General features: G+C 55.3%; 41 protein-coding genes. 15 read left to right on the top strand and 26 right to left on the bottom strand.

Annotation, left to right across the window (positions count from 1 at the left end; translation table 11 throughout):
- The first annotated feature begins 177 nt into the window (after nt 1–177).
- The 3 genes from JUK32_RS14985 to eno all read left to right on the top strand — a co-directional run bounded on the left by JUK32_RS14985 (nt 178) and on the right by eno (nt 5,492).
- Entirely contained in the window at nt 178–1,176 is a 999-nt protein-coding gene (locus tag JUK32_RS14985) for a 2-hydroxyacid dehydrogenase (protein ID WP_204139670.1), read from the top strand.
- 471 nt (nt 1,177–1,647) lie between these two features.
- The gene (locus JUK32_RS14980) at nt 1,648–4,068 is read left to right on the top strand and encodes a phosphoketolase (RefSeq protein WP_204139669.1); all 2,421 of its coding nucleotides are present in this window, start codon (nt 1,648–1,650) and stop codon (nt 4,066–4,068) included.
- Between the two features lie 125 nt (nt 4,069–4,193).
- Nucleotides 4,194–5,492, top strand: a complete 1,299-nt coding sequence (gene eno, locus JUK32_RS14975; protein ID WP_204139668.1) for a phosphopyruvate hydratase — start codon at nt 4,194–4,196, stop codon at nt 5,490–5,492.
- A 135-nt stretch (nt 5,493–5,627) separates the two neighbouring features.
- Here the strand turns inward: eno and JUK32_RS27600 are convergent, their stop codons facing one another.
- Nucleotides 5,628–6,458, bottom strand: coding sequence for a polysaccharide deacetylase family protein (locus JUK32_RS27600; protein ID WP_204139667.1), 831 nt, complete (start codon nt 6,456–6,458; stop codon nt 5,628–5,630).
- Nucleotides 6,459–6,908: 450 nt separating this feature from the next.
- On the opposite strand from JUK32_RS27600, the gene JUK32_RS14965 reads away from it, so the two are divergent.
- The gene (locus JUK32_RS14965) at nt 6,909–7,811 is read left to right on the top strand and encodes a permease-like cell division protein FtsX (RefSeq protein WP_204139672.1); all 903 of its coding nucleotides are present in this window, start codon (nt 6,909–6,911) and stop codon (nt 7,809–7,811) included.
- Nucleotides 7,812–8,123: 312 nt separating this feature from the next.
- Here JUK32_RS14965 and JUK32_RS14960 read toward each other — a convergent pair whose 3' ends face one another.
- From JUK32_RS14960 to JUK32_RS14945, 4 genes are all read right to left on the bottom strand, one after another.
- The gene (locus JUK32_RS14960; protein WP_204139666.1) at nt 8,124–8,312 is read right to left on the bottom strand and encodes a twin-arginine translocase TatA/TatE family subunit; all 189 of its coding nucleotides are present in this window, start codon (nt 8,310–8,312) and stop codon (nt 8,124–8,126) included.
- Nucleotides 8,313–8,469: 157 nt separating this feature from the next.
- Nucleotides 8,470–9,672 carry an aspartate aminotransferase gene (locus JUK32_RS14955; protein ID WP_204139665.1) on the bottom strand — a complete coding sequence of 401 codons (1,203 nt, stop codon included), beginning with the start codon at nt 9,670–9,672 and terminating at the stop codon, nt 8,470–8,472.
- Between the two features lie 182 nt (nt 9,673–9,854).
- Nucleotides 9,855–11,018 carry an iron-containing alcohol dehydrogenase family protein gene (locus JUK32_RS14950; protein WP_204139664.1) on the bottom strand — a complete coding sequence of 388 codons (1,164 nt, stop codon included), beginning with the start codon at nt 11,016–11,018 and terminating at the stop codon, nt 9,855–9,857.
- Between the two features lie 24 nt (nt 11,019–11,042).
- Entirely contained in the window at nt 11,043–11,582 is a 540-nt protein-coding gene (locus JUK32_RS14945; RefSeq protein WP_204139663.1) for a Ycf51 family protein, read from the bottom strand.
- 318 nt (nt 11,583–11,900) lie between these two features.
- Between JUK32_RS14945 and JUK32_RS14940 the strand changes: the two genes are divergently transcribed.
- Nucleotides 11,901–12,533, top strand: a complete 633-nt coding sequence (locus tag JUK32_RS14940) for a hypothetical protein (RefSeq protein ID WP_204139662.1) — start codon at nt 11,901–11,903, stop codon at nt 12,531–12,533.
- Nucleotides 12,534–12,662: 129 nt separating this feature from the next.
- Nucleotides 12,663–13,742, top strand: coding sequence for a glycosyltransferase family 1 protein (locus JUK32_RS14935; protein ID WP_204139661.1), 1,080 nt, complete (start codon nt 12,663–12,665; stop codon nt 13,740–13,742).
- Between the two features lie 22 nt (nt 13,743–13,764).
- Here the strand turns inward: JUK32_RS14935 and murD are convergent, their stop codons facing one another.
- The 5 genes from murD to JUK32_RS14910 form a co-directional block, all read right to left on the bottom strand.
- Nucleotides 13,765–15,114: a UDP-N-acetylmuramoyl-L-alanine--D-glutamate ligase gene (gene murD, locus JUK32_RS14930; RefSeq protein WP_204139660.1), complete on the bottom strand. Its 1,350-nt coding sequence runs from the start codon at nt 15,112–15,114 to the stop codon at nt 13,765–13,767.
- 97 nt (nt 15,115–15,211) lie between these two features.
- Nucleotides 15,212–17,368 (bottom strand): glycine--tRNA ligase subunit beta, encoded by a 2,157-nt coding sequence (glyS, locus tag JUK32_RS14925; protein WP_204139659.1) that lies wholly within the window; start codon nt 17,366–17,368, stop codon nt 15,212–15,214.
- A 227-nt stretch (nt 17,369–17,595) separates the two neighbouring features.
- Nucleotides 17,596–18,798, bottom strand: coding sequence for an adenylate/guanylate cyclase domain-containing protein (locus JUK32_RS14920; RefSeq protein WP_239112679.1), 1,203 nt, complete (start codon nt 18,796–18,798; stop codon nt 17,596–17,598).
- A gap of 426 nt (nt 18,799–19,224) precedes the next feature.
- On the bottom strand, nt 19,225–20,610 hold the full coding sequence (locus JUK32_RS14915) for an ABC transporter ATP-binding protein (RefSeq protein ID WP_204139657.1): 1,386 nt from the start codon (nt 20,608–20,610) through the stop codon (nt 19,225–19,227).
- A gap of 272 nt (nt 20,611–20,882) precedes the next feature.
- Nucleotides 20,883–21,776: an ABC transporter permease gene (locus tag JUK32_RS14910; protein WP_204139656.1), complete on the bottom strand. Its 894-nt coding sequence runs from the start codon at nt 21,774–21,776 to the stop codon at nt 20,883–20,885.
- 596 nt (nt 21,777–22,372) lie between these two features.
- On the opposite strand from JUK32_RS14910, the gene JUK32_RS14905 reads away from it, so the two are divergent.
- The 3 genes from JUK32_RS14905 to plsY all read left to right on the top strand — a co-directional run bounded on the left by JUK32_RS14905 (nt 22,373) and on the right by plsY (nt 27,469).
- A complete protein-coding gene (locus JUK32_RS14905; RefSeq protein ID WP_204139655.1) occupies nt 22,373–24,067 on the top strand; it encodes a bifunctional diguanylate cyclase/phosphodiesterase in 1,695 nt (564 codons plus the stop codon).
- A gap of 462 nt (nt 24,068–24,529) precedes the next feature.
- A complete protein-coding gene (locus tag JUK32_RS14900) occupies nt 24,530–26,647 on the top strand; it encodes a serine/threonine-protein kinase (protein WP_204139654.1) in 2,118 nt (705 codons plus the stop codon).
- Nucleotides 26,648–26,824: 177 nt separating this feature from the next.
- Nucleotides 26,825–27,469 (top strand): glycerol-3-phosphate 1-O-acyltransferase PlsY, encoded by a 645-nt coding sequence (gene plsY / locus JUK32_RS14895; RefSeq protein ID WP_204139653.1) that lies wholly within the window; start codon nt 26,825–26,827, stop codon nt 27,467–27,469.
- 21 nt (nt 27,470–27,490) lie between these two features.
- On the opposite strand, the gene JUK32_RS14890 is transcribed toward plsY, so the two are convergent.
- The 10 genes from JUK32_RS14890 to JUK32_RS14845 all read right to left on the bottom strand — a co-directional run bounded on the left by JUK32_RS14890 (nt 27,491) and on the right by JUK32_RS14845 (nt 36,244).
- On the bottom strand, nt 27,491–27,790 hold the full coding sequence (locus JUK32_RS14890) for a hypothetical protein (RefSeq protein ID WP_204139652.1): 300 nt from the start codon (nt 27,788–27,790) through the stop codon (nt 27,491–27,493).
- 18 nt (nt 27,791–27,808) lie between these two features.
- Nucleotides 27,809–28,615 carry a pyrroline-5-carboxylate reductase gene (gene proC, locus JUK32_RS14885; RefSeq protein ID WP_204139651.1) on the bottom strand — a complete coding sequence of 269 codons (807 nt, stop codon included), beginning with the start codon at nt 28,613–28,615 and terminating at the stop codon, nt 27,809–27,811.
- Between the two features lie 95 nt (nt 28,616–28,710).
- Nucleotides 28,711–29,340 carry a cell division protein SepF gene (locus JUK32_RS14880; RefSeq protein ID WP_204139671.1) on the bottom strand — a complete coding sequence of 210 codons (630 nt, stop codon included), beginning with the start codon at nt 29,338–29,340 and terminating at the stop codon, nt 28,711–28,713.
- Nucleotides 29,341–29,757: 417 nt separating this feature from the next.
- Nucleotides 29,758–30,444, bottom strand: a complete 687-nt coding sequence (locus JUK32_RS14875) for a YggS family pyridoxal phosphate-dependent enzyme (protein WP_204139650.1) — start codon at nt 30,442–30,444, stop codon at nt 29,758–29,760.
- Nucleotides 30,441–30,713 carry a transcriptional coactivator PipX gene (gene pipX, locus JUK32_RS14870; protein WP_204139649.1) on the bottom strand — a complete coding sequence of 91 codons (273 nt, stop codon included), beginning with the start codon at nt 30,711–30,713 and terminating at the stop codon, nt 30,441–30,443. Before pipX ends, JUK32_RS14875 begins: the two co-directional genes overlap by 4 nt.
- Before the next feature lie 373 nt (nt 30,714–31,086).
- Nucleotides 31,087–32,556, bottom strand: coding sequence for an anthranilate synthase component I (locus tag JUK32_RS14865; protein ID WP_204139648.1), 1,470 nt, complete (start codon nt 32,554–32,556; stop codon nt 31,087–31,089).
- Nucleotides 32,556–33,485, bottom strand: coding sequence for an energy-coupling factor transporter transmembrane protein EcfT (locus JUK32_RS14860; protein WP_204139647.1), 930 nt, complete (start codon nt 33,483–33,485; stop codon nt 32,556–32,558). The genes JUK32_RS14865 and JUK32_RS14860 overlap by 1 nt, the downstream gene beginning before the upstream one ends.
- A 15-nt stretch (nt 33,486–33,500) precedes the next feature.
- Nucleotides 33,501–34,865 (bottom strand): ribosome biogenesis GTPase Der, encoded by a 1,365-nt coding sequence (gene der, locus JUK32_RS14855; RefSeq protein WP_204139646.1) that lies wholly within the window; start codon nt 34,863–34,865, stop codon nt 33,501–33,503.
- A gap of 96 nt (nt 34,866–34,961) precedes the next feature.
- Nucleotides 34,962–35,522: a hypothetical protein gene (locus tag JUK32_RS14850; protein ID WP_204139645.1), complete on the bottom strand. Its 561-nt coding sequence runs from the start codon at nt 35,520–35,522 to the stop codon at nt 34,962–34,964.
- Nucleotides 35,519–36,244: a J domain-containing protein gene (locus tag JUK32_RS14845; RefSeq protein ID WP_204139644.1), complete on the bottom strand. Its 726-nt coding sequence runs from the start codon at nt 36,242–36,244 to the stop codon at nt 35,519–35,521. The genes JUK32_RS14850 and JUK32_RS14845 overlap by 4 nt, the downstream gene beginning before the upstream one ends.
- Before the next feature lie 261 nt (nt 36,245–36,505).
- On the opposite strand from JUK32_RS14845, the gene JUK32_RS14840 reads away from it, so the two are divergent.
- Nucleotides 36,506–38,320, top strand: a complete 1,815-nt coding sequence (locus JUK32_RS14840) for a glycosyltransferase family 39 protein (protein ID WP_204139643.1) — start codon at nt 36,506–36,508, stop codon at nt 38,318–38,320.
- Between the two features lie 79 nt (nt 38,321–38,399).
- Here JUK32_RS14840 and cysK read toward each other — a convergent pair whose 3' ends face one another.
- The 3 genes from cysK to JUK32_RS14825 form a co-directional block, all read right to left on the bottom strand.
- A complete protein-coding gene (gene cysK / locus JUK32_RS14835) occupies nt 38,400–39,362 on the bottom strand; it encodes a cysteine synthase A (protein ID WP_204139642.1) in 963 nt (320 codons plus the stop codon).
- Nucleotides 39,363–39,367: 5 nt separating this feature from the next.
- On the bottom strand, nt 39,368–39,802 hold the full coding sequence (locus tag JUK32_RS14830; protein WP_204139641.1) for an Rrf2 family transcriptional regulator: 435 nt from the start codon (nt 39,800–39,802) through the stop codon (nt 39,368–39,370).
- 206 nt (nt 39,803–40,008) lie between these two features.
- A complete protein-coding gene (locus JUK32_RS14825) occupies nt 40,009–40,956 on the bottom strand; it encodes a septal ring lytic transglycosylase RlpA family protein (RefSeq protein ID WP_204139640.1) in 948 nt (315 codons plus the stop codon).
- A gap of 715 nt (nt 40,957–41,671) precedes the next feature.
- Between JUK32_RS14825 and purM the strand changes: the two genes are divergently transcribed.
- The gene (gene purM / locus JUK32_RS14820; protein WP_204139639.1) at nt 41,672–42,730 is read left to right on the top strand and encodes a phosphoribosylformylglycinamidine cyclo-ligase; all 1,059 of its coding nucleotides are present in this window, start codon (nt 41,672–41,674) and stop codon (nt 42,728–42,730) included.
- Nucleotides 42,731–42,739: 9 nt separating this feature from the next.
- Here purM and JUK32_RS14815 read toward each other — a convergent pair whose 3' ends face one another.
- The 3 genes from JUK32_RS14815 to JUK32_RS14805 all read right to left on the bottom strand — a co-directional run bounded on the left by JUK32_RS14815 (nt 42,740) and on the right by JUK32_RS14805 (nt 45,834).
- Nucleotides 42,740–43,489 carry a hypothetical protein gene (locus JUK32_RS14815; protein WP_204139638.1) on the bottom strand — a complete coding sequence of 250 codons (750 nt, stop codon included), beginning with the start codon at nt 43,487–43,489 and terminating at the stop codon, nt 42,740–42,742.
- A gap of 140 nt (nt 43,490–43,629) precedes the next feature.
- Nucleotides 43,630–44,781 carry an AI-2E family transporter gene (locus tag JUK32_RS14810; RefSeq protein ID WP_204139637.1) on the bottom strand — a complete coding sequence of 384 codons (1,152 nt, stop codon included), beginning with the start codon at nt 44,779–44,781 and terminating at the stop codon, nt 43,630–43,632.
- Nucleotides 44,782–45,045: 264 nt separating this feature from the next.
- Nucleotides 45,046–45,834: a sulfite exporter TauE/SafE family protein gene (locus JUK32_RS14805; RefSeq protein WP_204139636.1), complete on the bottom strand. Its 789-nt coding sequence runs from the start codon at nt 45,832–45,834 to the stop codon at nt 45,046–45,048.
- 288 nt (nt 45,835–46,122) lie between these two features.
- Between JUK32_RS14805 and mnmG the strand changes: the two genes are divergently transcribed.
- The 4 genes from mnmG (at nt 46,123) to JUK32_RS14785 (ending at nt 51,886) form a co-directional block, all read left to right on the top strand.
- Nucleotides 46,123–48,054 (top strand): tRNA uridine-5-carboxymethylaminomethyl(34) synthesis enzyme MnmG, encoded by a 1,932-nt coding sequence (gene mnmG / locus JUK32_RS14800; RefSeq protein WP_204139635.1) that lies wholly within the window; start codon nt 46,123–46,125, stop codon nt 48,052–48,054.
- Between the two features lie 102 nt (nt 48,055–48,156).
- Nucleotides 48,157–49,776 carry a site-specific DNA-methyltransferase gene (locus JUK32_RS14795; RefSeq protein ID WP_204139634.1) on the top strand — a complete coding sequence of 540 codons (1,620 nt, stop codon included), beginning with the start codon at nt 48,157–48,159 and terminating at the stop codon, nt 49,774–49,776.
- 14 nt (nt 49,777–49,790) lie between these two features.
- A complete protein-coding gene (locus JUK32_RS14790; protein WP_204139633.1) occupies nt 49,791–50,399 on the top strand; it encodes a Uma2 family endonuclease in 609 nt (202 codons plus the stop codon).
- An 11-nt stretch (nt 50,400–50,410) separates the two neighbouring features.
- Nucleotides 50,411–51,886, top strand: coding sequence for a DEAD/DEAH box helicase family protein (locus JUK32_RS14785; RefSeq protein ID WP_204139632.1), 1,476 nt, complete (start codon nt 50,411–50,413; stop codon nt 51,884–51,886).
- Nucleotides 51,887–51,956: the final 70 nt, after the last annotated feature.

Here is a 51,956-nt window from a genome sequence, read left to right as displayed (position 1 = left end):
AGCCCTTTAAATGGAACTATTCGGGCAAGCCTTTGACCTCATAATGGCTATGGTTATTTATGCCGTCGAGTACTAGGCTGTTCTCAACAGGCAAAGTCCAAAGGCACATAACCTAGGCTCTGGTAGATAGCCTAACGATGCTCTGCCGCTTCAGGAACTCTACAGGCCACACACGATATGAAAATTGCCTTCTTTAGCGCCAAGCCCTACGACCAAATTTCATTCACCGCAGCCAATGAACATCACCAGCACGAACTGGTCTTTTTTGAGGCCCGGTTGAATGCCACTACAGTGGCCCTGGCCGAAGGCTTTTCGGTGGTGTGTGTCTTTATTAATGATGAGCTGAATGAGGCGACGTTGCGGGCGATCGCGGGTACCGGAACGAAAGCGATCGCCCTGCGCTGCGCTGGCTTCAACAATGTTGATCTGCCAGTTGCCGCCGAGCTTGGTCTCACCGTGGTGCGGGTGCCCGCGTACTCGCCCTACGCCGTTGCCGAACATGCCGTGGGTCTGATTCTCTCGCTCAATCGCAAGCTTTACCGAGCCTACAACCGCGTGCGCGATGACAACTTTGAGCTGAACGGACTGCTCGGGTTCGACATTTACGGTAAAACGGTCGGGGTCGTCGGCACGGGCAAAATCGGCCTGTGCTTTGCCCAAATCATGAAGGGGTTTGGGGCTAATCTGCTGGCCTACGACGTTTACGAGAATCCCGAATGCCTGGAATTGGGAGCAGTCTACGTTTCCCTTCATGATTTAATGGCGCAGTCAGACATCATCTCGTTGCACTGCCCGCTGCTGCCTGCGACGTATTACATGATCAACGCCGCATCCTTACAGATCGTCAAACCGGGAGCGATGCTGATCAACACCAGTCGAGGCGGACTGGTCGATACACGGGCGGTCATTGATGCGTTGAAAAGCGGCCAACTGGGCTACTTTGGCTCGGATGTCTATGAGGAAGAAGAAAAGCTATTCTTTCAGGATCATTCCGATCGCATCATCCAAGACGAAACCTTTCAACTGCTGCAATCCTTTCCCAATGTCGTGATGACGGCCCACCAAGCCTTTTTTACGCGAGAAGCGCTAGCCAATATCGCCGCCACTACCTTGACCAATATTGACGACATCGAAGCGGGCCGCGAGTGTGCCAACCAGCTCCAGCCGCAACCCTAAGCGCGATCGCCTTTTCCGACTCCCGAAATCTAGAAAAAATCTAAAACTCGACCAACCCAAAAACAAAATTTTGCCCGCGAAAATGTCATCCTCAAGCGGAATGAATGCAACGACATAAAAGAATGAAACTTACATTCATCGTAAATCCTGATGGAAAATCATTATTTAGAGAGTGACACGACGAAAAAATGTAAAAAAGATCACAGAAAACAATGCTTGAATCGAATTGCTCCCAGAAAAATCAACCTTTCATCAAGCTGCTAGTCTGTGAGCAATGTCAGCTTGGAAAGGCCGTTGCGATTTTGAGATTTGCCGCTCAGAGAAAGTTGATCGCAGTTGATCGCATATGTCACGCTCATCCTCCCTCTTAAATGCGTAGGTCTAGGCTCTGCTGGATATGAGCCGTCTACAGAATACTGAACCGATATTGACACCCATAACCACTGAACTAATCGCTGGAGTTTAAGCACTATGATCATGGTCTCTTCACCTCAGGCGAAGCCCCTGTCAGACGAAGCGTTGCGGAAAATTGATGCCTATTGGCGAGCCTGTCACTACCTCGCCGTGGGCATGATTTATCTGCGCGAAAATCCCCTCTTAAAGGAACCCCTCAAGCCTGAGCATGTGAAGCACCGACTGCTCGGCCACTGGGGAGCGTCACCCGCCCTCAGCTTCACTTACATCCACTGCAATCGCCTGATCAAGCAGTACGACCTCGACATGATTTTCATGGCGGGGCCAGGTCACGGTGCGCCGGGAGTCTTGGGGCCAGTGTATTTAGAAGGTACCTACTCCGAGATTTATCCTGACAAGAGTTTGGACGAACGGGGGATGGGGAAGTTTTTCAAGCAGTTTTCCTTTCCCGGTCACATCGGCAGCCACGTCACCCCCGAAACCCCCGGTTCCATTCACGAAGGGGGCGAGCTGGGCTACAGCCTCTCCCACGCCTACGGCAGCATTTTGGATAACCCCGATCTGATTACCTGCTGCGTCGTCGGCGATGGCGAAGCGGAAACCGGCCCGCTGGCAACGGCCTGGCATTCCAACAAGTTCATCAACCCGATCCGCGATGGGGCGGTGCTGCCCGTGCTGAATTTGAACGGTTACAAGATTGCCAACCCGACGATTTTGGCGCGGATTTCCCACGAAGAGTTGGAAGCGCTGTTCCGGGGCTACGGCTACACGCCCTACATCGTTGAGGGCAGCGATCCCGCTGAGATGCACCAGAAAATGGCCGCCACGATGGAACTGTGCATCAACGAGATTCGCGGCATTCAGCAAGAGTGTCGCAACAGTGGGAACCCGGTACGTCCCCGCTGGCCCATGATTATTCTCCGCACGCCCAAGGGCTGGACGGGGCCACAAGAGGTCGATGGTCACAAGGTGGAAGGCTTTTGGCGGGCGCACCAGGTGCCTATGGGGGGCATGCACAGCAATCCCGAGCATTTGCGGCGACTCGGCGAATGGATGAAGAGCTATCGCCCCGAGGAACTGTTTGATGAAAACGGCACGTTGATCCCGGAGTTGCAGGAATTGGCTCCGACGGGCAACCGCCGCATGAGTGCGAACCCGCAAGCGAATGGCGGCCTGTTGCGGCGCGAACTGACTATGCCCGACTTTAGGCAGTATGCCATTGAGATCCCCGAACCTGGCACAGTGAAATTTGAGAATACGAAAGTGTTGGGCTTCTTGATGCGCGACATTATGCGCGACAACCCTAACAATTTCCGCCTGATGGGGCCGGATGAAACGGCATCAAATCGATTACAAGCGGTCTACGAAGTTACCAAGAAAGCCTGGATGGCGGACTTCTACGAAGAAGACTTGGACGGTAGTGAACTGTCGCCGGACGGGCGGGTGATGGAAATGCTGTCGGAGCATACGCTGCAAGGCTGGCTAGAAGGTTACCTGCTCACGGGTCGCCACGGCCTTTTCCACACCTATGAGGCGTTTGCCCATGTGGTGGACTCGATGTTTAACCAGCACGCCAAGTGGCTGGACATCTGCAAGAACCATGTGCCCTGGCGGCGATCGGTCTCGTCGTTGAACATTCTGCTGTCGTCACTGGTGTGGCGTCAGGATCACAACGGCTTTAGCCACCAAGATCCCGGTTATGTGGATTTGGTGACGAACAAGAGTCCTGACGTGGTGCGGGTCTACTTCCCGCCGGATGCGAACTGTCTGCTGTCGGTGGCGGATCACTGCTTCCGCAGTGTGGACTACATCAACGTCATCGTGTCCGACAAGCAGAATCACCTCCAGTTTTTGCCCATGGATGCAGCGATCCAGCACTGCACCAAGGGCATCGGCATTTGGGACTGGGCCAGCAACGATGACTGCGGCACGGAGCCGGACATTCCCGATGTGGTGATGGCGAGCTGTGGTGACATTCCGACGATGGAGTCGTTGGCGGCGACGGCCATCCTGCGAGAGGAGTTTCCGTATCTCAAGGTGCGCTTTGTCAACGTCGTGGATCTGTTCAAGCTGGTGTCCGAAGGCGAGCATCCCCACGGCTTGAACGATTGGGATTTCAACTCCCTCTTTACCCCTGACAAGCCGGTGATCTTCAACTTCCACGGTTACCCCTGGCTGATTCACAAGTTGGTGTATCGTCGGGCCAACCAAGAACGTATCCATGTGCGCGGTTACAAGGAAGAGGGCAACATCAACACGCCGCTGGAGCTGGCGATTCGCAACCAGATCGATCGCTTCAACTTAGTCATAGACGTGATCGATCGCGTGCCCAAACTTGGCTCAGCGGCGGCCCATGTCAAAGAGCGGATGAAAAACCGCATTATCGAGTGTTTGACCTATGCCTTTGAGCAGGGAACTGACATCGAAGAAGTCACCAACTGGCAGTGGCCATACAAAGGCAACGATTTCTGTCGGTAAAGCCTGATCGTTTAGCCGGAGAGGGATCGGGATGCCATTAACGGATCTTGATCCCGGGTCTAAATTTTAGAGGGCGCGATCGCCCTTGGTCTTTTTTCCTCACCTTTTATCTAGGAGCAGACTGCATGAGCACAGCAATTCAGACCGTTCACGCGCGCGAGATTTTGGATTCGCGGGGTAATCCGACCGTTGAAGTCGATGTCACGCTGGCGGACGGTAGCTTGGGCCGCGCCGCTGTGCCCTCCGGCGCATCCACGGGCATCCGCGAAGCCAATGAATTGCGGGATGGGGACAAGTCCCGTTATCTCGGCAAAGGCGTTCTGCAAGCGGTGGCGAATGTGAACGGGGCGATCGCCGCTGCCCTCACGGATATGGACGCCACCGACCTGGCGAGCATCGACGGCAAAATGCTGGCGCTGGACGGTACGGAAAACAAGGCGAAGTTTGGCGCGAATGCGATTTTGGGCGTATCGATGGCGGTGGCCCGTGCTGCTGCACTGTCTCAAAAACTGCCCTTATACACCTACCTCAACCCCGAAGCCACTCTGCTGCCCGTACCCTGCTTCAACATCATCAATGGCGGGGCGCACGCCGACAGCACGGTGGATTTTCAGGAATTTATGATTTCCCCGGTCGGGGCCGCCACCTTTTCAGAAGCGCTGCAAATGGGGGCGGAGGTGTATCACGCGCTGAAGTCCACCCTGAAAAAGAAAGGCTACAGCACTGGAGTCGGTGACGAGGGGGGCTTTGCGCCGAACCTGAAGTCCAATGCGGAAGCGATCGAGGTGATTCTCGAAGGCATTGAGGCAGCGGGGTTGAAAGCGGGGGATCAGGTGGCGATTTCCCTCGATCCGGCCACTAGCGAACTGTATCAAGACGATGGCACCTATCTCTTCTACAAGTCGGATCAGAGCAAAAAGACGGCGGCGGAAATGGTGGATCTCTGGGAAAGCTGGCTCAACCAGTACCCGATCATTTCGTTGGAAGATGGTTTGGGTGAGCAAGACTGGGAGGGCTGGCAGTTGCTGACTCAGCGCTTGGGCGATCGCCTCCAACTCGTCGGCGATGATGCTTTCGTCACCAATCCCAAGATCATCAAGCAGGCGATCGCGGATGGTGTCGGCAACTCCACGCTGATCAAGGTGAATCAGATCGGCTCCATTACCGAAACCCTGGAGGCGATCAAGCTATCCCACGACAACGGCTACACCTGCATGGTCAGCCACCGCTCCGGCGAAACCCCCGACGACTTTATTGCCGATCTCGTAGTGGCCTGCGAAACCGGGCAAATCAAATCCGGTGCGCCCTGTCGCGGTGAGCGGTTGGCCAAGTACAACCAGCTGCTCCGCATTGAGGAAGCCTTGGGCGATAAAGCCCGCTACGCCGGATTCGCCGCCTTCAAAGGCAAGCAGCTCGTGGCCTAGCGATCGCTGCGATTCGTCCCATAGCGGTGGTTCTGATTGGATGGCGATCCTGGCCGTCCGCGATCGCTAAATCGTGCCTTTTCACGGACTGGCGAGGGCGGCAGGCTGGAAGCCCGCCCGACAGGGAACTGACCATCATGGACAAAAGTGGCCAAAATAATCGCTCAGCGTCATAAATTTTGCCCCTTGCCCCTGGGCGATCCCCACGGAGCGATTGAGGCCCGCCACGAGTTGCGCTTCCGGCTCACTCAATCTCCCTAACGGGGGCCATTGCCCATCGTGAAACACCATAATTTTGCCCCGGCTCTTGAGCACTACCCGCGCAATTTCCCCGGCTGATGAGGTGTTGTCGGTCGAAATTTCGTTAAACATGGCGATGCACATGCCGTAGTCGTGGGCAATATCCACCACTTCCTGGTCATATTTGCCGTAGGGCGGGCGAAACCAGCGAATCCGCAAATCGGGAAAATACCAGTGCAGGAGCGACAGACTTTGGGCAATTTCCGCCTCTTTTTGCTCACGGGTGAGGGTCAAAAAATTGGGGTGAGTGTGGGAATGCAGGGCGAGTTCGTGACCTTCGGCGACAATGCGCTGCACCACGTCGGGCAGTCGGATCACATTGCTGCCCAAGACAAAAAAGGTCGCCTTGATATTGTGCCGTTGCAGCACATCCAAAATCTGTACGGTGGCCTCAGCACTCGGCCCGTCGTCAAAAGTGAGAAAAACTTCGGGTGAGCGATCGCCCAGCCACTGCTGAATCAAGTCGCTGTCGATATTAGTCCCATTCGTGACCGGAGGCTGCACCCTGATTTGGACTTGGGGAAAGGTCGGCTGGAGCGTGTTCACCCATTGGTGACTGGCAGCGCTCACGGGCACTGAGGCTAGCTGCGCGGTTGTGCCCGTCCAGACCAATTGCTGCACACAGTTGCCGAGGAGGAAACAGACAACTGAGATCGTAGTTAGCACGACCAGTTTGCTCAAAGGCGATTTTTTCAACGGGGCTCCTTTCCACACGCATCAACCCAGTCGGTGAGGCTGACGCCATCTCCCACCGTGATGCTCAGTGGCTCACTCGACTGCCAATTATGCCGCAGATGGGGACGCCCCGCCGCTCCCTAAGTAGCTGCTTGCCCGCCGCTCAGTCGTCGGAGCGATCGCCCTGTAAATCTTCGCTGCCCCTGCTTGACAAAGACCCGCCATCCCGCTTACTTTAAGCCACACTCTCGCAACAATGTGAGAATCTGTCTCTGAGTGGGGCGGCGCGATGTCCAGGGTGTTTACATTGCAGAGGGTTTACAAAACCGCTCACGTGATTGCACTGAGCTTCTAAAATCATGAGAAGACAATGGCTGCTTGGGTCTGCAACAGCAGCGATCGTGCGATCGAGAATTTTCCTGCTATCCCTGGTTGATTGTGATGTTCAAGGCTTTTGCTAAAGCTGACTATCTGATTCGCGAAACTCTATTGGGGTTACGCCGTGGGGGCTGGATGAACTGGGCCGCCATTAGTACCATGACGGTGCTGCTCTTTCTCTTCGGTATTAGCCTACAGGCCAGTTGGCAACTCGAAGGCTTGCTGAATCACTTTGGCAGTCAGCTCGAAGTCTCGGTTTACCTCGATAGTGGGGTGCCCGCCGATACGTTGCAGGAAGCGGTCGCCGCCTTGCCCACCGTGACCAATGTCGAGTCCATTTCGAAAGAGGTGGCCTGGGAACAACTGGTGGCTGACCTGGGTATTTCTGATATTGCCGGGGCGACGGAACAGCTCAAGGGCAATCCCCTGGTGGATGCGCTGCGGGTGAAGGCCAATCGCTCGGAAGATGTGCCCCAACTGGCGGCGCAACTGCAAACGATTCAGGGCGTCAGCGATGTGCTGTATATCGATGAAGCGGTACAGCGCATCGAACAGCTCAATCAAGGACTCCGCTGGTCGAGCTTTTTTGTGATCGGCATTTTGAGTCTGACCGCGATCGCCGTCATCACGACGACCATTCGCCTGATTGTGATGGCTCGCCGCCAAGAAATTGAGGTGATGCAGCTCGTCGGGGCCACTAACGTCTGGATTTACCTGCCCTTCATTCTCCAGGGAGCCTTTTTTGGGCTGGTGGGGGCGGGCGTGGCTTGGGGCCTACTCGCCGGTATTCATCAGTTCCTCTTCGAACTGGTCAACCAGCAGCCCGACTTTATTAAATTCGTGGTGAATGGCCTCCAACTCACCCCCCAGCAAACTATTCTGTTGCCGACTTCGCTCCTGAGCTTAGGCTGCGTCATTGGCCTGCTGGGGAGTTTGGTGGCAGTCCGCAAATACGCCCTGCGCTAAGGATCGGTAAGCCAATCACATCCCGGTTGCGGGCAGTGGATGGGTTGCTGGGTGAAGGGGTCTCTGGGTGTTCGGATGGTCACCGATTCTGTCGTGCGCCGGACTTTTATTGCCAGCGTCTCGATGCCTCCCTTCTCCCGTTCTGAGCTACCAAGTACCTAAATCTTGATCCTCACCCCTAAGTTCGCTGGGCAGGCTACGCCAACGTTTCCCCTCTACCAAAATGGGCAAGGATTTTGTCAGACAAGGCTTTCCGGCTCGCCTTCGCTTGTTTTTGGGGAAGGGGCTTGGGGGGTATTTAGATGGAACACACTAAGATGGCTCTTCGTCTTCCTCTTCGATGTAAGCGGTCTCTTCTACATCGGTCGTATTGATTTCGTCTTTGACGATGCGCAACGTTTTGCCCAAGGCTTGCCCCAGTTCGGGAATTCTTTTGGGGCCAAAGATGAGTAGCCCGACTCCGAGAACCAAAATCACTTCCGTCCAGCCGATATTAAACATGGGGTGCTACTCCGTCGGGTGTCGTTACTGTAAGAGATTGTAGGGTAGTCCAGCGCTGTGGCTGGAAAGTTGCGGTTCAGCATAGTGGCTATGCCATCAGTCCGGGCGGTCTATCGGGCAGATCATTTGCCGCTGCAACAGATAGTCGTTACTAACCTCACACTTTAGCGGCCACCGGGCCAAACTGGATATTAGCTTGGCGCAAGCGGTTCATCGCTTCCCCGAGGCGATCGCAGTCGGCAATCAAACTCACCCGGAAATAGCCCTCACCGCCGCGCCCAAAAGCATTCCCCGGCGTGAATACGACGCCCGTTTGCTCCATCACTGAGAGAGCAAAATCGGTGGATGAAATGCCAGGGGGGCAAGCGACCCAGAGATACATGGTGGCGCGGGTTTTCGCCACTTCCCAGCCGAGGGAGGCGAATTCTTTGATCAGGAAATCGCGACGGGTGCGGTACCGGGTTTGCACCTCGTCCAAATAATGATCAGGCAGTTGCAGGGCGGTTTCTGCCGCTTTTTGCAGCGCCGAGAAAATACCGTAGTCGAGATTGGTTTTCAGGGTGCGGAGTCCTTGAATGATATTACGGTTGCCGACGACGAAACCGACCCGCCAGCCTGCCATGTTGTAGGTCTTAGACAGGGTGTGAAACTCGACGCCGATGTCTTTGGCACCGGGGATTTCTAGCAGGCTGGTGGGCTGGTAGTTATCAAAGGCGAGTTCGGCATAGCAGAGGTCATGGACCAGCATGATTTCGTAATGCCGGGCAAAGGCCACAATCTCTTCAAAAAACTCGCGGGGAGCCGTCGCCGCCGTCGGGTTGTTGGGATAGTTGAAAAAGAGCACTTTGGCTCTGCGAGCAACGTCTTCAGGAATCGCGGCAACGTCAATCAGCCAGTCGTTTTCCACCGTCAGGGGCAGGTCGTAAATGTGGCCGTTCGCGATCGCGGGGCCGCGAAAATGCGCGGGATACGCAGGCGTCGGCACCAGCACCGTGTCACCGGGGTTGATGTAGGCCATCGCCAGGTGCGCCAACCCTTCTTTCGACCCCAGCAAGGGCAGCGCCTCCCCATTGGAATCCAGGCTGACGCCATAGCGCCGGTGGTACCACTGGGTAATCGCCTCCCGAAAGCTGCCCGTGCCCTCAAACGGCGGGTAGCCGTGATTGGCACTATCTTGAATCGCTGCATGGGCTGCATCGATCACCGGCTGCGGGGTGGGGCCATCGGGATTGCCCATGCCCAAATCAATCAGGTCGAGTCCCCGCTCCCGAGCACCGGCCTTCAGTTCATCTAACCGCGCAAACACATACGGGGGTAAACGCCGCACCCGCTCTGCTGGTTGCAGCCAATCCAGATTCATGCCCGCAATCCTCTCGTAAATGTCGGAGCGCCGCCGCGCCCACTGTGCAAAAGTAATTAGATTTTCTAGCTTAAACCACAGAGTGCATCCCAATTTTGGATTGCGAATTTCGCTCGCGAACCAGAGGCTTGCCTTGGTCAGGCAGGACTTGGCCAATTTGGAATATGTTCAGATCCCGACGGTTAGCGCGATCGCGCCGCCGACGGATGGACTGGGGTCGCCGTCTGGCTTGCCGCCTGCGATTTTTTAACTTTCATCTCTTCAGTCGTGGTGGTGACCAATGCGCCCATCAAGGCTGCTGGCGTAACGCTAAACGGCAAGTGATGAATGTCAGACTGGGGACGGCAGGTGATGTCTGCCGCCCGTTGCAAATCGCTCACCCGCACATCGCCCAGACCCATGTCGGCCAGGGTTTGGGGCAAGCCAATCGCCTGATAAAACTGCATGAGCTGCTGCCGCGACGTGTAAGCCAGAGAAGACTGCTGGGCAATTTCTTCCAGCCGTAGCTGCACGAGAATGCCATAGGCGACTTTTTCGCCGTGCAAAATGCCGTGGCTCTCGGCCAGGTGGGTCAACCCGTTGTGAACGGCGTGGGCTGCCACCGTGCGGCATTGCGCGCCACCGAGGCCACCCATCACTCCGGCCAGCAGCACACAGGCATCCACCACTTCTCGCCACACCGCGCCACCGGGCTCAGCTAAGGCCGCTGGCGTTTTTTGCAGCAGCAAATCTCGCAGCACCCGCGCCTGTTGCACCGCCGCAATGATCAGCGTCTGATCTGAGTCGCCGCTACTTACAGAACCTTCGTACCACTTGGCGAGGGCATCGCCAATGCCCGCAATCAGGGTGCGCTGGGGAGCCGTCGCCACCAGGTCGTAATCCAAAATCAGCAGATCGGGACAACGGGCCAACGCCACATCGTATAGAAAGGCCCCGGCTTCGGAGTAAACGTTCGACAGGGCCGTCCAGGCAGCGCAAGTCGCCGCCGAGGTGGGAATCGTCACCACGGGCAACTGTGCTTGGTGGGCGGCCAATTTCGCCGTATCGAGAGCTTTGCCGCCGCCCACGCCGATAATGAGGTCGGCTTGGTGGGCCGCGATCGCATCCGACAATCGGGCTAAGGTCGCCTCGCTACAGTCCGCGCCGTAGGTCGCTGTTGCTGTGGTTAGATCTTGCAGGGCGGGGGTCAGCCAGGGCTCGGCTTGGGCCAGCGATCGCTCGCCCCCAATCACCAGGGGCCGGGTGCCCAAGGCGGCGATCGCGGCTCCCATATGGGGCAAAATTCCGGTACCACGGCTCACCTGAGCCGGAGCAATCATCAACGGCGGCAAAGTAGTTGTATTCATCGGGTTTATACAGTTAGCGTGTCCTCAAGCGTGGTCGTCAGTCAGACTAGCGGTAGATGCAGACAGAGCGTCAAAAGCGTCGGCGAAGATTTTGATATCCAAATCTGAGTCGGCATTGGGGTCGCGTATCGGCTGAACTTGCCCCAAGTAGACCAAATTCGAGACGCCCCCGGCCTCGTGAACGATGGTGCGGGCGCGAATCGTTGGGGCCACGCCCATGACTCCGAGGCGACTGGGTTTCAGCAAATTGGCAGCCGCCTGCTGTAGCGTCGCTTCCAGTTCTGTTGGCGTGATCGTGTCTGAAACTTTGATCACAATTTGGGCGGCCCCAGAGTCGTATACCGTTTTGTAGGGCACTGAGCCCGGCACCACCGTGGGCGTAAACGGCTCGAAACTTAACCCCAACAAGCCCCCCGTCAGCACTCCCATAAAGCTGGTGATGCCCACGAGCCGAAATCGGAAGCCCCAGCCCAACCCAAAGGCTAATAACGTGATGCCAGCCATGGTGAGGGTGGCAATCCCCAAATATTTGGTGGCTTCTAAAAACTCGGCGGGGGTGGGCATGATGATTTCAACGGGTGCGCCAAAGGCAGTACATGGAACGCTACTAACGCTGACGGCATGGGACTTGACTAAGATATCCAGCGGCGTCAGCGCAGTTAAAAAAGACGTATCTTGATCCTAACAGCTTCGTTTCAGCTTTATGGCGGTATCCCCTAAGACTTTTAAGGATGAGTTGCTTGCACCGGATGTTTGACGGGCATGGGCTCAGCAAAATTGACCGGGCAGAGCGGACAATCGAGAGTATTATGTGCCCAGCCGATAGAATCTAAAATTCTGTTGCTGCTTGTGATTGATTTTTACTCTGGGAAGGAGACTTTCATGCTGACAGTTCGCCGCCGTCTGGGCGTGGTTTCAGCGAGTGCCGCGATCGCTTTGCTGGCGGCTGGTTGTGGTGAGTCCACAGTCTCGCAATGCAATCGCCTAGCCGAAATTGTCAACCAGGCTCAAGGCTTTATGCCTGCGTTCGAGAGCAATATTCAAACCTTTAGCGCCAATGCGGCGCAGGTCAAAAGTTTGGACGATATTAAAGCCGCTGCCGACCAGTACGTGCAGGCGGTGAATGGCGTCGTCAGCGATTTAGATGCCCTCGGCACTGAGCTAGAAAACACGGATCTCAGCGATGAGCAACTGATTAGCTATCGCGATCGCTACATCGAGATGGTGCAGGGCTTTAGCACTGCACTGACCCAGGCCAGCTCGGCCATGAGCGTGGTACAAGATGTGGAAACCGAGGCGGACTTGCCCGCCAAGATTGAAGAGTCGCAGCAGCAAACGGTGCAAGCCGTTCAGCAAATTCAAGAATTGTCGGTCGAAGAATCGACCATCATCAACGAAGTGAACACCTACTGCGGTGCAGAAGGCGCAGAACCCGCGCCCGCTGCGCCTGAAGAAGGCGGCGAAGCCGCCCCCGAGGGTGAAGGTGAAGCGGCTCCTGAGGAGGGTGCAGAGTAGCGAGCGATAGATGCCCATGACGGCAACAGTCGTTCGACTGAGGTGGCGGCTAGGGCATCGGCGATGGGCGGATCTAGCGGTTGCTAGGGAACCGATAATGTTGGCAAGCATGGGGAGGCCGGGGCAACGATGACAGTGTTGGTGAACCTGGCTTACCTGTTGCGTCGGCCAACGGGCACCACGAACTATGCTCTGAACTTGTTGCCCTATCTCGCGCAATTGCAGCCGGACTATCTGGCGACGACGGCTAGCGGCTTGGCCGACTATCACCCGGTACCCGACCAGATGACTGCTGAATACGGGATGTCGGGGCATTTGCGACGGCTTCTTTGGACGCAGTTCCGTTTACCGTCGATTTATCGGCAACTCACGGCGAGATCGCCCGCCCCCTCCCTCCTTTTCTCTCCGATTACGGAAGCCCCGCTTTTCACCCGCTGCCGCTGCGTCGTGATGGTGCATGACCTGATCCCGCTCCGGTTTCCAGTGTCGCGGGCACAAACTTGGCTGCATCGGTACTACGTGCCGCAAGTGGTGCAGATGGCAGAGCACATCCTCTGCAATTCTGAGGCCACTGCTAAAGACCTGACTGAGTTTTACGGCGTGAGTCCCCAAAAAATTACGCCGATCGCTTTAGCGCACGATGCCCAGCACTTTCAGCTATTAGGACTAGAGCGGCGCAACTATTTTTTGCTGTTGGGTCGGCAGACGCCCTATAAAAATGGCGCGATCGCCCTCCAAGCCTTTGCCCAAATTCCTCATTACCGAGACTACGAGCTGTGGATTGCTGGTCCTGAAGACCCCCGCTACACGCCCGACCTCAAACGACAGGCTGACGAGTTAGGCATTACCTCACAGGTCAAATTTCTGAACTACGTGTCCTATGACCAGTTGCCCGGTTTACTCAATCAAGCCTTGGCGCTGATTTTCCCCAGCCTGTGGGAAGGGTTTGGTCTGCCCGTGCTGGAAGCGCTGGCCTGTGGCACCCCAGTAATTGCGTCCGATCGCGCCTCCCTTCCCGAAGTCACGGGAGACGCGGCGTTGTTGGTGAATCCCACTGATGCGGGGGCGATCGCTCACTACATGCATCGCCTGACTAGAGACCCTGATTTGGTCAAACAGTTGAGTGCGGCGGGGTGCGATCGGGCGGCGCAGTTCAGTTGGCAACGCACCGGGGAAGCCACGGTTGAAGTCTTGCAGCGTTATCTTTAGCGCCTTTAGCGACCGGATGGCTCTACGCCAGGAGCGACTGGCACAAACTGCGGAAATGGTCGCCGCGCACCTCAAAGTTGGGATATTGGTCAAAACTGGCGCAGGCGGGAGAAAGCAGCACTGTTTTGGCCGCTAGCTGAGGGGCAATTTCAGCGCTGCGTTGCACGGCTCGTTCCATCGTTTCGACAATCTCAACCGCCGCAAAGTCCGTCTCTTTTAATCGCGCGGCAAATTGGGGAGCGGCGCTGCCGATTAATAAAACGCTAGCTGCTTTGGCTTGAATTTCGTTGAGCCAGTCGGTATCGTCGCCATCCTTCGCTTCTCCTCCGGCGATCAGGATGGCGGGTGGGGCGATCGCCCGCAATCCGACTGCGGCGGCATCGTAGTTCGTGGCTTTGCTGTCGTTGATAAAGTCGATGCCCTGCCAGGTGGCGACCCGCTCTAACCGATGGGGCACCCCAGGAAACATTTTGACGCCATGGGCGATCGCGGCGGGGGCCAAACCGGCCAAATAGGCAGCAGCGACGGCTAACAACAGATTTTGCTGGTTATGCGTGCCCACCATATTCAGCGCATCGGCAGCGACGATGGGGCGGTCGTTGATCTTGACCCAGCCGTCTTCGATGTAGGCCAGGGGGGTGAGGGGGGCGATCGCCTCGCGGCCCTGGGTGCTCGTCCAATAGGGTTGGGGAAACAAGTTGCTGGCGTGGGTTCGCAAATAGGGATCATCGCCATTCAGCACCACCTGTTCTGACTGATGCAGCAACTGCGCTTTAATCCGAAAGTAGTTTTCTAGGGTGTGATGACGGGCCAGATGATCCGGGGTGAAGGTCGTCCACAGGCCAATTTTGGGGGCGAGGGTAGCAGATGACTCAATCTGATAACTACTCAGTTCAGCAATCACCCAATCTGGCGGCGTCGAGTTGAGCGCTAAGTCGCCGATCGCGTCACCAATATTGCCGCAGGCCGGGGCGTTGAGTCCCGCCGCTTGAAAAATCGCTGCCGTGAGGGCCGTCACCGTCGTTTTGCCATTGGTGCCCGTAATGCCTACCCAGGGGCGATCGCTCAGGTGACGCCAGGCCAATTCTGCTTCACCAATGACCTCTTTGCCCTGCTCGCGAGCCTGTTTGAGTGCAGGCAGATCCCAGGGCACCCCCGGACTGACCACAATCAGCGACGCGTCATCCTGAGCGCCAAAGCTGTGCCCCAATCGGACGCTTACTCCATCAGCCTGCAACGCCGACACCGCATCGGCTAACAGGGGGGCAAGGTTGCGATCGCTCAACACGACTTGCCAACCCTGCTGCGCCAGCAGTCGCGCCGCCGCGATGCCCGATTTCCCCAACCCAATCACATGCGCCTGTTTGTCCATCACCTGGTAGCTATGCAACCTAGAACTTGGAAGTTATCTTGTCGGCGGCCAGGTTCGATTTCCCAGCCGCGACACCCTGCACCCGATCCCCAACTGCTTACCCTTTCACCACGGCCCCAAAGTCGGCCAGCACGCGGGCATGGTTACGGAGCAAACCCAAGAGATTCAGTCGATTTTGCTGAATCGCGGGATCTTTGTCCATCACCATCACGCTGTCAGGCCCATCAAAAAAGCGGCTGACTACCGGGGCGGCATTTTCGAGTCCCGCAATGAGCTGCTGATAATCGCGATCGCGCTGGGCGCTTTGGGTTTGGGGCAACAGCGCTTGCAATACCTCGTAAAACGCCCGTTCTGACGCTTGCTGAAAGCGGCCCGTCTCAATCACCTGAGCCGGATCCAGAGCGGCGGTGTCCAATGTGCCCTGAGCCGCTAACCGGGCTGCCCGATTCACCGTTTCATAAATCTTGGCGAGGGTGCCATCCTGCCGAATGGCCTGCAAATAGGTGGCGCGATCGCGCACATCCAGCAAATCCGTCAGTGCGCGCTGGGTGTAAGTCGGATCGTTTTCGCCTAGCACGGCATTGACTAAGTCGTAGTCGATCCCCAAATCGTCTTGCAGTAAGGTCTGCACCCGCTGGAGGAAAAAGTCTTGCAGCTGCGATCGCAACGGCTCAGCCCGATCCACCGTCAAATCAGGATTGTCAACAAAAGTGTTGACAACTTGATCCAGCAGTTCATGCAAGTTGATGGCGAGGTTGGCGTCCCAGGTCACGGTGACGATCGCATTCGCCGCTCGCCGCAGCGCAAAGGGATCCGAGGAGCCCGTCGGCAACATGCCCAAGCTAAAAATGCTGACCAGCGTATCGAGCCGGTCGGCGAGTCCCAGGGCCTGACCAATCAACGTTTGGGGCAAATGGTCGTTAGCACCGCGCGGCAAATAGTGTTCGGCAATGGCGATCGCCACGGGCTCTGCTTCCCCGCAATGGCGGGCGTACTTTTCCCCCATCACCCCCTGCAATTCGGGGAATTCGCCCACCATTTGGGTGACCAAGTCCGCTTTACAAAGATGCGCCGCCCGGTGCAGGTGTAGTCGTTCGGTTTCGCCCAGATTTAACTGGTCGGCAATCAGGGTGGCGATCGCCTCAATGCGATCGACCTTGGCCCCCATCGACCCGAGCCGCTCTTCAAACGTCACGGTGTCGAGCTTAGTGACAAAGGTATCGAGGGAAACAGCGCGATCGGCATCAAAGAAAAACTTGCCGTCCGAGAGCCGCGCCCGGATCACCCGACCATTGCCCTCGGCAATCAGTGGCGACTTTTGGGGATCACCGTTAGAAATGGTGATGAAGTACGGCAGTAACTGAGCCGCTGTACCGGGCTGGAGTACCGGAAAGTAGCGCTGGTGGCTCTCCATTTCCATGATGGCGACTTCGGACGGCAGCTCCAAAAATTCCGTCTCGAACTCCCCCACCACTGCCGTAGGCCATTCCACCAGGTTAGCGACTTCACTCAGTAAGTCGGCATCAATCCGAGCCGTCCCACTCACCCCCGCTGCCGCTGTTTCGACGGCGGCTTTGATTTGGGTTTGCCGCTTTTCGACATCGACTTCCACGTAGGCTCCTCGGAGCGTGGCGACATAGTCCTGAGCGTGTTGCAGGGTAATCGGGGCGGGATGCAGGACTCGGTGGGCTTGAGTGACGCGATCGCTCTCGCACTTTTCCGAGCCATTCTCCAGCGTCAGGGGAATCAATTCATCGTCTAGCAGCGTCACTACCCAACGAATCGGGCGGGGGAACTTAAAATCGCCATCGCCCCAGCGCATAAAGCGCTTGCCTTCCAGACCCAAAATCCATTGGGGCACCCATTCCTGCAAAAGCTCCGCTGCGGGTCGCCCCGGAATCTGGTGTTGCACAAACACGAACTCGCCCTTGTCCGTTTCGCGAATCGCCAAATCTTCGACGCTGACATTTTTCGACCGGGCAAAGCCCTCAGCCGCTTTTGTCGGTTTGCCGTCTTTGAAAGCCGCTTTCGCGGGTGGCCCTTTGGCCTCTTCCTCGCGATCGGGCTGTTTCTCAGGCAAATCCGTCAACAGGAGAGCGAGGCGTCGCGGCGTTCCGTAGTAGCGAATGTCGCCGGGGGCTAAATAAGCTGCTTCGAGTTCAGTGGGAATGCGATCGCGCCACTGGGCGAGGGCTTCTTCCACAAAACTGGCGGGCAGTTCTTCTGTCCCAACTTCCAATAGAAACGTTGCCATAACTCTCGTTGTCTTCCTGTCGGTGGGCCATCATTAAGGCACAGAGGAATGGGCCAATCTAGCGCTTCTGTTAGCTTGCTGCAAGCTGCACTGATCAAGGCAAGCTGCCCAGTAAACTCAGGCACAGAAGTCTGGCAGCACATCATTTTCCGCCAGCAGCGCCAACGATGGCGACCGCCCATTCTCATAAACTTTAATAGTGTATCGCGAGGGTGAACTGCCCGATACTACAAGCGCCCAATCAAATAGTAAGTGCGCATCGGCCCCTTGCCTTTAATCTCAATTTCCTGAGCGGGGGTGAATTGAAAGCGCTCCCGGAGGCGCTCATAAGTCGCTTCCGTCACTTGAATCTTCCCTGGCTTACCTTGTGATTCCATGCGGCTGGCGACGTTCACCGTATCGCCCCACAGGTCATAGCTAAACTTTTTGATGCCAATGACCCCGGCTACCACCGTGCCCGTATTGATGCCAATCCGCAGTTGCAACGGCATTCCCGCCACTGGCTTGAACTGGCGAATCGCGGTTTGCATCGCGAGGGCCATCTCTGCCACCGCCCCCGCGTGATCAGCGTCAGCAACGGGAACTCCACCTACGGCCATGTAGGCATCGCCAATCGTTTTCACTTTTTCGAGGCGATAATCTTCAGCCAGGCGATCGAACGTAGAAAAAATTTGATTCAGTAGATTGACTAACTCTAGGGGACTGTACTGCGCCGCGAGGGGCGTAAAGTTCACAATATCGGCAAATAACACAGTGGCCTCGTCAAAGCGCTCGGCTAACGACCCCTGAAACTGTTTGAGCTGGTTCACCACCGCTTCCGGCAAAATGTTGAGTAATAATTGCTCCGACTTTTGTTGTTCTTGGCGCAGGGCACTTTCAATTTCGTGGCGCTCGTGAATTTCCTGCTGGAGTTGAGCATTTTGCTCTTTGAGTTTGAGTGCTTGCTGATGCAGCGTTTTTTGTAAGTTGGCCAGTAGTGGGGAATAGCCCCGGTGGGTCATGATCTTTTGCATCTGTGGCGTTGTCTCAGGCGGGGGCGGGGCCAGGGCCAGATATCGTTTTACCCGAGCGACGACTTCTTCGGGCCAATAGGGCATGGTGATGAAATCGACCCCACCGACTTCAAAGGCTCGCAAGCGATCGGCTTGATGCTCTCCAGAACCCATAAACACAACAGGGACGTTGGCAGTCTGAGACCGCTCATGCAACTGCCGACAAAATTCGTAGCCTTCATGGTGACCCGACGGTACCGTCAAGAGTACTAAATGCGGTGGATGAGCAGTCAGAACCGGCCAAGCATCCGCGATCGCCGTGACCTGATGAACCCTTGCCCCCATGTCATTCAGAGCAGATCGCAAGACTGATTGCTGATTACCTAACGCATCAATCAGTAAAAAGTCGTAGCCAGATTCTGCCGAAACATGGTTCATAGAGTTGCAAGGGCGAGTGCCCAAGACATTGGCAGCAGGCAGTCTTTTGTCAGCAAAGCGGCGCATGATACCAGTCGGTGAAGATGAGGGTCGGCAAGGAGTAGATGCTAAAGCCACGCTGAGGGTGTGCCTTCAGTATGCCCACCTTAACTCTGAGACCTCAGTGTGGTTGTTTCGACCCTTGCCCAACACAGGGATGCTGGAGTTGCTCATCGATACGGGGTTTTACAGAAGTAGCGGCAAAGATTCCGGGAAGCGGGCACAAATCGCAAGCTAACCAGTAACCACCGACTATGCCTCGTTGTCCACCTCGTGCAGCACCAACTAGGTTGGGTGCGACGCCACTGCAACTAACCGACACGGTCCTTTATTGCAAAGCTGACAGACCATTAGACCCATTACGCCGAATCTCACAGTGCCATGGATTTACAGAATGCTGGGAGTGATTGAGACTTTTGGCATCACTTGAAAGTCAATAATTCCAGTCGCCTTAAGATCTTGATCCGGCTGCACCTTGAACATTGAGGCATCAACCGCACGATCTAAGTAAACCTCTTCTCCATTGACCCGTCCCACTACACCAGAATTCAAAAAATATGCGCCAGGGGCCAGGGCGCAGAAGAATTCAAAGCTGACATATATTAAGCTGCCGGCTGAAACATATTCGATTTCGTTGCCGTAAGTATGGGAAGCGGCCCCTCCTAGTTCGAAACCAGTGATCGTTTTGATCATCATGCCAAATCGGACTTGAAAGGCTGCCTGAGAAAAATAGACAGAGTAACTGTAGAGATACTTTTCGTTTCTGAGTAAAAGATTGGCTGAGCGACCTTCTAAAGTTGTCACTGCAGGATTTTTGATTTTCGCCCCATGCGACTGATACTCAATCGTATGTTGGGGCTTGAGGTAGGGATCGTAGCCAACTTCTAAAATGCGAGATGCTTCAGGTTCATCCTGGCGATCGCTCCCTTTAATCTCCTGAGAAGGCTCAGCAGTCGAAAACTGATCGGCTAGGGAAGTATCATCACCAGCCCCTTCCCGTTTGTACATTTCCCTCAGCTCAGACCGCTTGTCAATGGGGGCAAAGAGGAACTTTTGGTAGTTCGCGATGACAATTTTGGGCGCACCTTGCAAAATAATCTCGCCATTATCGATCAGCGCCGCGCGATCGCAGAGTTCAACAATGGATCCGGCAGAATGCGAAACGAAAAGAACAGTCGCCCCCTGCTCTTGGAGGTCGTAAATCCGGGCGAAGCATTTCCGCTGAAAGGCCTCATCGCCTACCGATAAAGCTTCGTCGACAATCAAAATATCCGGATCAGCGTTAATGGCAACGGCAAAGGCGAGTCGCACATACATGCCGCTGGAATAAGTTTTAACCGGCTGATGAATGAAATCGCCAATATCCGCAAAGGCAGCGATGTTATCAAATCGAGAGGCGATTTCTTCTTGAGTCAAGCCTAAAATGCGACCATTAAAAAAAACGTTTTGCTTACCCGTAAATTCGGGATTAAACCCACTACCCAATTCTAAAAGCGCTGAGATGCGGCCATTGACCATCACCTGCCCCTGGCTGGGTTGTAAGGTGCCAGCGATAATTTGCAGTAACGTGCTTTTGCCGGAACCATTACGCCCAATGATGCCGACTGTTTCCCCCGCATTAATCTCCAGATTAATATCCCGCAGGGCCCAGAAGGTTTCGGCCTTCACCTTGCCTGGCAGCAACAGTTCTTTTAAGCGATCGGTGGGGTGATGATAGCGTTTATAAGCTTTCGATAAGTTTTCTAAAACGATGGCTTGTGGTTGTGATGACATCGGTAGTTAAAACAGTTCTAGCGCTGAGTAATTCACAACATCTACAGGCAAGCGATGGTGACCTTTAGCTGGGATACTATCAGCTTTCAGGCTGAGCAGCGCACGGGCAGTTGGTCCGACATATCATGACGATAGACGCTCCAGCAGCGTCAACTGTCCATGGCATAGGTTTTGATATACCCCAGAGAAACCTTTGCAGTTAATGGACTCCACTAGCTTTTTCACCTAGACTACGCCGCGACTAATACTCGATAAGACTCTAGACGCTCGGGCTAAAGCACATCGGCAAACGCAGGTCGTAGCTTACGATAGCACCATAGACCACCCACAAAAATAACGGTTGAGACCAAGGTTGAGATGCCCCACTCAGCCCAATGATTGATTTCACCCAGGAGGATGGTGTCTCGATACATCTCGCAGATAGCCGTGAATGGATTCAGCCAGAATACCCAAACCTGAAACCGTTCTGGAATGAGTTCGGCGGGATAGATGATCGGTGTTGCATATAGCCAAAGATTGAGCAACACTCCCAGGGTTTGGGGAATATCACGAATAAAGACGGTGAGCGCTGCTGTGAGAAATCCTAAACCGGACGTGATTAATAGTTGTGGTATCCACGCTAATGGCAACAGTAAAACGGTGGGATGAATCGTTTGGGTCGTGATCGTGGTTAGCGTAATTAAGGCCACCAAACCAAATGTGCTTTCAAAAAATAAAGTCCCCACGGGGACTAATGGGAGTAATCCCAGCGGAAAGACGACTTTTTTGACGAGGCTGGGTTGGCTAATGACGCTGGCGGCAGACGCGGTTAGACCCCCGCTAAAGGCCAGCCAAGGCAACAAGCCGGCAAAGAGCCACAGCCCAAACGTCAGGGGATTGTCTGAGGACACTCCTTTGAGCGTTAGTCTGACCTGTAAGACCACTGAAAAGACGTAGGTGTAGATTAGCAATAGGGCAATTTGGTTGATAAATGGCCAAAGGTTACCTAAAAAAGACCCTTTATATCGCGACGACATATCCCGTTGAATCAAGGTCGCTAGCAGTGCTAGCTTGCTCCATTGCGCATCATTGAGGGGGATGAGGGGTTTCAGGTGTTGCAGAAACCGCCCAAGTTTATGGAAACAAGATTCTATAAATAATTTTACGGGCTTGATAGCAGCTCTCATCAAGTCATTCCCTGGTGTTCATAGCTTCTAAGATATGCAATCAGACAATGGGTGCTGATCAAGTTATCTGGGTTGGGGTGTGCAGTCGAGCCTTCAATTTATCAGATGGCCTGTCTTTTGTTGTCGGTGCATAGTGGAGCCGGGGGGACAAACTTTTCGGCGGGATGCTTGGCGGCTGCTCGGTACATACAGTCGTGCTGTCACCCAGTCTTCCATTCGTGAACTGTGGGTGGGTGGGTGGCGGGCTTGGCCGCCCACCCAACGGGTTTGCTCCCCTGTTCAGGGTCTCTCAAAGGGGGGATCTTGCTTCCTTGATGGTGAAAGCATCGTGATGTCGCTCTAGGTAACGTGACTTCTGAGTTGGCATCTCCGCGATTTCTGGATTTTTGACGGATGCTGCTGGATCGACATGCCAGCGATCGCCCTCATGGCCAGCCGGTTTCCCCGTCCACTGTTGAATGTTTTTTGATTACCACATTGGCCAATGCCCGCATGTGCCGCACGATAATAAGCTTTAGATTAAGGCTCACTGCATCAAGGCAAGTGGGCTTTCATGATTGCTGAACGCGGCCATTGATCGTCTCCAGACTTTTTGCATGAATATTTTTAAGAATTTATTTGATCGATGTGGTGATGCCGTTGTAATTGTGAATGAGCAGGCTGGGCTGACCTACGCCAACCCCTCGGCCTGGGGTCTCTTGGGCGATCCTGTCATGATGCTGACGGCAACGCCCGGACAAGCGCAGGGGGCACTGTGGAAAAAGCAGCAAGGGCGCTTGATTGAGCAGCCAAGGAGCTTGTTACAAACTGTGCTGGCCCATCAGCCAGGACTCAGCCAGGATTTTTTGCTCCAGCGATCGCCTGCGGCCACCTGGTTAGCGGTTACCAGCCAGGCCTTTCATTTACCCAGTCTGGACTTTCACGGATGGTTGCTACTCATGCATGAAGTGAGTCAGTCACCAGACAGTAGTGACTCGCACAGTAGTTTAGCCAGTCGGGATGTGCTGACGAGTTTGATCAATCGCACCATTTTAATGGAGCGTATTCAACAGGCGCTCCATCAATCCCCTCAAACTCAGCAGTCCGGAATCGCGATTTTATGTGTGGATATTACGCGCTTAAAGGCCATCAACGATACATTTGGCTATCTGGCGGGCGATCGCCTCTTGGTTGAAATTGTGCATCGGCTCAGCAACAGTTTGCGGCCTACCGACACAATTGCTCGCTTGGGGGGAGATGAATTTATCGTGCTGGTAGAAGACATTGCGACCGAAGCCGCCGCGATCGCGATCGCCGAAGCATTGCACGCACAAATGGTGTCCCCCTTCGTCATTAATGGATGTGAAATCAACATTGGGCTGAATATCGGGATCAGTCTGAGCCACTCTCAAAGCCTCGACGCGGATACCTTGTTGCGGCAAGCCGATCGCGCTATGGCGGAAACCAAACAACATTTTGGTGAACGGCATCGGATTTTTGCCGGGGAGCTTACTGCCACCACCGAAGATGCTCTACATCTCGAAATGTCGCTCAAACAGGCGATCGAAAACGGCGAGCTGTATTTGGAATATCAGCCCATGGTGCTGGTGCGGACGCAGGAAATTGTGGGGATGGAATCGCTCGTGCGCTGGCGACATCCTGAGCAAGGCGTCCTAGCCCCCGGCCAATTCATCGGCATCGCCGAACGCACGGGGCTGATTATTCCGCTCGGCTGGTGGGTACTCGAAGAGTCGTGCCGTCAACTAAAAGCCTGGCAAGAGACCATTCCCCAAGCGCAAAACTTGTTTGTGAGTGTGAATATGTCGAGCCAACAATTTGCCCAACCGGACGTACTCGATCGCATCAAAGCCATTTTGCAACGTACTCGGTTGTCCCCTGAATTTTTGAAAATCGAAATGACCGAGAGTGTATTGATTGACAATTCTGAGTCAATTATCGAAATTTTGGCGGCGATTCGTGACCTGGGCATTCGGCTCTCGGTCGATGATTTTGGTACGGGCTATTCCTCCCTCAGTTATTTGCACCGCTTCCCTGTCGATACGTTGAAAATCGATCGCTCCTTTTTAGAAAACGCCGACTCCGATTATGAAAAGCTCGAAATTCTCCAGTCAGTGGTGCGGTTGGCCTGGAATTTGGGCTTAGAAGTGGTAGCTGAAGGCATTGAAACGCAAAAGCACTTAGCGCAAGTTCAAGCGCTTCGCTGTGAGTCGGGCCAGGGCTTTCTCTTTTCGCCTCCCCTCGATCAGTCGGCGATGGCAGCGATTTTGCGATCGCGATCGACAGCGTCTTAGTGGCTGATGGATCATGCTGGCCCTGGCCAATGCACCAGTCGTCTCGGCATCAGACACCATGGCCGCAAATTTTCGACAGACTGGCTGCCCCCTATGCGTTAAGACAGATTGAGCAGATCCGCTTTTAGGATGTTGGGTGAGCTTTATTTGAGAGAAGCAACGGCATGGTTAGGCCAAAATGGTGCCAGGGGATGCGCGGGCAATTCAAGTACCGACTTCAGACCCGCAACTGACCCAGCCACCCAGCCACCCAAGCACTGCCGTTACCGGGATGTTATTTCCCCGCCGATTCCCAGGCAGTCGATCACTTGTCCCCAGAGACAACCCTTCCCCGCCGCCATCGCGAATGCTGGACGGCTAGCTTGGTTGACTATATTGATTGACGAATGCCTGTGATCAAAGCGCTGAATCAGCCCATGCCGATTTGAGCCTCAAACCGTATCTGCCGTTGACGAGCATCCTATGAGTCTTTGCATTAACCCCAGTTGTCCCCAGCCTGTGCATCCAGACAATAGTCGCCATGTGACTTGTCAAGCTTGTGGGTCGGGGCTGTTGCTGCAAGGGCAGTATCGGGTCATGCGTCTGCTGAGCAGCAGTAGCGGTTTTGGCTTGGTGTATGAGGCTTACCAACAGGATCAGCCTAAGATTTTGAAAGTGCTGCGGCCCGATCGCACCGGCAATCCTAAAATTTTGAGTCTCTTTCGCAAAGAAGCGGAAGTGTTGAGTCAACTGCATCATCCCGGGGTGCCGCTAGTTGAGGCCGATGGCTACTTTGTCTATCGGCCCCAGGATGGGCCGCCCCTGCACTGCATGGTCATGGAAAAAATTGATGGCCCCAATTTATTGCAGTGGATGCAGCAGCAGGGGAATCATCCCATCGGGGAGCGCCAGGCGTTTCAGTGGTTGTATCAGCTCACCGAAATTTTGCGGCGGGTGCATCAGCGTAATTATTTTCACCGCGATATCAAGCCGGACAATGTGATGCTGCGGTCTAGCGGGCAACTGGTGCTGGTCGATTTTGGCGCAGCCCGGGAAATGAGCCAAACCTACCTGGCTCAGGTGAGTGGTTCGGGCGTGACGACCATCAGTTCGGCGGGGTACACACCGCCGGAACAAGAACAGGGACAGGCGGTGCCGCAGTCTGATTTTTACGCCCTGGGCCGCACGATTATCTTTTTGCTCACGGGGCGATCGCCCAATGATCCGGCACTCTACGATCCCATGCTGAATCTGTTCAAATGGCGGTCCCATGCACCGACTATTTCTGATGAATTTGCGCATTTGTTGGAAAGTTTGGTCTCGCCCCGCGTGATTGATCGCCCCAAAACGGCACAAGAGTTATTAGATCGCTTGCAAAAGCTCTCTCTGAGTCAGTTTATGCAGCAGGGCGATGAGGTCGCGTTACATGCGATTACTTCACCGCCCATGGTGGACGGCACGACTCAGGCCAGCGGCTTTCAGATGCCAGCCTCTGCCGAAGGCCCAACCGGAACTGCCACAGACCACACTGTCATCACGGGCAATAACGCTGTCAGCCGTTGGACTTGGCTGATTGTGGGCGGCGTGACGTTCGCCGCAATGGTGCTCATCGGGATTGGTATTTGGAGTCGCCAGCGATCGCAGCCCCCAGCCGCCACGGTGCCCTCTGGCGAGGTCAACGCCATTGACCTAGACTCGTCAACCCCAGCAATCCGCGTCGAGCTAATGCGCACCTTGACCAGCCACACTAGCTCCATCAACGGTTTACAACTCATGTCGGATCAGCGGCGGTTTGTCAGTGCCAGCGCCGATAACACTATCCGCCTATGGGATTTAAGTACGGGGGAAATCGTCCAAACCTTCACCGGGCATGAGACTTTTGTGAATGCGATCGCCCTCAGCCCAGATGAACTCACCCTCTACAGCGGCAGTGCCGACGGTGCCCTCCTCGCTTGGCAGGTGAACACGGCAGAGCCGCAGGCGACCTTTGCCGGACATGAAAGTCCGATCAATGTCCTCGCTCGCAATCCTGATGGTCGCCTGCTCGTGAGTGGCGGCTCCGATGGCACGATCAAAATTTGGGATACGAACACCCAAGCGCTGGTGCAAACCCTGATCGGACACGAGGGCGCGGTGAACACGCTGATTATTACGAACGACGGCCAACGCATCATTACGGGCAGCGCCGATCGCACCATTCGCGTTTGGGAGTTGCAAACGGGTGAGGCCCTGGCTGTCCTTGTCGGTCATGACAGCTACATCAATGCGATCGCCGCCAGCCCCGACGGGCGCTATCTCTTCAGCGCTAGCGCCGACCAAACCTTGAAGCGCTGGGATTTAGACGCGGGCGAAGTACTGGAAACGCTGAGTGGCCATACTAGCTTCGTCAATGTGTTGACCGTGAGTCGTGACGGTCAAACCTTAGCGAGCGGCAGCGCTGACGAAACTGTCCGGTTGTGGGATGTGGCCACCGGCGAGCTCAAGGCCACTTATACAGGCTTTGGCATGCCGATCGATCATCTATTGCTACCCTCTGAAAAACAGATCGTCACCGCCAGCCGCGAAAACTCCGCCATCAAAGCCTGGACTCTACAGCCTTGAGGTTTGACTACAGAGGTTTGACCACATTAGCTGAACTCAAAGATGAGCGATCGCTGAGCTAGAGGGCGGATCCTTTGTAAAGGAGCAGCCGTTCTTTGTAAAAGTTCGAGCGGTCAGATTTTGCGGGATCACACCGGACAGTACACTGAGGAATGGTGTCCCCAGGGAGAATTCATCATGGCTTGGCTAGTTGGACTATTGACGCTGTTAGCGGCTTATTTGCTCGGCTCAATCCCAACGGGATATCTCATCGCCAAAGCCGTGAGAGGAATTGATATTCGAGAGCACGGCTCGGGCAACACCGGCGCAACTAACGTCATGCGTGTGGTGGGCAAAGCCGCGGGGATCGCTGTGCTGCTGATCGATCTCTGTAAGGGCTTGCTAGCGGTGTTGATGGTGCAGGGGCTACTGACGGCTAGCTATGCCGACCAGTCCACTTGGCTGAGCACTGTGGACTGGTGGATTACTGGAGCAGGCGGGCTGGCGATTTTGGGGCATAGTCGCTCGGTCTGGTTAAATTGGACCGGCGGCAAGTCGGCGGCCACCGGGTTGGGAGTGCTGTTGGCGCTGTACTGGCCCGCTGGCCTCGGGGCGGCGGCGGTGTTTGCTGTGGCGCTAGGCTGCTCGCGAATTGTTTCGTTGAGTTCGATTATGGCGGCATTAGCCGCCGTCGTCTTTATGGTGGTGTTTCAGCAACCATGGCCGTATCTCTTGCTAGCGATCGCCGGTAGCCTTTACGTCATCCTGCGCCATCGCACCAATATTCAGCGACTGCTGGAAGGCACGGAGCCACGTCTGGGCAGCCGCACCCCCACTAGCTAAAGGCTGGACGACCACGGGCCATCAGCGCTGATACCGTCCCCAAGAGAGAAAGCTGGTCACCACGAACAAGATAATGGCGGAACCGAGCACCGCAGGCAAAATCGGTACCCCTTGAATATCCCAGGTGACAAAGTTGGGGATGGGCAGTCCAAAGGTCGTGGCTAAATATTGGACAACCCACTCTCCCAGCCAGACGCCCGCAAAGCCGATGACAAGCAGCCCAAACAGTTTGCCGGGGATGCGTCGGGGCAGCAATAACGACGCTAAACCGGCACAGCCAAACGCAATTAAAATTTGAACGACTAAACGAGTCCAGTCCACAGCCGATCTCCCATAGGGTTATTTCCCCAGCTCATCTGCGCGATCGCAGGCGGCCTGGACGGCACTGATCAAAGCCGTGCGGATGCCGCCGGCTTCTAACGCCGCAATGCCCGCGATGGTGGTGCCGCCTGGACTCGTCACTCGATCTTTGAGGATGGCGGGGTGTAAGTCAGTTTCTTGCACGAGGGTGGCGGTGCCCCGCACGGTTTGAATCGCGAGTTGTAACGCGATCGCGCGCGGCAGGCCCGCCGCGACGCCCCCATCAGCTAACGCCTCAATCATGACGGCGACGTAACCAGGGCCAGAGCCGGATAAGCCCGTCACGGCATTAATCAAGTGTTCGGGCACTTCGACCACATCGCCCACGGCGGCAAAAATGGTTCGCGCTTGGGCCAGATGGTCAGCGGTGGCGGTTTGGCCAGGGGCGATCGCGGTTATTCCTGCGCCCACGGTGGCGGGGGTGTTGGGCATGGCCCGCACCACGGGCCAACCGGGCACCGCCGCTTCGAGGGTGGTGAGCGGCGTCCCGGCCATAATTGAGAGCAATAGCGAGGTTTGTTGACTAGCAGCGGCTTGCAAATCCGGCACGAGCTTGCTGAAGATCTGGGGCTTGACCGCCACAAGTACCACGGCGGTGTCAGCTAGCACGGCGCGATTATCGCCGGTGGCCTGAACGCCATAGGTATCCACCAAAAATTGCTGACGCGATGCCGACGGGTCTCCGACGACGATCGCCTCAGCGGCAAAAGTTCCCAGGGAAATAAGGCGGGAAATGAGTGCCTCACCCATTACCCCGCCTCCCAAAACGCCTAGCTGTGTTGGCAACGAGCTAACGTCCTTGTTCAACGAACAATCAAGTTGACGATGTCACCATCGTCGGCAGAAATCACGCTCTCAGCAATGCTGCTGGAGTGGGGCAATTAACCCATGCCCACGGCGCGATCGGTGCCCCAAACGGGAGTGGGGGGCACGTTGCGAGGATCCATCATCGGCGTCTGCGGCGCGACGGGCATGTCTTCCTCGACATCGGTCGGCGTGCTCACGTGGACGCAGTTCGGCGTGAACAGGAAGATGCTCTCGCCAATGCGCTCTTGATGGCCGTCGATGGCGTAGGTGCCGCCGGCGACGAAGTCAACGGCGCGCTGGGCCTGATCCGGATCCATCGTGGTCAGGTTCAACACGACCGACTTGCGCTCCCGCAGCGCTTGAATCGCCTGCGGCATTTCTTCAAATGAGCGTGGCTCCATCACCACCACTTCGGAGGCTCCGTTAATCGCTCCAGGCATACCAATCACATTACTTCCCATGGTGTTTATTCCAGTTTCATTGGACAACATCCGCTCGCGGACTCGACGGCGAGCGCGTGCGTCTTCTTGCACAGGTTGCGGCTGGGGCTGCGGAGCCGCCATTGCCGGTTGTTGTGGTGAGTTCTCTTCTTGATAGAGCGTCTGGTAATCATCACCAGCGTCTATCTCGTCATACTCATAGTCGTAGTCGGCAGGGTCGTTAAGGCCGACAAAGTCTCTTAGTTTATTGAACAAGTTGCTCACAGCTACACTCCATGACAATCAGCAGTTTGCAGGTCAGAGACCCGCTCAGCATGAGAGATGATGCCAACGACCTCGTTTAGTGGCTTCCAACTGTGTGAGTGAAGAAACAAACTAATTGAGGTAAGAGGCGTCGTTTTCTAGCGGAATCGAAAGTTGAATCAGTCAGAAAACGAGTCGTTCGTTGAACCGCTTATACTCTAATCGAGTTTGCGGAATTTGAGTCCACAGTATACACGAAATCCCAAAATGGATACCCCGATTAATAATTAGTTAAAAACTTTAGGATCTCGACTGCGGCTTGATTTCATCCTCCAGTTCGAATTGATCCGATCGCACCGATCAAGTTTTTTGATCGAGGTCGTTAGTGAATGATCAAACTGACTGGAAGCCAACTGGCAAATGACCGATCGCTGAAACCTAAGCAGGGCGATCGCCAAAGAGGGTTGTGCCTAGTCGAATCATGGTTGAACCGGCGGCGATCGCAACTGGATAATCGCCCGACATCCCCATCGAAAGTTCTGATAAGTGCAGCTGATCGAACCCTTGCTGATTGATTTGATCGATCAAGATTTTGGCCTGCTCGAAGATGGCTTCGACTTCGGCCATAGAGCTTTCTAAAGGGGGAATGGTCATCAACCCCACAATGTTTAAATGCTCTAGTTGGTTCAATGTGGGCAGGGCTGACCAAAGTTCTTCTAACGAAAAGCCAAACTTGGTCGGATCAGGCACCATTTTTACTTGCAGGCAGCAATCGGGTGATCGGGCCATTTCACCTGCGATCTTGTTCAAACGGGTGGCGATTTTGAGGCTATCGATGGAATGAATCCAGTCAAAATGCTCCAGCGCTTTCCGCGCCTTATTGCTTTGCAGATGGCCGATCAAGTGCCAGGTAATATCGTCCAGGTCAGCCAGTTCCGCTTGTTTCGCGATCGCCTCCTGCACCATGCTTTCGCCAAAATCGCGCAGATTGGCCTGATACGCCGCCCGCACCGCACTGGCAGGCTGCTTTTTGGAAACCCCGATCAAACGCACCGATGGGGGCAGCTCATGGGTAATGGCGGTAACGCGATTCGCAATGGGATTAGTTAACGGAGAAGCGGTCATTGAAAGGTTTGCTTGTAGATCTTCTGCAAGCGATCGTACTCCGAATAGTTGCCCTGTCGCCGCAGCGATCGCATCCTTTCCTCAAACCGCTGTCGAGCATCGCTGCGACTCACCGAATCGAAGGTAAAGCCTCGGGGAATGGTGGCGGTCACGATAAAAAATAATCGCTGGGCATATAAGGTGGCGAATAATTCCTGCCCTTCGGCAACCATACACAGCCGGAAGAGTAAGCCAAACGTGGGGTGATTGATGTAATTTTCTGTACTCATCCAGGTGGGAAAACTTGAGTCATGTTACCGCTAGCCACCCAAACACTTTAGGTCATCATGGGATGTAACACTAGAGTGTATATCAGGGTGGCACTTAGATTACAAAATCCCCTCGATTCACGATGATTTGCAGGCCGCTACGTAAGGGTAGTTACCGATGTGGATAAGTTCATTGCGCTACCAGAGAGCGATCGCAGGCAGGCTTCATGCTGCTGAAAATCGCCGATTGGAGAACAGTTCTCTGGCGGTTTAAGCAAGTCGGTCAGCAATCATCGCCAAGCACCGTCTCCGACTCATTGGCCGACCGCCTCTGGGGGGGGCAAAGGGCGCGTCAGCGTCATGGCCCATTGCGCCCAGCACATCGTGAGCAGTGTTACTGGGGTGCCATCGTTTCGCTAGTGAGGCCGATCGCCAGCAACTGAGCTTGAGCTTTTTGCAGGGACTCGCGCCACTCTCGCGTGGGTTGACTGTCGGCCACAATGCCTGCTCCCACCTGTCCCCATACGGCTTGTAAGCCATCATGCCCTGTGGGAGCCATCAGCAACGTGCGAATCAAAATATTCAGGTCCAGATGGCCACGCCAGTCCAGATAGCCACAGGAGCCATAGAACAGGCTGCGCCGCCAAGGTTCCAACGCTTCGATGATTTCCATACAGCGGACTTTGGGGCACCCGGTGATGGTACCGCCGGGAAAGGTCGCCCGAATCAGGTCGATCGCGGTTTTATCCGGGGCTAGCTGCCCCACCACATTGCTGACCAGGTGCATCACGTGGCTGTAGGGTTCCAGCGCCAGCAGTTCGTCGACTTCGACCGTGCCCCAGGTGCAGACTCGCCCCAAATCGTTGCGCTCAAGGTCAACGAGCATGATGTGCTCGGCCAGTTCTTTGCGGTTGCTCAGGAGTTCTTGCGCGAGGGCCTGGTCTGCTGGGGCTGAGGCACCCCGGGGGCGGGTACCCGCAATGGGTCGCGTTTCGGCGCGATCGCCCTGAAGCGAGACTAAGCGTTCTGGCGAGCAGCTCACAACGGCCCCCCACGGGGTGCGCCAATAGCTGGCAAAGGGCGAGGGGTTAATGCGATGCAGGTGTTGATAAACCGTCCAGCTATCGGTGACGGTTTCGGTGGTGAAACGTAGGGAGAGGTTGGCTTGAAAAATATCCCCGGCCCGAATGTACGCTTTGGCTTGTTGCACAGCGGCTTCATAGGCGGCTTGCGAGGAAGCAAATTCTAAGGGCTTTGCAAAGGCCGGGGATGACGGTAGCGGGTATTGGGCGCGGGCGATCGCCTGCTCCATCTCCTCCAGTTGTGCAGCCTGGGTAGCTGCCAGCCAGAGCCGTTGCTCCACATGATCTAAAATGGCGAACGTTTTCGGCTCATACCAAAAGGCGACGGGAAACGGCAGCGGATCAGCATTGTGAGTCGGCAGCGCCTCAATTTCCCAGGCGAGGTCGTACCCTAGCCAGCCCAGCCAGCCCCCCGCAAAGGGCTCCAGAGGGGTCTCTAGTGGCTGCCCCTGCTCATCGAGCAGCATGGTGTCAGCTGGGGGAGTTGCCAGCCGCGCCGCCAGCATCGGCAAGATTTCCCCGACGGGGGGCGTCCACAGCTGAGGGCGAGCGTTGATGACCCTGGGGGCTCCCGCACAGATGGAATAGCGGGCGAGTCGCGCTTGGGGGGTCTCTGGCGGTAACTGAGCAGGGCTTTCAAGCAGGGTAGCGATGGTCTGCCAACTCTGCTCCGGCTGGGCTGTGGTCGCTTCCAACGCCGCCGCACCATACAATGCCGAAAAAATTTCCGACCCCGTTTGGTGATTGAGGGGCCGCGATCGCACATACCACGGTGACAGCATCAGACTCCTTCGCCACCCCACACCACGCGGGCATACCAAAAGCCAACGAGGGCGACTAATGCGAGAAAGTCAGCCGTCCGCAGCCGCAGTTCTGACCATTTCACCCGGTGCGTATCGGGCGTGGTAAAGCCCCGCACCGCCATCGCGGCGGCAGTTTGCTCGGCGCGGAGCAGTAGGTTTTTCAATAGACGCTCAGTGATGGCCAGCCACACTTGCGCCGAGCCCCGAAAGCCGAGTTTTTTCCAGTTAATCGCCCGAGTCTGGACGGAGCGAATCAAGTTTTGCGTTTCTTCCAGCACGAGGGGAATAAACCGCAGCGCCAGCGTGACGGTGAGGGCAATTTCCGTGACGGGGACGTTGAGCGATCGCAGGGGGCGCATCAGCACCTCAATCGCCACCGTCACCTCCTCTGATGCCGTCGTCAGCAAAAATAAGTTGGTGCCGTAAATCAACGTGAACAACAATGTACTCAGACGAATGCCCAGTTCCAGCGATCGCTGGGTCACCGTCAGTCGCCAAGCATCCAGCACCACATATTGATAGCCCGTCGCAGGCGGCACCGCAAACGCAGTGGGGGGAAACTGATCGGGAAACGGCTCAATGCTCTGTATTGCCGTGGGTGAGGGGACTGGAGCCTGGTAGGCGATCGCCAAACCATCGGGCAGCAGCGCAGTCAGCACCAGCATCATGGTGCAGAGGAATAGTAACCAGCCCATTTGTTGCCGCCAGACTCGTAGGGGAATCAGGGCGGTGATTGTGAGCGCCATTAGCAAGCCGACTAGGAAGAAGCGCCAGCTCGCATTCGCCAAGATGGGGCTAACCAAAATGCTAAACAGCCAAAACAGCTTGACGCGAGGATCGAGTCGATGCAGCCAGGTGACCGGCTCTTCGAGATAGAGGCCAATGGGCAGGGTTTTGAGCAGATCCATACGGTAGTCAGGCCGTTATACTTTCGTCGCGCGGTTGGCACTCTGACGTTCCAGATCCCGCATTTTTTTGCCTCGCCACAATAGCCGAATGGGGCTGCCCTCAAAGCCTAAATTCTGACGAAACTGTTTTTCAATATAGCGGCGATAGCTCTCCCCAAACAGTTTTGGATCATTCACAAACAGCGCAAAGGTCGGGGGCCGCGCCGTGACCTGAGTACCGTAATAAATGCGACCTTGGCGGCCTTGGCGGGTGGTGGGGGGGGTATGCCAGCCTACCGCTTCTTCCAGCACTTCGTTCACCACTGAGGTGGTGACGCGGCGACGATGCTCGGCGACCGCTTGGTCTACCAGGTCGAGAATCTTCGGCACCCGCTGTCCGGTGATGGCGCTGGTGTAGATGCGCTTGGCCCACTCCATGAAATACAGCTTGTTGCCGATGGTGCGATCGTATTCGTAAATGGTGTGGGAGTCCTTGTCCACCGCATCCCATTTATTGACGACGACGACACAGGCGCGACCGTCTTCTTCGATGCGTCCGGCCAATTTCTGATCTTGCTCGGTGACGCCATCGATCGCATCAATGACCAGCAACACGATATCGGCGCGGCGAATCGCTTTAAAGGCGCGGTTGATGCCAAAAAATTCCGGGCCGTAATCGACGTTCTTTTTCTTGCGAATGCCTGCGGTGTCAATCAGGCGGTAGCGGGTCTCATCCCGTTCGACCAACATGTCGATCGCATCGCGAGTGGTGCCCGAGACGGGACTGACAATTGCTCGATTTTCCCCCACAAAGGCATTCAGCAAACTGGATTTGCCCACATTAGGACGACCGACGATTGCCACCCGGATCTCTTCTGGCTCCTCGATTTCTTCCGGAGGCGGCAAGTGGGTCACCAGCTCATCCAGCAACTCTCCCGTACCATTGCCGTGAATGCCCGAGACGGCATAGGGTTCGCCTAGCCCTAACTCCCAAAACTGCGCCGCTTGGATTAAGCCCTGATCGGGGGACTCGCACTTATTCACCGCCAGCAATACCCGGACTGAGTGCTGTTGACGCAGCCATTGGGCAATTTCGCGATCGGATTCCGTCGGCCCTTCTTGACCATCGACCACCATAATGGCGGCACTGGCTTCACTGAGCGCCAGCATGGCTTGTTCGCGGATGTAGGGCAAAAACTCAGTATCATCATCAAAAATCAGCCCGCCCGTATCGACGACGAGATAATCGCGATCGGCCCAGAAGGCGGCTTTGTAGGTGCGATCGCGGGTTACGCCAGGGGTATCAAAGACAATCGCCTCTTGCACCCCCGCCAGTCGATTGACGATAGTTGACTTGCCCACGTTGGGGCGACCAATAATAGCAACAATGGGAAGAGGCATGGATTCAGGCCGAGGGTGATGAAGGGATGAGTTTATTGTAGCGATCGCTTTCCAGCAAACATTTTATTATCGCAGACTTGGTGTAGTATTCATCGTTCAAAATTCGGAGAGGGTGAGCTTGCCATTCTCCCACTGGTTCCAGGGCACGTAGCCCCAGGGCATTTCGGGGCAGCTACTCGCATGGCGGGGAAACACCAATTCATTGTGCTGTAAATAGGCTCGACCACAGCTCAAAAAGCCCTCTCGATAAATCGCCCAACCTTCCCAGACCTCAATGACTTGGTTTAGGTAATAGCCCCCCGAACCGCCGCCCGGCAAGCGGATGACCAGATAGGTTCTGCCGTGGGTGTGGATCACACTCACACAATCGCGGCAGCTTGCCCCTGCCAGCGCACCCGGCCACAGCTCTAGTGGCACTTTGAAGCGGCTGTCGTTGGCTCGATGGTTGAGATAAAGCTCGTTCTGCGCGACGGTCTCGCCCGTAGGGAGCAAGATGTCGGTGCTTTCCCACTCGTAAAGGTAGTCAGTCCCATCGACCACCGCCCCCGGCTGCAGATCGCCAAACGGCAACCACCGCTTTGACAAGCCTTGGTAAACAATGGTCATCACGATGATGACCAACCAAGCGCTCGCCAACCGTCTGACTGGCTGGGTCAACGGCTTGCGACCTTTAATTTTTCCTTGGCCTCTCGCCGTAACTTTGTTGAAATGCGGAAAAGCTCTTGTCCCGTATGCAAGTAGCTCTCTTCATAGCAGTAGGTGTAGCGCTCCATTTCTTCGATGCCGTCTTCTAATTGGTTGAGGCAGTAGTAGAGATTGGCCGCGACCCCCGCTGTGTTCGATGGGTTAGCCACCGACTGAAATTTACTGCGGGCTTTTTCCAAATGTTCGCGGCAGGTTTCTAAATAGGTCTGAAAATTTTCCATCAGCTCATCATCAAAGGGATCACCCGACAGCGCGCGAATTTCGCCCTTGAGCGGAGTGAGGATTTTTGCGATCAATCGATCCACTGGGTTGTAAACCTTGCTGATCCACACGGCAAAGGCATCATCTGCCGCATAGGCCGCTTGGCGACGCTGGCGATACTGCGCCTGGGACTGGGCGGTGCGGTGGGTGCGATCGCGAATCTGATCTGACTGAAATCCAGCTTTTTGCACCCGGCGATCGCGGTCATAGTCTGAACGGGACTGTGGATCGCCCAGCACCTCGTAGGCCGCGTTCAACTGCTTGATGCTCTCTGCATCCCCGGTGTCGTGCTGCGTGTCGGGATGGAGTGCCTTAGCCAAGCGTCGATAGGATTCCTTGATTTGTTGCTGGGTGGCAGTCTCAGCAATTTTGAGGGTGCGGTAGTGATCAGTCTCCACAGATCTCGCAGTCATAGCAGCATTTACACAGGTGGCAGTAAAGACAGGGCGCGATCGCGCTCCGCTCCATTGTGGAAGATTCCCTGCCTAGATGCAAAGTCACCCCCAGGCTTTAACTTAACCCTGCCACCCGCTACCCTCACACCCAGCCACCCCCTTACCCTCACACTCCCCCTTTATGCCACCTTGGGTTGTGACCCGCCAGCGCCCATGGTCATTGCCGAATCGCTGTAATCTAGAAGACTGGTTTTCCTATCACTGGCTTGGTGCCTGAAAATGAAGCATCCTACCCTCCAGAGTTCTGCGCCATTCCCCTCGACTACCCTCAGCCCGGTGCGGCGAGAAGGCTGGGTGTCGGTTGGCTGGCTCATCTTCATTTGCGGGATTGCCTTCTTTGTGGGGTTGGCCAGCGTGGGCCTGATGGATGAAACTGAGCCTCTCTTTGCCGAAGCCTCGCGGCAAATGACCGTAACCGGCGATTGGGTGACGCCCTACTTCAACGGTGTGACTCGCTTTGACAAGCCGCCCCTGGTGTATTGGCTGATGGCGATCGGATTCCAGATTTTTGGTGTGGGTGAATGGGCGGTGCGATTGCCGTCGGCCCTCGCGGCCACTGCGCTCGTGGGTATGGGCTTTTACACCCTGCGGCGGTTTGGCTTTTCGCGACCGGAGCTGGCCACGGCGGTTACGCAAAACATGAATGGGGCCACCCCCCAGCGATCTCGCCTCAGTCAACGCAACCTGTTCTGGTCAGCCATCATCGGGTCGGCGGCCATGGCCCTCCATCCCGAAACGATTGTGTGGGCGCGGAGTGGGGTGTCGGATATGCTGTTGTCGGGCTGCATGGGCATTGCCTTGTTGGCCTTCTTTTTGGGCTATGCTCAGCCCGAAACGCCCCAACGGCAGCGTAATTGGTATTTCACGACTTATGTTTTTCTCGGCTTAGCTGTCCTGACCAAAGGGCCGGTTGGGGTGGTTTTGCCCGGTCTGATTGTGCTGGCATTTTTGCTGTATGTGGGTCAATTCCGCCAGGTGCTGCGTGAGCTGCATCTCTTGAAGGGGGCGGCCATCTTCCTCGCGATTACGGTGCCGTGGCATGTACTGGTGATTGCCGCTAACGGCCAAGCGTACATCGATTCCTTTTTTGGCTATCACAATGTTGAGCGCTTTACCAACGTGGTGAATGGCCATGCGGCCCCTTGGTACTTTTACTTTTTGGTAGTGGCGGTGGGCTTTTTGCCGTGGTCGCCGTTTTTGCCTTGGGCGATCGCCCGTCTCCAGTGCCATCGTCCCCGGTTTTGGCAAATGCAACCCCGTTCGTCGCATTTGGGCATCTTTGCGCTGGCCTGGTTCGGCGTGATTTTTGGCTTTTTTACCATTGCGGTGACCAAGCTGCCGAGTTATGTACTGCCCCTCATGCCAGCAGCGGCCATCTTGATTGGCCTGGGCTGGAGCGATCGCCTCTGCCCATCTCCCAACCAGCCAGCTAAGCCTGGAGTCGGTTTTGGGGTGAGTTATGGCTTGAACCTACTGATTTTTGTAGTGCTGGTGGGGGCGGCTCTCTACAGTCCCAACTGGATGGGGAATGATCCGGCCATGCCGGGACTGCCGAACCTGGTGCGTGAGTCGGGGGTCATGGTGCGGGCGGCGGTCATTTGGGGCACGGCGCTGGTGGCCGGGCTCGGGCTGCTGCTGCGACATCGCCAGCGCTGGCTGTGGAGCGTGAATCTAGCGGCGTTTGCGGCGTTTATTCTGCTGTCAATTTTGCCAACCTTGCAGCTCGCCGATCAGGTACGCCAGCAGCCCCTGCGGGAGATTGCGGCCACCGCGATCGCGGCACAGCAGCCGGACGAGACCCTCTACATGGTGGGCTTCATGAAGCCATCCCTCGTGTTCTACACCCAAGCACCAGTGACTTACATCGAGCAGCCTAGTGAACTGCGCAACACGCTACAGGCGAAGCAGCCAGCGCAATCAGCACTGGTGGTGGGCACGGCGGACGAACTCTCAGCGCTGAATTGGCCCAGCGAGTCGACGCCGTTGGTCACGACTGAGACGTATAATCTGGTGCGCTTGGCACCCACCGAGTAATCGATCAGGATCGGCGGTAACATGCCGCGTCTGGAAACGGTGGTCGGGATTGCGTCTTGCCGATGGCCCAAGCCGGAATTTAATTCATCGCGACGGGCGCGAGTAACTCTGGGTCTTGGAATAGCGGTGTACTCAGATACCGCTCACCAAAGCTGGGCTGAATCATCACGATCAGTTTGCCGATATTTTCGGGGCGCGACCCCACCGTGATCGCGGCCTTGAGCACAGCGCCGGTGGAAATGCCTGACAGGAGGCCCTCTTCCCGAGCTAAACGGCGACCGTAGGTAATCGCCTCCTCGTCACTGACGGTGATCACCTCATCAATGATGTCAGTGTTCAATACTTCGGGTACAAACCCGGCCCCAATGCCCTGAATTTTGTGGGGGCCGGCGTGTCCTCCAGATAACACAGGACTATTCGTCGGTTCAACGGCGATCGCCTGCACCTCCGGCTTGCGGGCTTTGAGCACTTCCGAGACGCCGGTGATGGTGCCTCCGGTGCCAACACCGGCAATCACAATATCGACGGTGCCATCCGTATCGGCCCAAATCTCTTCGGCGGTCGTCTGACGGTGAATATCAGGATTTGCCGGATTCGAAAATTGCTGCAACATATACGCATCGGGCAGCGTGTTCACTAACCTCTGCGCACAGCGAATACAGCCCGACATCCCTTCGACGCCAGGCGTGAGTTCGAGTTCGGCCCCAAATGCTCTGAGCATGGCGCGGCGTTCACTGCTCATGGTTTCGGGCATGGTCAAAATAAGGCGATAACCTTTGGCCGCCGCTGCCATGGCCAGGGCAATGCCAGTATTACCGGATGTTGGTTCCACCAACGTGGTCCGGCCAGGGGCGATTTTGCCCGCCGCTTCCGCCACATTAATCATATTGATGCCAATGCGGTCTTTCACGGATGCGGAGGGATTCATGCCCTCTAACTTGACCACGATATTTGCCTGACAACCGACTGACTGGGGAATCCGATTCAGTCGAACAAGTGGAGTGTGACCAATAAGGTCAGTAACATTTTCGGCAATACGCATGGTCACTAAATGTAATACATCAGGTCAACTTGTTGTTTAGCCTTGCATTGATCTAGTAAGTCCTGCAAGGTCTGCTTGCTTAGTGCGTCTTCGGCGGCTTGGCGAGCGGTTTCCCAAGCCTCCGCAATGACTGCGCCTGCCGACGTTTGTGGCGCAGTTACCGCTGCTTTGCCGATCTCAAATCCTTCAATGCAGCTAATGATCTCGTAGAGAGTAATTTGCCAGGGCGATCGCGCTAAGAGATACCCCCCTTTGGCCCCTCGCTGACTTTTCACAAACCCGGCTCGCCGTAGCGTCGCGAGCAGTTGCTCCAGATAGCGATCGGGGATATTTTGCTGAGCCGCAATTTGCCGAATCTGCATCGGTTCGCCAGTCGCAAACCCACGTCCCAATTCAAGTAACGCTAACAGCGCATATTCACTTTTGCTAGACAGTTCCACAGGCGTTTGGTTGGGCGAAGCGGCTTTTCTAGTATAACCCCGGTTCTCCAGTCGGGTTTGCAGGATTCCCCGATTAATGAAACTCCCCAGCAGTTGTTCACTAACTGCTGGGGAGCAAAAACTTTATTCAATTTCAGCGAGCCTTGTCACTAAGGAATGAGGCTTGCCTGTCCTAGATAATTGGGATGTTATGTGATCCTCATTCTTTAATCGGCGAGGACTTCTACACGAACAGTGCCGACTCCAGCTAGATGGAGACCAATTTCGCGAGCGGCCCCTTCTGATAGGTCAATGACCCGACCCCCCGAGAACGGGCCTCGGTCATTAATGCGCACCACGACTTGGCGATTATTGCTGACATTAGTAACCAGCACTCGGGTGCCAAAAGGCAACGTCCGGTGAGCTGCCGTCAGCGCATTGCGGTTGAATCTTTCGCCACTGGCAGTGGAACGGCCATGAAAGCCAGGGCCATACCAAGAGGCGACACCCGAGAAGCTGGAGGCCACGCCCCAGTTGGTGCGAGCCACGGCGGTGGGTGCTGGTGCGCCCTCGACTTCGGTCAGCTCTTCAGAGGCTCCCAGCAGATTGCGCAGGCGATTGGCAGCCTGCAAAGCGTCCGTCTGGAGTTGGCCGGTCGGATTCGAATAGCGCACGACCTCATTAATGGCGACGAGGTCTTCACCCTCCAGGGTGAGCTCATATTCTTCGGCGGTGTCATCCCAGCGCACCCCGATGGCATGGGGGTCGCCATTGGCTTGATAAAAGGCATCGATCGCGCGGGCCACTGACTCAGCCCGATTCACGAGATCATCGCTAGTGGCACCATCGCTAACGGCTTTAGCCGTCGCATCGCCCGCCACAAAGGTCAGCACGGGTAAGTTGTTGACGTGCAAAATGGCAATGCGCTCGCCTTCCAGGGTGTGGGCAGCAATGCGGAATAGATCCGATAGTTCAGCCGCCTCAGGGGCTAACTGAGCTGAGTTGAGATTACCCAAACCGGCGGCTGCGCCCCGTTGTTCAACTGCGACTTCGAGCGTTTCCTGTAAGTTCGCGTGAGCATTCCCTGAGGTTTGCTCAGCGCTTGCGGCTAGGGGGACACCCGTGGCACATACCACTGCGGCGACCGTAAAGCTGCGACACAAGTTCTGAATCATGTAGTTTCCAAGAGCTCAACATAGTGGCGCGGTGACAAGCTGGGACTGCAAACCTGCAAGCCAGCGATCAATGACTCCATCCATCAGCGGTTGCTGTTGATTCGAACCATTGATCATCACGTCCACCTCGACATAACCCTTCGTGTTCGTTTGAACGTCCCGTACGTTAGCACGAACGTTTCGATTGGCAATCCGCAGAAAACAGCGAGGGTTTTTCTAAGGCGGAATGTCAAGAGTTTGTGAAAAATGTCTAAAATCTATCAGATCCTTATGAATCGACTGGTTGAGACTTCGCCAGCCAGGCTTGGGTAGTTAATAAAACTTATCGCCCATGGAGTGAAGATTTCGAAAAAGCGATGGCAGTTCCGGTGATGGGGACTGTGCCATTTTAAAAATTGGCTATGGATAATGCAATTTTTTGCAGTGCCACCTCTGTGGACAATGCTGCTTAATCAATCAGCAATCATTATTGTCGATCGCTGATTTTCTTATCCATCATCGCCGTGGGCTGATCGGGGCGATCGCGAGGGTGCGTGTCCGGTGTGGTGGTGCGTTTGTCCCGGCGGGGTCGGGGGACTGCCATCGGGCGAGTGCGGCCATGGGCATCAAGCCCAGCAACTAATTGAGGTATCGAGATGACCGTTTGCCCAGAAAATATATAGATGTCACGCTGTCTCAACGGCATTCGCTGATTTCGTTCTAAAGGGCAAGGTTTATGGATTATCAAGACGCAGGCGTCGATGTAGTGGCTGGCAGAGCCTTTGTCGATCGCATTCAACAGATGGTGGGCAGTACGCGCCGCCCCGAAGTGTTGGGGGGTTTAGGCGGCTTTGGTGGGTTGTTTCAACTGCCCTCGGGGTATCAGACGCCAGTGTTGGTCTCGGGCACCGATGGCGTGGGCACCAAGCTCAAGGTGGCCCAAACCCTCAACCGGCACAACACGGTGGGCATTGACCTGGTGGCGATGTGCGTCAACGATGTGCTGACCTGCGGGGCGGAACCGCTGTTCTTTTTGGATTATTTGGCGACGGGAAAACTCGATGAAGAACAACTGGCGGCGGTAGTTGAAGGGATTGCCACGGGCTGTCGGGAGACGGGCTGCGCCCTGATTGGGGGCGAAACGGCGGAAATGCCGGGATTTTATGGGCCAGGGGAATATGACCTGGCGGGCTTTTGTGTCGGTATTGTGGAAAAATCTGCCATCCTTGACGGCTCACAGGTGGCGACTGGCGATGCAGTGATCGGGTTAGCGAGTCGCGGCATTCACAGCAATGGTTACAGCTTGGTGCGCAAGATTATGGCCGAAGCGGCGCGGGGCGATCGCGACACCCCTGGCTATGATTGGGCTGAATGTCCGGCAATGCTGAATGGCGCTTCCCTGGCAGAGACGCTGCTGACACCCACCCGGCTTTACGTAAAACCGATTCTCGCAGCGCAGCAGGCGGGGCTCTCGATTCACGCGATGGCTCATATCACTGGTGGCGGCTTACCGGAAAATCTGCCCCGCTGCCTAAGCGATCGCCATTCGATCATGCTCAATGCCGACAGTTGGCCCGTGTTGCCGATTTTTGAGTGGCTGGCAGCGGCGGGTCAGGTGTCTGCTGAGGCGATGTACAACACTTTCAATATGGGGATAGGGTTCGTTGTAATTGTGCCGTCTGCGCAACAGGAAGCAGCGATCGCCCACTTTCAATCACAAGACATTGCCGCCTATGCGATCGGTGAGGTCGTTGACGGCGATGGTCGGCTCAGCGGCATTCCCGGCGCGGAGTGATGAAGGTCGTCAAGGCGTTGCGACGGCGTCGGAGAGCAACACAACTTCGCTGCTATCGACAATGAATGCCCCAAATCGGTTGTTGCTCAGCGTTTGTAGCACTTGCGCTGCCGCCTGCGGGTCGGGACTTTGGGCCGCGAGCAAAAAGGGTTGCTGTTGATAAATGGCTAATCCCACTGGCTGATTGAGGAATTGCTGGAGCTGTTTGGCGATGTCAGGATTATTGCTGTAGTTCACCAACACGGCATAGCCCTCGCCCAATAGTTTCGGGGCATAGGCCACTTCAGCCGGGGCCACCGATTCCGTGGGCAGTGGTGTGGGTGTGGTGGCGGGGGCAGTGGGTTCCGGGGTGGCCGGCTCCGGGGCAGGTTCGGGAGTAGTGACGGGTTCGGCGGTAATGGGGGTGCTGGTGGTCACTTCGCCAGGAGCCGCTGGGCGGGCGACAAAAGCTTGTGCCCCTTCGGCTTCGGTCAAATACTGAGCCCAGGCGTTGGCATTTTCCAGACTGGTGAAGCCGCCTGCGCGAACGACTACATCGTCCAAATACCGACACACACTCACGATGGTGGTGGTGGGCAGCAGGTTTTGAATGCGATCGCGGGCTTCGACCGTGTCGCCCTGCACGAGCAACAGATACTCGCTGGCATTGGGCGGCGCACAAGGGGGAAACTCATCCGCCCAGGCCCGGGGGGCAGCCAGGCCACCCGACGCCAACAACAAGGTTAAGCCCCACCACCGCAGATTTTTGATCCCAATCATTCGCCCACTACCCAAAACAGTGCATCTAGCAAGGTCAAATCTAGCTCCTTATATTGACACATCCTCTCAGGATTACCACCCGCTGTAGAGGCTTTGTAATGCGTTCGGCTGCCCTTGACGCTAAATCAGGCGGTCTACGGCTAGCCGTCAGCCATCATGGGACTAGGAGACGGACGATTGCCGACGGGAGTTTCCGAGGGAGATTTAGTCGGGAGCGATCGCCGTCGCTCCGCCATGAGTTTAGGTCGCAAATACAGGTTTTCCAGCAGCACCGCCCCGCCCGCAATCCACGGAGGCACGATCAGCGCCCCGATGATGCCCAAAACTTGGGTGCCCCCAAGTACGGCGAGGAGTTGATACAGCGGATGCACTCCCACGGACGTGCCGACTAGCAAGGGGTCAAGCACGTAGGTTTCCAGATTTTGGATCACGATGTACAAGATCAACACCCAAAGGATGGTCCAGCCCCCCTGCGAAATCGCGACTACCAGGGCCGGAATCGCCCCCAAAATTGGCCCCAAAAAGGGAATGAGGTTGGTAAAACCAGAAATGGCACCCAGGCCCAAAGCAAAGTCTGACAGGCCCAAAATCGTGAGGCTGACGGTGGTGGCGACGGCCAGAATCGTGGAGACGAGCAAGCGCCCGCGCAGATAGCTACCGATGCGGTTGCTCATGGGGCCAACTTGGGCGGCGAGGCGATCGTCCCAGGGTTGGGGCAACAAGCGCACCAGGTTCTTGATCAGGGTGCGGCTGTCGGCCAGCATATACCCCGACAAAAAGAGGGCCAAAATCACGCTAAAAAAGCCGCCCAAAATGCCTGTCGTCAGTCCATAGGAGCGCACGAGTAGTTGCTGACTGGAGCGAATGACCCAGCGGGTGAGACCCTGCACATCCACGAATTGGTTAATCAACTCACTGGCAAAGTCGGGGCGCTCGTCGTTAAGCGAAACGACCCAAGTCTCGGCGTAATCGAGAATCTGTTTGAGCGAGACGGGAATTTGGCGAATTAATCGCTGAATTTGTTCCACCACGGTGGGACCCACCCAAAAGGCGACGCCCGTGATGATGGCGGCGATCGCGAGATACGTCAGCACCACCCCCAACCAGCGCGGTACCCGATACCGCTCCGCCCAATCGACCACGGGCGCGATCGACGCGGCCAAGACGATCGCAATCATCACCAGCAAAAACAAGCTGCGCAGTTGCCATAACAGCGCCAGCAACGGGACTGACAACACCAGCAACACCACGCTGCTGAGAGAAATGGATATGCGCTGTTCGTTAGAAGCCATACAACCTGGGTCGTCCTTGGGCGTAGCCAAAAGCAGCTAAAAACCTCCATTCATCTATAACAGATCACGCCCCGCGAAGTAGCCCGCTGATCGCCAGAGACCATGAGGTTTTGATGATGGGGTGCCCCCCAAGCGCTGTAAGCCGTTGGTGACGCATACTACCGATACCCATCCACCCATCCACCCATCCACCCATCCACCCATCCACCCAGCCACTACTTACAACCGGATGTGTTTGATCGGCTCGCCTATCAACGATGGGCCTCATCGCTTCAGCAGCACAAATACAGCGACAGCGAGGACAAAGTACCCAAAGCCCTTTTGCAAATGTCGACCATCGATACTGCGCGAGAGGTAAACGCCTGCCCCCATGCCGATGCTGGCAGCGAGGGTAAACGTCAACATGAGTTGCCAATCTAAGGTCACGTAGTTGAGATATTCCATAAACCCGATCGCTGACTTGAAGGCGATGATCAGGAGCGAGGTGCCCACGGCCTCTTTCATCGGAATGCCGCCTAACAGCACTAGCGCCGGAATAATCAGAAAGCCACCACCAACCCCGACAAATCCGGTCACAATGCCAACCACGATTCCTTCTAGGGGAATGAGTAGCCATGTAGGCAACCTGCCGTGATGTGGTTGCGGTTCATGCCGCGCCATCGCGCCCACACTGCTTGGCTGCGGTTTACGGCTGCTTTGACGAATCATAAACAAGCTCGTAACCACCATCACGATGCCAAACGCCACTAGTTGAAAGGTATCGTTCACCCAGGGCAAACCGGCAATTTTGGCTCCCAAAAAGGTGCCCAACATCGCGGCGGGGGTGAAAGTCATGAAGGTTTTGAAATTCACATTGCCCTGTTGCCAGTGGGGAATCACGCCTAACAGACTGACGAACCCCACGACGAACATGCTCATAGCGATCGCCGACTTAGCCGGTACCCCCAACACGTAAACCATGATGGGCACGGCCAACACCGAGCCACCGCCGCCGATGAGCCCTAGGCTCAGGCCGATCGCGATCGCCAGCACATATCCCAATATCAACGTCATGGTCTCCTCTCAGTGACAACAGGCTGCCCTCGGTTCAACCAACTAATAGGTTAAATACCGATACAACTAAGTAGTAATATACTCTGCTTGTTATGGATCCGCAATCAAAGATTTGTGTGGTTGGTGGGGTTGGGGTAATCGCGATCGCGGTGATGATCGCTGCAAATGCTGGCAGCCGGATGGAAAATGGCGCTGACGGCCAATCTCTGACTTTTGAGCCAGAGCCGTTAAAATTTAGATCGCTACAGCTTGATGGCTGGCCAGACGCAAACAGGTTTGAACAGGTACATGGTGGCTCCCAGTTCCGTTGACTTTTTAGATGAATATGATGTGGTCGTCGTCGGGGGCGGACATTCTGGCTGTGAGGCGGCACTGGCGTCAGCCCGCCTCGGCTGTCGCACCTTGCTCATCACCTTGAACCTCGACAAAATTGCCTGGCAGCCCTGCAACCCAGCGGTGGGCGGGCCTGCGAAGTCGCAACTGGCCCACGAAGTGGATGCCCTCGGTGGCGAGATCGGCAAAATGACCGATCGCACCTACCTGCAAAAGCGAGTGCTCAATAATTCCCGTGGCCCAGCGGTGTGGGCGCTGCGGGCGCAAACCGACAAGCGCGAATACGCCGCCGTTATGAAAAACATTGTCGAAAATCAGGAGAACCTGACGATTCGCGAAGGCATGGTGACGGATCTGGTGCTCGGCGATAACGACGAGGTGGTCGGCGTCGAGACTTATTTTGGCGTCGGGTTTAAGTGCCGCGCCGTCATCCTCACCACCGGGACGTTTCTAGGCGGCATTATCTGGATTGGTGACAAGTCGATGTCTGCCGGGCGGGCGGGTGAATTTGCCGCCACTGGCCTGACGGAAACGCTGAACCAACTAGGGTTTGAAACCGATCGCTTAAAAACGGGCACCCCCGCCCGTGTTGACCGCCGCTCCATCAACTTTGATGTGCTGGAACCGCAGCCCGGCGACGAGGATGTGCGCTGGTTTAGCTTTGACCCTGAGGTGTGGGTCGAGCGCGAGCAAATGCCCTGCCACCTGACCCGCACCACTGCCGAAACCCACCGCCTGATTCGGGAAAACTTGCATTTGTCGCCTGTGTACGGTGGCTGGGTTGATGCCAAAGGTCCGCGTTACTGCCCCAGCATTGAAGATAAAATTGTTCGCTTTGCCGATAAGGACAGCCACCAGATTTTTCTGGAACCGGAGGGGCGTGACATCCCTGAAATTTACGTTCAGGGCTTTTCTACGGGACTGCCCGAGAAGCTGCAACTGGCGATGCTCCGGAGTCTGCCCGGCCTGGAACACTGCGCCATGCTGCGCCCTGCCTATGCTGTGGAGTACGACTATCTGCCCGCTACCCAGTGCTACCCCACCATGATGACCAAGCGGGTGGAGGGGCTGTTCTGCGCGGGGCAAATCAATGGCACGACTGGCTACGAGGAAGCCGCCGCCCAAGGCATCGTCGCTGGGATCAACGCCGCCCGTTTAGTGAACGGGCAAGCGCTGATCGTCTTTCCCCGTGAGGGTAGCTACATCGGCACCCTGCTGGATGACCTGTGTACCAAGGAACTGCGCGAACCTTACCGGATGCTGACTTCGCGATCGGAATATCGGCTGCTGCTGCGATCGGACAATGCCGATCAGCGCCTGACGCCCTTGGGACGAGAAATTGGGCTGATTAGCGATCGCCGTTGGGAGCTTTTTCAAAGCAAACAAACTAATATCCAAGCCGAAAAGGCCCGGTTGGCGAAAGAGCGAGTTAAAGAACACGACGACCTCGGCCAGCGCATTGTCGCCGATACCGGCCAGCGCATCAAAGGCTCCATCACCCTGGCGGATCTGCTGCGGCGTCCCGGCTTCCACTATCCCCATCTGGATAGCTACGGCCTCGGTCGCGCCGAGCTGCTTCGCGAAGAAAAGGAAGGGGCCGAGATCGATATCAAATATTCGGGTTACATTCAGCGGCAGCAAGCGCAAATCGAGCAGGTCAGCAAAAACGCGAATCGTAAACTGCCCGAAGCGCTGGATTACCACACCATTGACACGCTCTCGAAAGAAGCGCGGGAACGGCTGAGCAAAGTCCGTCCTCTGACGGTGGGCCAAGCCTCCCGCATCGGTGGTGTCAATCCCGCTGACATCAATGCCCTGCTGGTGTACCTGGAAATTCAAGCGCGACGACAGGGGATGGATCAGGGGAAAGTGGCGATCGCCCCCTAACCGCTCTCAACTCGTCACCCAAAAGGCGAAAAAATACAACAGAATACCACCAGGGTTAGCGTTCCCCGGTAGGCTAGAAACCCTAGGAGGATTTATCGAGCTATGGCGACGATCCACTTTAAGGGCAAGTCCTACGTTCAAAATCACCACCTCACCCTGAAGTACCATCACCTGGTGCCGCAGCCGGAAGCGAGCCTTACGGATAAAGTCAGCCTGCACGACAACCTGATCCTCCAGGGCGATAACCTGCTGGCACTGAAGGCACTGTTGCCGACCTACGCAGGCAAGGTGAAGTGCATCTACATTGACCCGCCTTACAACACGGGCAATGAGGGGTGGATCTATAACGACAATGTAAATTCGCCGATGATGCAGGAATGGCTGAAGGCGAACAGCCCAGTGGACAAGGAAGACCTGGCCCGGCATGACAAGTGGCTGTGTATGATGATGCCCCGCTTAAAGCTGCTGCGAGAGTTATTGCGGGACGATGGCGTGATTTTTGTGTCCATTGATGACAACGAAGTCCATCATCTGCGGATGTTAATGGATGAAATTTTTTGGGGTGAAAACTTTATTGCATCTGTTATTTGGCAAAAGAATTTTGCCCCTAAAAATTCTGCTCGATTTTTTTCGGAGTCTCACGATTACATTATTGTCTACGCGAGAGATGCGTCAGACTGGCAGCTTAATTTACTGCCAAGAACAGATGAAATGAATAATAGATATGAAAATCTTGATAATGATTCTAGAGGAGATTGGGCATCAGACAATTTAACTGCCCGTAATCCATATAGTAAGGGTCAGTATGAAGTGACCAGTCCTTCAGGCAAAAAATACTCGAATCCTACCGGAACATACTGGCGGATCTCTTATGAAAAATTTCTAGAACTAGATAAAGATAATCGAATTTGGTGGGGAGATTCTGGAAAGAATATGCCCAGATTAAAAAGATTTCTGAGTGACGTTAAACAAGGTTTAGTACCTCAGACTATTTGGTCGTATAAAGATGCTGGTCACACCCAGGACGCCAAAAAAGAACTACTTTCCATCCTGGATTTTGATACCTCTGCTGATGTCTTCATTACTCCAAAGCCATCTAAGCTAATCAAGCGAATTCTTCAAGTTGCCACAGATAAAGATTCCATTATCCTTGATTCTTTTGCAGGTTCAGGAACAACCGCTCATTCGGTTTTGGCGCTGAACAAAGAAGATGGCGGAAACCGCAAGTTTATTCTCATTGAGATGGAAGACTATGCCGACTCGTTGACAGCGGAACGAGTGCGACGGGTGATTAAGGGAGTGCCGAAGGCTAAAGACGAAGCGTTGAAAAATGGCTTGGGTGGCAGTTTCTCGTTTTTTGCGTTGGGTGATCCGGTGGAGATGCAGGCCATTTTAGAAGGCGATACTCTGCCCACCTATGAAGACCTCGCCCGCTACGTGTTCTACACCGCCACTGGCGACGAGTTTGACCCCGCCAAAATCGACAGCAGCCGTCACTACATCGGCACAAGCTCACAATACGAAGTTTACCTGTTTTATGAGCCTGACCTAACATATTTACGCTCTACCGCCTTCGACCTAGACAAAGCCGATGCGCTGGGCCAACCGAAACCGAATAGCAAAACACGCCTGGTCTTTGCGCCCATGAAATATTTGGACAATGACACGCTACTCAATAAACGAATCGAATACTGTCAGCTTCCCTTCGAGATTTATAAATAAACCGAGTAGGAACAATGATTCAAGCCCATCCCAAGTTATTAACGGTTGATGAATTTATCACCCAGTACGGCGATCAAGATCAGTATGAACTCATTGATGGGGAATTAATTGACGTGGAACCGACCGGGTTGCATGAACAAGTAATTGGCTTTCTGGCTCGCAAGCTCAATGTGGAAATTGACCGTCTCAATTTGCCCTATTTCATTCCCCACCGCTGTTTGATTCGCGTTTCTAATGACACCGCTTTTCGTCCTGATGTCATCGTTTTAGACCAAACAAAGCTGGTTCAAGAACCGCTTTGGCAGTCGCAACCTGTCATTACCTCTGGGGTCGCAATCAAGCTCATTGCCGAAGTCGTCAGCACTAACTGGCAAAATGACTATGCCCGCAAGGTTGAAGACTATGCCCTGCTAGGGGTGCCGGAATACTGGATTGCCGACTATCTGGGTTTGGGCGGTCGAGAATACATCGGCAAAACCAAACAGCCCACCCTGACCATTTGCCAGCTAGCGGATGATTTGTATCAAAAGTCTCAGTTCCGCCCAGGTGACACCCTAACCTCTGCGATTTTCCCTGAGTTGCAGTTTGCAGCCAGCGCCATTTTTGCCGCTGGTCAGTTGTAGGAGGCGTATCTGTGGAACTCAAGGATTACCAGCAACATTGTTTAGACGAGGTCAGAGCGTACCTCGGGCACTTGGCGAAATTAAAAGCCAAGTACGATCGCGATGTGGCTGAAGATCCTGATTATGCTTTTGACTTTCCGCGACAGGCTTGGAGCAAAACCAAAGATACGAAAACCTTTCAAGGCGCTATTTACCATTCCAAGCGCAATGGCTTAGGTGAACCCCTGCCCAACTTTTGCATCAAGGTGCCCACTGGCGGCGGCAAAACCTTACTGGCTACCCATAGCATCGGCCTAATCAACGCCCACTACCGCCAGCGACAAACGGGTCTGGTGTTGTGGATTGTGCCCACCAACCAGATCTATCGCCAAACCCTCAAAGCCCTCCGCACCCGTGAGCACCCTTATCGCCAAGTGTTGGATGTTAACAGCGGCTATCGCACCAAAATTGTCGAAAAAACAGAACGCTTCACCCCGGCTGACATCACCGAAAGCTTGGTAGTGTTGCTGCTCATGCTGCCTTCCGCCAACCGTAAGAACAAAGAGACGCTGAAAATCTTTCAGGATTCGGCGGGCTTTAATGACTTCTTCCCACCGGACGATCGCCTGCCCGATCACCAAAAATTGCTAGAGCAGTTTCCTAATCTGGACTGCTTTGGTGAAAAACACTCGCTGTTCGGTAGCCAGATCAAGACATCTTTGGGCAACACCCTCCGCATTCTTCAACCCATTGTCATCATTGACGAAGGCCATAAAGCCTATAGCAAAGGCTCTCAAGACACGATTTGCAATTTCAACCCGTCCATCGTCGTTGAGCTTTCGGCCACACCGCCGCCAAATAGTAATGCGTTGGTCAGCATTGGGGGACAAGATTTGAATCGGGAGGAAATGATCAAGCTCGACATTCACCTCACCAATAAAGCCAGCCATGACTGGAAAGATTGCCTGCGAGATAGCATTGCTAAACGTGACGAACTAGAGAAACAAGCCCTCGAATATCGCAATCGCACTGGCACCTACATTCGTCCGATTTGCTTGATTCAAGTCGAGCGGACGGGACGCGATCAACGGGGTGACCTCCATTACATTCATGCCGAAGATGCCAAAAACTATTTGATTCGCGAGTGTGGGATTAGCCCCGATGCGATCGCCATCAAATCCAGTGAAAAGGATGATATCGAGGGCATCGATCTGCTGAGTCAGAATTGCCCCATCTGCTACATCATTACCAAACAAGCCTTGCAGGAAGGCTGGGATTGTTCTTTTGCCTATGTGCTGACGGTTCTCACCAATCCCAGTTCCAAAACTGCCATCACTCAACTGGTAGGCCGGATTTTGCGTCAGCCCTATGCCCGCAAAACTGAGGTCAAAGCCCTCGATGAGTGCTATGTTTTCTGCTTTCGCCAACGTGCCACTGGGCTGCTCGAAAGCATTCGCAAAGGTCTTTCTGGTGAAGGATTAGGCGATCTCACAGGTAACGTTGCTTAGTGGTGCAGAAAAGTCCTGAGAGTATTGATGTAGCTAGATTCTCAGATTGAGAAGGGGAGCCATCTGTGAG

It is taken from the genome of Halomicronema sp. CCY15110 (assembly GCF_016888165.1).
GTDB lineage: Bacteria > Cyanobacteriota > Cyanobacteriia > Phormidesmidales > Phormidesmidaceae > Halomicronema.
Note: the sequence above shows the minus strand (reverse complement) of the source record. Positions and strands in the feature narration are given on the sequence as shown.

What these genes read in the sequence shown, in the direction of transcription:
- JUK32_RS14810 (WP_204139637.1), bottom strand. Translation starts at nt 44,781, where the DNA reads ATGGCTTCTAACGAACAGCGCATATCCATTTCTCTCAGCAGCGTGGTG.
- JUK32_RS14935 (WP_204139661.1), top strand. Translation starts at nt 12,663, where the DNA reads ATGACAGTGTTGGTGAACCTGGCTTACCTGTTGCGTCGGCCAACGGGC.
- JUK32_RS14795 (WP_204139634.1), top strand. Translation starts at nt 48,157, where the DNA reads ATGGCGACGATCCACTTTAAGGGCAAGTCCTACGTTCAAAATCACCAC.
- cysK (WP_204139642.1), bottom strand. Translation starts at nt 39,362, where the DNA reads ATGCGTATTGCCGAAAATGTTACTGACCTTATTGGTCACACTCCACTT.
- JUK32_RS14940 (WP_204139662.1), top strand. Translation starts at nt 11,901, where the DNA reads ATGCTGACAGTTCGCCGCCGTCTGGGCGTGGTTTCAGCGAGTGCCGCG.
- JUK32_RS14955 (WP_204139665.1), bottom strand. Translation starts at nt 9,672, where the DNA reads ATGAATCTGGATTGGCTGCAACCAGCAGAGCGGGTGCGGCGTTTACCC.
- JUK32_RS14910 (WP_204139656.1), bottom strand. Translation starts at nt 21,776, where the DNA reads ATGAGAGCTGCTATCAAGCCCGTAAAATTATTTATAGAATCTTGTTTC.
- JUK32_RS14985 (WP_204139670.1), top strand. Translation starts at nt 178, where the DNA reads ATGAAAATTGCCTTCTTTAGCGCCAAGCCCTACGACCAAATTTCATTC.
- JUK32_RS14980 (WP_204139669.1), top strand. Translation starts at nt 1,648, where the DNA reads ATGATCATGGTCTCTTCACCTCAGGCGAAGCCCCTGTCAGACGAAGCG.
- JUK32_RS14825 (WP_204139640.1), bottom strand. Translation starts at nt 40,956, where the DNA reads ATGATTCAGAACTTGTGTCGCAGCTTTACGGTCGCCGCAGTGGTATGT.
- eno (WP_204139668.1), top strand. Translation starts at nt 4,194, where the DNA reads ATGAGCACAGCAATTCAGACCGTTCACGCGCGCGAGATTTTGGATTCG.
- JUK32_RS14900 (WP_204139654.1), top strand. Translation starts at nt 24,530, where the DNA reads ATGAGTCTTTGCATTAACCCCAGTTGTCCCCAGCCTGTGCATCCAGAC.
- der (WP_204139646.1), bottom strand. Translation starts at nt 34,865, where the DNA reads ATGCCTCTTCCCATTGTTGCTATTATTGGTCGCCCCAACGTGGGCAAG.
- JUK32_RS14790 (WP_204139633.1), top strand. Translation starts at nt 49,791, where the DNA reads ATGATTCAAGCCCATCCCAAGTTATTAACGGTTGATGAATTTATCACC.
- JUK32_RS14805 (WP_204139636.1), bottom strand. Translation starts at nt 45,834, where the DNA reads ATGACGTTGATATTGGGATATGTGCTGGCGATCGCGATCGGCCTGAGC.
- JUK32_RS14905 (WP_204139655.1), top strand. Translation starts at nt 22,373, where the DNA reads ATGAATATTTTTAAGAATTTATTTGATCGATGTGGTGATGCCGTTGTA.
- JUK32_RS14860 (WP_204139647.1), bottom strand. Translation starts at nt 33,485, where the DNA reads ATGGATCTGCTCAAAACCCTGCCCATTGGCCTCTATCTCGAAGAGCCG.
- JUK32_RS14950 (WP_204139664.1), bottom strand. Translation starts at nt 11,018, where the DNA reads ATGAATACAACTACTTTGCCGCCGTTGATGATTGCTCCGGCTCAGGTG.
- murD (WP_204139660.1), bottom strand. Translation starts at nt 15,114, where the DNA reads ATGGACAAACAGGCGCATGTGATTGGGTTGGGGAAATCGGGCATCGCG.
- JUK32_RS14875 (WP_204139650.1), bottom strand. Translation starts at nt 30,444, where the DNA reads ATGACCGCTTCTCCGTTAACTAATCCCATTGCGAATCGCGTTACCGCC.
- mnmG (WP_204139635.1), top strand. Translation starts at nt 46,123, where the DNA reads ATGGTGGCTCCCAGTTCCGTTGACTTTTTAGATGAATATGATGTGGTC.
- JUK32_RS14965 (WP_204139672.1), top strand. Translation starts at nt 6,909, where the DNA reads ATGTTCAAGGCTTTTGCTAAAGCTGACTATCTGATTCGCGAAACTCTA.
- purM (WP_204139639.1), top strand. Translation starts at nt 41,672, where the DNA reads ATGGATTATCAAGACGCAGGCGTCGATGTAGTGGCTGGCAGAGCCTTT.
- JUK32_RS14960 (WP_204139666.1), bottom strand. Translation starts at nt 8,312, where the DNA reads ATGTTTAATATCGGCTGGACGGAAGTGATTTTGGTTCTCGGAGTCGGG.
- glyS (WP_204139659.1), bottom strand. Translation starts at nt 17,368, where the DNA reads ATGGCAACGTTTCTATTGGAAGTTGGGACAGAAGAACTGCCCGCCAGT.
- JUK32_RS14915 (WP_204139657.1), bottom strand. Translation starts at nt 20,610, where the DNA reads ATGTCATCACAACCACAAGCCATCGTTTTAGAAAACTTATCGAAAGCT.
- JUK32_RS14845 (WP_204139644.1), bottom strand. Translation starts at nt 36,244, where the DNA reads ATGACTGCGAGATCTGTGGAGACTGATCACTACCGCACCCTCAAAATT.
- JUK32_RS14865 (WP_204139648.1), bottom strand. Translation starts at nt 32,556, where the DNA reads ATGCTGTCACCGTGGTATGTGCGATCGCGGCCCCTCAATCACCAAACG.
- JUK32_RS14815 (WP_204139638.1), bottom strand. Translation starts at nt 43,489, where the DNA reads ATGATTGGGATCAAAAATCTGCGGTGGTGGGGCTTAACCTTGTTGTTG.
- JUK32_RS14945 (WP_204139663.1), bottom strand. Translation starts at nt 11,582, where the DNA reads ATGCCCACCCCCGCCGAGTTTTTAGAAGCCACCAAATATTTGGGGATT.
- plsY (WP_204139653.1), top strand. Translation starts at nt 26,825, where the DNA reads ATGGCTTGGCTAGTTGGACTATTGACGCTGTTAGCGGCTTATTTGCTC.
- pipX (WP_204139649.1), bottom strand. Translation starts at nt 30,713, where the DNA reads ATGAGTACAGAAAATTACATCAATCACCCCACGTTTGGCTTACTCTTC.
- JUK32_RS14920 (WP_239112679.1), bottom strand. Translation starts at nt 18,798, where the DNA reads ATGAACCATGTTTCGGCAGAATCTGGCTACGACTTTTTACTGATTGAT.
- JUK32_RS14840 (WP_204139643.1), top strand. Translation starts at nt 36,506, where the DNA reads ATGAAGCATCCTACCCTCCAGAGTTCTGCGCCATTCCCCTCGACTACC.